General features: G+C 60.9%; 53 protein-coding genes (2 of these 53 running past the window's edge). 16 read left to right on the forward strand and 37 right to left on the reverse strand.

What is annotated here, in order from left to right; all coding sequences use genetic code 11:
- Positions 1–331, reverse strand: partial view of a YoaK family protein gene (locus tag ACSQ36_RS33325; protein WP_436185347.1) — the 5' end (the start) only. It extends 431 nt beyond the left edge of the window; the window shows 331 of its 762 coding nt (coding positions 1–331); it begins with the start codon at positions 329–331; the stop codon falls past the left edge of the window.
- Between the two features lie 408 nt (positions 332–739).
- Here ACSQ36_RS33325 and ACSQ36_RS33330 point away from each other — a divergent pair, with 408 nt between their 5' ends.
- From ACSQ36_RS33330 to ACSQ36_RS33365, 8 genes are all read left to right on the forward strand, one after another.
- Positions 740–1135 carry a hypothetical protein gene (locus ACSQ36_RS33330; RefSeq protein WP_436185348.1) on the forward strand — a complete coding sequence of 132 codons (396 nt, stop codon included), beginning with the start codon at positions 740–742 and terminating at the stop codon, positions 1133–1135.
- Positions 1136–1342: 207 nt separating this feature from the next.
- On the forward strand, positions 1343–2038 hold the full coding sequence (locus tag ACSQ36_RS33335; RefSeq protein ID WP_436186440.1) for a fused MFS/spermidine synthase: 696 nt from the start codon (positions 1343–1345) through the stop codon (positions 2036–2038).
- A gap of 20 nt (positions 2039–2058) precedes the next feature.
- Positions 2059–4068 (forward strand): hydrogenase 4 subunit B, encoded by a 2010-nt coding sequence (hyfB, locus tag ACSQ36_RS33340; RefSeq protein ID WP_436185349.1) that lies wholly within the window; start codon positions 2059–2061, stop codon positions 4066–4068.
- Positions 4065–5015 carry a respiratory chain complex I subunit 1 family protein gene (locus ACSQ36_RS33345; RefSeq protein WP_213764929.1) on the forward strand — a complete coding sequence of 317 codons (951 nt, stop codon included), beginning with the start codon at positions 4065–4067 and terminating at the stop codon, positions 5013–5015. The genes hyfB and ACSQ36_RS33345 overlap by 4 nt, the downstream gene beginning before the upstream one ends.
- The gene (locus ACSQ36_RS33350) at positions 5016–5675 is read left to right on the forward strand and encodes a formate hydrogenlyase (protein ID WP_213764928.1); all 660 of its coding nucleotides are present in this window, start codon (positions 5016–5018) and stop codon (positions 5673–5675) included.
- Positions 5668–7128: a hydrogenase 4 subunit F gene (locus ACSQ36_RS33355; RefSeq protein ID WP_436185350.1), complete on the forward strand. Its 1461-nt coding sequence runs from the start codon at positions 5668–5670 to the stop codon at positions 7126–7128. Before ACSQ36_RS33350 ends, ACSQ36_RS33355 begins: the two co-directional genes overlap by 8 nt.
- A 3-nt stretch (positions 7129–7131) precedes the next feature.
- Positions 7132–8682, forward strand: a complete 1551-nt coding sequence (locus ACSQ36_RS33360) for an NADH-quinone oxidoreductase subunit C (RefSeq protein ID WP_436185351.1) — start codon at positions 7132–7134, stop codon at positions 8680–8682.
- Complete coding sequence (locus ACSQ36_RS33365; RefSeq protein ID WP_436185352.1) at positions 8682–9203, forward strand: NADH-quinone oxidoreductase subunit B family protein; 522 nt, start codon at positions 8682–8684, stop codon at positions 9201–9203. Before ACSQ36_RS33360 ends, ACSQ36_RS33365 begins: the two co-directional genes overlap by 1 nt.
- A gap of 81 nt (positions 9204–9284) precedes the next feature.
- Here the strand turns inward: ACSQ36_RS33365 and ACSQ36_RS33370 are convergent, their stop codons facing one another.
- From ACSQ36_RS33370 to ACSQ36_RS33435, 14 genes are read right to left on the reverse strand one after another with little or no spacing between them, the layout of a single operon-like run.
- Positions 9285–10700, reverse strand: a complete 1416-nt coding sequence (locus tag ACSQ36_RS33370; RefSeq protein WP_436185353.1) for an MFS transporter — start codon at positions 10698–10700, stop codon at positions 9285–9287.
- Positions 10701–10734: 34 nt separating this feature from the next.
- Positions 10735–11964: an NAD(P)/FAD-dependent oxidoreductase gene (locus ACSQ36_RS33375; protein WP_436185354.1), complete on the reverse strand. Its 1230-nt coding sequence runs from the start codon at positions 11962–11964 to the stop codon at positions 10735–10737.
- Entirely contained in the window at positions 11957–12922 is a 966-nt protein-coding gene (locus tag ACSQ36_RS33380) for a VOC family protein (RefSeq protein ID WP_436185355.1), read from the reverse strand. Before ACSQ36_RS33380 ends, ACSQ36_RS33375 begins: the two co-directional genes overlap by 8 nt.
- Positions 12923–12932: 10 nt before the next feature.
- Complete coding sequence (locus ACSQ36_RS33385) at positions 12933–14423, reverse strand: aldehyde dehydrogenase (protein ID WP_436185356.1); 1491 nt, start codon at positions 14421–14423, stop codon at positions 12933–12935.
- A 20-nt stretch (positions 14424–14443) separates the two neighbouring features.
- Entirely contained in the window at positions 14444–15268 is an 825-nt protein-coding gene (locus tag ACSQ36_RS33390; protein WP_436185357.1) for an aspartate dehydrogenase, read from the reverse strand.
- Positions 15261–16928 carry a thiamine pyrophosphate-binding protein gene (locus tag ACSQ36_RS33395; RefSeq protein WP_436185358.1) on the reverse strand — a complete coding sequence of 556 codons (1668 nt, stop codon included), beginning with the start codon at positions 16926–16928 and terminating at the stop codon, positions 15261–15263. Before ACSQ36_RS33395 ends, ACSQ36_RS33390 begins: the two co-directional genes overlap by 8 nt.
- Entirely contained in the window at positions 16921–17718 is a 798-nt protein-coding gene (locus tag ACSQ36_RS33400) for an SDR family oxidoreductase (protein WP_436185359.1), read from the reverse strand. Before ACSQ36_RS33400 ends, ACSQ36_RS33395 begins: the two co-directional genes overlap by 8 nt.
- Positions 17715–18578 carry an IclR family transcriptional regulator gene (locus ACSQ36_RS33405; protein ID WP_436185360.1) on the reverse strand — a complete coding sequence of 288 codons (864 nt, stop codon included), beginning with the start codon at positions 18576–18578 and terminating at the stop codon, positions 17715–17717. Before ACSQ36_RS33405 ends, ACSQ36_RS33400 begins: the two co-directional genes overlap by 4 nt.
- Positions 18575–19453 (reverse strand): alpha/beta fold hydrolase, encoded by an 879-nt coding sequence (locus ACSQ36_RS33410; RefSeq protein ID WP_436185361.1) that lies wholly within the window; start codon positions 19451–19453, stop codon positions 18575–18577. Before ACSQ36_RS33410 ends, ACSQ36_RS33405 begins: the two co-directional genes overlap by 4 nt.
- A 4-nt stretch (positions 19454–19457) precedes the next feature.
- Positions 19458–19985, reverse strand: coding sequence for a cupin domain-containing protein (locus ACSQ36_RS33415; RefSeq protein ID WP_436185362.1), 528 nt, complete (start codon positions 19983–19985; stop codon positions 19458–19460).
- A gap of 52 nt (positions 19986–20037) precedes the next feature.
- Positions 20038–20793 carry an SDR family oxidoreductase gene (locus tag ACSQ36_RS33420; RefSeq protein WP_436185363.1) on the reverse strand — a complete coding sequence of 252 codons (756 nt, stop codon included), beginning with the start codon at positions 20791–20793 and terminating at the stop codon, positions 20038–20040.
- On the reverse strand, positions 20786–21856 hold the full coding sequence (locus tag ACSQ36_RS33425; RefSeq protein ID WP_436185364.1) for an aromatic ring-hydroxylating dioxygenase subunit alpha: 1071 nt from the start codon (positions 21854–21856) through the stop codon (positions 20786–20788). The genes ACSQ36_RS33420 and ACSQ36_RS33425 overlap by 8 nt, the downstream gene beginning before the upstream one ends.
- A 31-nt stretch (positions 21857–21887) precedes the next feature.
- Entirely contained in the window at positions 21888–22214 is a 327-nt protein-coding gene (locus tag ACSQ36_RS33430; protein WP_213764902.1) for a recombinase-like helix-turn-helix domain-containing protein, read from the reverse strand.
- Position 22215: 1 nt separating this feature from the next.
- Positions 22216–22533: a non-heme iron oxygenase ferredoxin subunit gene (locus tag ACSQ36_RS33435; protein ID WP_122179916.1), complete on the reverse strand. Its 318-nt coding sequence runs from the start codon at positions 22531–22533 to the stop codon at positions 22216–22218.
- A 359-nt stretch (positions 22534–22892) separates the two neighbouring features.
- Here ACSQ36_RS33435 and ACSQ36_RS33440 point away from each other — a divergent pair, with 359 nt between their 5' ends.
- The gene (locus ACSQ36_RS33440; RefSeq protein WP_218627289.1) at positions 22893–24026 is read left to right on the forward strand and encodes a porin; all 1134 of its coding nucleotides are present in this window, start codon (positions 22893–22895) and stop codon (positions 24024–24026) included.
- 57 nt (positions 24027–24083) lie between these two features.
- Here ACSQ36_RS33440 and ACSQ36_RS33445 read toward each other — a convergent pair whose 3' ends face one another.
- The 5 genes from ACSQ36_RS33445 to ACSQ36_RS33465 form a co-directional block, all read right to left on the reverse strand.
- A complete protein-coding gene (locus ACSQ36_RS33445) occupies positions 24084–24995 on the reverse strand; it encodes an IclR family transcriptional regulator (RefSeq protein WP_436185365.1) in 912 nt (303 codons plus the stop codon).
- An 86-nt stretch (positions 24996–25081) separates the two neighbouring features.
- Positions 25082–25843, reverse strand: coding sequence for an enoyl-ACP reductase FabI (gene fabI / locus ACSQ36_RS33450; protein WP_213764987.1), 762 nt, complete (start codon positions 25841–25843; stop codon positions 25082–25084).
- 8 nt (positions 25844–25851) lie between these two features.
- Positions 25852–27045: an acetate/propionate family kinase gene (locus ACSQ36_RS33455; protein WP_436185366.1), complete on the reverse strand. Its 1194-nt coding sequence runs from the start codon at positions 27043–27045 to the stop codon at positions 25852–25854.
- A complete protein-coding gene (locus tag ACSQ36_RS33460; RefSeq protein WP_436185367.1) occupies positions 27042–28448 on the reverse strand; it encodes a bifunctional enoyl-CoA hydratase/phosphate acetyltransferase in 1407 nt (468 codons plus the stop codon). Before ACSQ36_RS33460 ends, ACSQ36_RS33455 begins: the two co-directional genes overlap by 4 nt.
- A gap of 9 nt (positions 28449–28457) precedes the next feature.
- Positions 28458–30251 carry a PHA/PHB synthase family protein gene (locus ACSQ36_RS33465; RefSeq protein ID WP_436185368.1) on the reverse strand — a complete coding sequence of 598 codons (1794 nt, stop codon included), beginning with the start codon at positions 30249–30251 and terminating at the stop codon, positions 28458–28460.
- A 465-nt stretch (positions 30252–30716) separates the two neighbouring features.
- Between ACSQ36_RS33465 and ACSQ36_RS33470 the strand changes: the two genes are divergently transcribed.
- The 3 genes from ACSQ36_RS33470 to nifJ are packed head-to-tail and all read left to right on the forward strand — an operon-like array spanning position 30717 to position 37310.
- Positions 30717–32036: an MFS transporter gene (locus ACSQ36_RS33470; RefSeq protein ID WP_213764896.1), complete on the forward strand. Its 1320-nt coding sequence runs from the start codon at positions 30717–30719 to the stop codon at positions 32034–32036.
- Position 32037: 1 nt separating this feature from the next.
- Positions 32038–33708 (forward strand): NAD(P)-binding protein, encoded by a 1671-nt coding sequence (locus tag ACSQ36_RS33475; RefSeq protein WP_436185369.1) that lies wholly within the window; start codon positions 32038–32040, stop codon positions 33706–33708.
- An 11-nt stretch (positions 33709–33719) separates the two neighbouring features.
- The gene (nifJ, locus tag ACSQ36_RS33480; RefSeq protein WP_436185370.1) at positions 33720–37310 is read left to right on the forward strand and encodes a pyruvate:ferredoxin (flavodoxin) oxidoreductase; all 3591 of its coding nucleotides are present in this window, start codon (positions 33720–33722) and stop codon (positions 37308–37310) included.
- A gap of 73 nt (positions 37311–37383) precedes the next feature.
- On the opposite strand, the gene atpC is transcribed toward nifJ, so the two are convergent.
- Together atpC and atpG are read right to left on the reverse strand one after the other, a co-directional pair.
- Positions 37384–37818, reverse strand: a complete 435-nt coding sequence (atpC, locus tag ACSQ36_RS33485) for an ATP synthase F1 subunit epsilon (RefSeq protein WP_436185371.1) — start codon at positions 37816–37818, stop codon at positions 37384–37386.
- A 12-nt stretch (positions 37819–37830) separates the two neighbouring features.
- Positions 37831–38700, reverse strand: coding sequence for an ATP synthase F1 subunit gamma (gene atpG, locus ACSQ36_RS33490; RefSeq protein WP_436186441.1), 870 nt, complete (start codon positions 38698–38700; stop codon positions 37831–37833).
- A 443-nt stretch (positions 38701–39143) separates the two neighbouring features.
- Between atpG and ACSQ36_RS33495 the strand changes: the two genes are divergently transcribed.
- The 4 genes from ACSQ36_RS33495 (at position 39144) to ACSQ36_RS33510 (ending at position 42677) form a co-directional block, all read left to right on the forward strand.
- Positions 39144–39437, forward strand: a complete 294-nt coding sequence (locus ACSQ36_RS33495; protein ID WP_436185372.1) for a hypothetical protein — start codon at positions 39144–39146, stop codon at positions 39435–39437.
- A 316-nt stretch (positions 39438–39753) separates the two neighbouring features.
- Entirely contained in the window at positions 39754–39951 is a 198-nt protein-coding gene (locus ACSQ36_RS33500) for a DUF3562 domain-containing protein (protein WP_213764891.1), read from the forward strand.
- Between the two features lie 1057 nt (positions 39952–41008).
- Positions 41009–41224 carry a hypothetical protein gene (locus tag ACSQ36_RS33505; RefSeq protein WP_436185373.1) on the forward strand — a complete coding sequence of 72 codons (216 nt, stop codon included), beginning with the start codon at positions 41009–41011 and terminating at the stop codon, positions 41222–41224.
- 70 nt (positions 41225–41294) lie between these two features.
- Positions 41295–42677, forward strand: coding sequence for an NAD-dependent succinate-semialdehyde dehydrogenase (locus ACSQ36_RS33510; RefSeq protein WP_436185374.1), 1383 nt, complete (start codon positions 41295–41297; stop codon positions 42675–42677).
- A gap of 16 nt (positions 42678–42693) precedes the next feature.
- Here ACSQ36_RS33510 and ACSQ36_RS33515 read toward each other — a convergent pair whose 3' ends face one another.
- From ACSQ36_RS33515 to ACSQ36_RS33585, 15 genes are all read right to left on the reverse strand, one after another.
- Positions 42694–44916, reverse strand: coding sequence for a copper-transporting P-type ATPase (locus ACSQ36_RS33515; protein ID WP_436185375.1), 2223 nt, complete (start codon positions 44914–44916; stop codon positions 42694–42696).
- 88 nt (positions 44917–45004) lie between these two features.
- Positions 45005–46405, reverse strand: a complete 1401-nt coding sequence (gene zwf / locus ACSQ36_RS33520; RefSeq protein ID WP_436185376.1) for a glucose-6-phosphate dehydrogenase — start codon at positions 46403–46405, stop codon at positions 45005–45007.
- 1 nt (position 46406) lies between these two features.
- Complete coding sequence (locus ACSQ36_RS33525) at positions 46407–46556, reverse strand: hypothetical protein (protein ID WP_436185377.1); 150 nt, start codon at positions 46554–46556, stop codon at positions 46407–46409.
- A 190-nt stretch (positions 46557–46746) separates the two neighbouring features.
- Complete coding sequence (gene hypE, locus ACSQ36_RS33530) at positions 46747–47805, reverse strand: hydrogenase expression/formation protein HypE (protein ID WP_436185378.1); 1059 nt, start codon at positions 47803–47805, stop codon at positions 46747–46749.
- Between the two features lie 47 nt (positions 47806–47852).
- Positions 47853–48992, reverse strand: coding sequence for a hydrogenase formation protein HypD (gene hypD / locus ACSQ36_RS33535; protein ID WP_436185379.1), 1140 nt, complete (start codon positions 48990–48992; stop codon positions 47853–47855).
- Entirely contained in the window at positions 48989–49204 is a 216-nt protein-coding gene (locus tag ACSQ36_RS33540) for a HypC/HybG/HupF family hydrogenase formation chaperone (protein ID WP_436185380.1), read from the reverse strand. The genes hypD and ACSQ36_RS33540 overlap by 4 nt, the downstream gene beginning before the upstream one ends.
- Complete coding sequence (locus ACSQ36_RS33545) at positions 49195–50355, reverse strand: Kae1-like domain-containing protein (protein ID WP_436185381.1); 1161 nt, start codon at positions 50353–50355, stop codon at positions 49195–49197. The genes ACSQ36_RS33540 and ACSQ36_RS33545 overlap by 10 nt, the downstream gene beginning before the upstream one ends.
- Complete coding sequence (hypB, locus tag ACSQ36_RS33550) at positions 50352–51308, reverse strand: hydrogenase nickel incorporation protein HypB (RefSeq protein ID WP_436185382.1); 957 nt, start codon at positions 51306–51308, stop codon at positions 50352–50354. Before hypB ends, ACSQ36_RS33545 begins: the two co-directional genes overlap by 4 nt.
- A gap of 18 nt (positions 51309–51326) precedes the next feature.
- Entirely contained in the window at positions 51327–51674 is a 348-nt protein-coding gene (locus ACSQ36_RS33555; protein ID WP_436185383.1) for a hydrogenase maturation nickel metallochaperone HypA, read from the reverse strand.
- On the reverse strand, positions 51667–52161 hold the full coding sequence (locus tag ACSQ36_RS33560) for a hydrogenase maturation protease (RefSeq protein ID WP_213764880.1): 495 nt from the start codon (positions 52159–52161) through the stop codon (positions 51667–51669). The genes ACSQ36_RS33555 and ACSQ36_RS33560 overlap by 8 nt, the downstream gene beginning before the upstream one ends.
- Positions 52158–53672: a Ni/Fe hydrogenase subunit alpha gene (locus ACSQ36_RS33565; RefSeq protein ID WP_213764879.1), complete on the reverse strand. Its 1515-nt coding sequence runs from the start codon at positions 53670–53672 to the stop codon at positions 52158–52160. Before ACSQ36_RS33565 ends, ACSQ36_RS33560 begins: the two co-directional genes overlap by 4 nt.
- A 19-nt stretch (positions 53673–53691) precedes the next feature.
- Positions 53692–54279 (reverse strand): NADP oxidoreductase, encoded by a 588-nt coding sequence (locus tag ACSQ36_RS33570; RefSeq protein WP_255631400.1) that lies wholly within the window; start codon positions 54277–54279, stop codon positions 53692–53694.
- A complete protein-coding gene (locus tag ACSQ36_RS33575; protein WP_436185384.1) occupies positions 54276–55007 on the reverse strand; it encodes a 2Fe-2S iron-sulfur cluster-binding protein in 732 nt (243 codons plus the stop codon). Before ACSQ36_RS33575 ends, ACSQ36_RS33570 begins: the two co-directional genes overlap by 4 nt.
- Positions 55004–56827 carry an NAD(P)H-dependent oxidoreductase subunit E gene (locus ACSQ36_RS33580; protein ID WP_436185385.1) on the reverse strand — a complete coding sequence of 608 codons (1824 nt, stop codon included), beginning with the start codon at positions 56825–56827 and terminating at the stop codon, positions 55004–55006. Before ACSQ36_RS33580 ends, ACSQ36_RS33575 begins: the two co-directional genes overlap by 4 nt.
- 169 nt (positions 56828–56996) lie before the next feature.
- On the reverse strand, positions 56997–57195 hold the final stretch of the coding sequence (locus ACSQ36_RS33585) for a zinc-dependent alcohol dehydrogenase (protein WP_213764876.1). 836 nt of this gene lie beyond the right edge of the window; 199 of the gene's 1035 nt are visible here — the last part of the coding sequence; its start codon lies off the right edge, out of view; its stop codon occupies positions 56997–56999.

Here is a 57195-nt window from a genome sequence, read left to right on the forward strand (position 1 = left end):
GCAGGCCAGCTTCGATCAACAAGGGTGATGCGTACTGGCTGTTCAACCGCCTGCGCCCTCCCCAATTGACAAGTACCGCGGAACAGGCGGCACCGAGCAGGAACGAGATCAGCGATCCGGCGCCCGCAAGCACGAGTGAAAGGTCCCCCAGTGCAGTCTGGTCAGCAATTGCAGATACCACCCCGCTCATATGGGACGTGTATTGCTTGACCGCGAGATAGCCGCCAGCGTTGGTCGCACCTGCCACGAACGCGAGCGAAAAGCCAAGCTGCCTGTTGGCGTCAGTGCTGCGATGCTTTCCCGTCAAGGTCCGGAAATAGTGTGCTGGCATCAGGTATCGACTCGTGTGTTCGCGGGTCCGAAGCGCGCTTCGGCGCAAACAAGGACCGGTGCAACAAGCTGGTTTTCCAAAATTCCACATGCAGGGCGCAACCCTGCGTTCCCGACGCCTCGAACGAAGCCGGCGAGTTCTTCGCGAATGCCGACAACGCATCACGCGTGCATCACGTGTGGAATCGGGTCAATAAAGCTGCTAGGATGATAACGCAATTATCATCAACTGGTAACTTGATCCCCCGGGCGAACACCCCCTCCAGACGGTGAGCGGCGCGCGTGCCGCCACGGTTGCATACGCGGCGGCAACAGCGCAGCGTCAACGCGGTTCGTGGTGGCAGGAGGACGAAACCCGGCAGGCGACAGAATTCCGGTCACCCCGCGCGCCATTTTGAGGAGAAGTGCCATGTCGCTTGGCGACACGCTTGAAGAACACTGGATAGCGGGCGTCTCGTTGCGTAACGGAATGGAAATGCACAAGCGCGTGAGGCTTGTCGCGTCCGCATTTGGCAACGAACGATGCTGCACGCTCGGACGCTGGATTCACGAAGACGCCCAACGGTGGGACGACGCTCCCGAGCTTCTGCAACTGAAACTGGCGCACGCGAGCTTCCATACCGTGGCGCTGGTGATTGCCATTGCCATCACGCAAAAGCGCATCGCTGAAGCAGCGGTGATGCTGGAACCGGACGCACTCTTCGAAAACGCAGCGCGTATGCTCGCTCATGCGGTGTCGTGTTTTGAAAATCGCCGGGTAACGGGGACGCTCCCCACGCCGGTCCGGCATGGGGAAATCCACTAAGACTGTCGCGGCTCACCGGTCGCGGCACCACGCCGGTTCGGGCAACCGGTCGCGCAGTTTCAGGAGAACATTGGATTGTCAGCCGATCACAACCAACTCAGGCATGCCCTCGCCGAGCAGTGGGGAGAAACGTTTGGAAAGCCCGTGGTACGCGATGAACCATGCACGCGGTCGCTGTGTTTCGACGCTTTCAGCATACAAAGCTCAATGCGCAGAGGTAATCCGCTGGAACTCGACCTCGCTTATACGCGGGCCATGATGTCATTCCAGCTTTTTCAGTCCGACCCCAAGGACATCCTGATCGTGGGTCTCGGCGGGGGATCACTGTCCAAATACTGCTTCCATAAGTTTCCGTCGGCACGCGTGACCACCGTTGAAATCGACGAGAGAGTGATTGCGTTACGCGAATCCTTTTTCATTCCGCCTGATTCAGAAAGATTCCAGATCGTGCACGCCGACGCGGTCGAGTACCTCTCGGACAAAGTTGGCGTCGCCGATGTGATCCTGCTCGACGGCTTCGACGCGTTTGGCCTGCCCGCCGGCCTGTCGAGCCAGTACTTTTACGATTCCTGCTACAGCGCCCTGCGTAACGAAGGTGTGCTCGTAGCCAACCTGCTGAACAGCGACCCGCAGCTCACCACCTACCTCGGCCGGATACGTGGTGCCTGCAACGGAAAGCTGTTTCGCACCATGGCGCGACGCGAAGGCAACACCATCGCCATAGGCGTGAAGCAGGCAAACGTGCCAGGATGGCTTGACCTCTACGCTCGCGCGGAAGCCATCACGATATCGATGGGACTTGACCTGTACCGGTATGTCAAAAAAATGGAACGCCACCATCGCGGCGAACCGGCCTCACGACACCCTTCGTCCGGCAAGGCAGCTGTTAGACAAGACATTTGACGGCACCGGAGAGAACGCCAATGGAACACTTGCTGATCATCCATTATGTGCTGCTGGTAGTCGCGGGCTGGCTGGTCGTTGGGGTGTTGGGGCTGGCCAATCTGCGCCGCACACGTGTGGTGGCGCACGGCCTGTTTCCTGTCGGTGCGGTGTTCGGCCTGCTGCTGTGCGTACTGGGCGTGGCTGGCGTTTTCGCGGGTCCCCAGGAAGCCATCCTGCCGCTCGGGTTGCCGAACCTGCCGTTTCATTTAAGGCTTGACGGCTTGTCGTCGTATTTCGTGGCCGTACTAGGCGTGGTGAGCACAGGCGTGAGCGCGTTCTCCGCCGGCTATTTCCGCAAGGGCGAGGGCACTCCGCCCGGGTTGCTGTGTTTTGAGTATCACGTGTGCCTCGCGAGTCTGGCGGTCGTGCTGCTGGCCGACGATGCGTATTGCTTCATGGTTGCGTGGGAGACATTGACGCTGTCGGCCACCTTCCTGGTGATGACCAATCACCGCATAGCCGAGATTCGCCGGGCAGCCTACTTGTATTTCCTGATTTCGCATGTCGGCGCACTGGCATTGCTGTTGTGCTTCGGGCTGCTGCAGGCCAACACGGGCGACTACACGTTCGCCAACATGCGGCTCCAGCATCTGGATGTGTTCTGGGCTTCCGTCGCGTTCCTGCTGGCACTGTTTGGTTTCGGCGCGAAGGCGGGGATTTTTCCGCTCCATGTCTGGTTGCCCGAGGCGCATCCCGCAGCGCCCTCGCCGGTGTCTGCCCTCATGAGCGGCTTCGTGCTGAAGGCCGGCCTCTACGGCCTGCTTCGCACGGTGTTCGATCTGCTGCATGTCCAACTGTGGTGGTGGGGTGCGTTCATGCTGGCGCTCGGCCTCTTCACCGCCTTGTTCGGAGTGGTGTTCAGCACCGTCCAGACAGACATGAAGCGGCTGCTCGCCTACTCATCCATCGACAACATCGGTCTGATGTTCGTCAGCATGGGACTCGCGATCCTGTTTCGCGCGTATGGCATGAACGCGCTGGCGGCGCTGTCGTTGACGGCGCTGCTGTATCAGATCGCCAGCCACGCGACGTTCAAGAGTCTGTTGTTCCTCGGAACCGGTTCAGTGCTCCACGCAACGGGCGAACGCAATCTCGGACACCTGGGCGGCCTGATCCGCTTCATGCCGTGGACCGCGTGGGTGGTCCTCGTGGGTGTGTTTGCCAGTGCCGGCCTGCCGCCATTGAGCGGCTTCGTCTCCGAATGGTTGCTGCTGCAAAGCTTTCTGTTTACCCCAGGCTTGCCGAACTCGTTCCTGAACATGGTAGTGCCGCTCGTTGCCGCGCTAATCGCGCTGGTGGCCGCGCTTGCGGGTTATACGATGGTCAAGTTCTTCGGCATCATCTTTCTCGGTCAGCCCCGCGAGGCGAAGCTGAGCGACGCACGGGATGCGAGCCCGTGGGAGCGGGTGGGCTTCGTGTGGCTCGCGGCAATATGCATGCTGCTAGGTCTGCTGCCGGTACAGTTCGTGATCGTTCTCGATCGCGTCACGCAGATGCTGGTCGGCGCCGGCATCGGACAAACTGTCGCGAAAAATGGCTGGCTGCTGCTGGCGCCCACTAGCGTAGACCGGGCCAGTTACATGCCGGTGGTGTTTTTGCTGTTCTTCTTCGCCTGTTGCGGGCTCGCTTGGCTGCTGGTCCGCCGTCTCTACCACGGGCGCCTGCGTCGGGCCATACCCTGGGCATGCGGCTACCCGTTCGTGAACGCACGCATGCAGGACACGGCCGAAGGGTTCGGGCAGCCGATCCGCGAGATCTTCACGCCGTTGTTCAAGATCGAACGGCAACTCCCCTCGCCGTTCGACACGCACCCCGTATATAGCGTCACCGTGACAGATCGCACGTGGACCCTGATCTATGAGCCTGTGGCGCGGTTGGTCAAGCGCGTTGCTGCACTCGCCGGGTTGCTGCAGGCGGGCCGCATCGCGGTCTATCTGATGCATAGCTTCCTCGTGCTGATTGTCCTGCTGATCCTGGTGAGACGATGATCACGCCCTCCGGACTGCTCTCGCAGGGACTCGAGATCGTGCTTGCACTCGCGGCCGCACCCTTGCTGACGGGTTGGGTCAACATGTGTCGCGCACGGTTGCAGAACCGGCGGGCGCCGAGCATCTGGCAGCCCTACCGAATGCTGCACAAGCTGTTCAACAAGGAGTCCGTCGTGGCGGAGCACGCAAGTCCCGTGTTCCGCGGCGCGCCCTATATCGTGTGGGCGTGCATGACACTCGCATGCGCGATCGTGCCGACGCTTTCAACGGACCTGCCGCTGTCGCCGGCCGCCGACGCCATCGCCCTGGTGGGCCTCTTCGCACTGGCCCGGGTCTGGATCTCGCTGGCTGCGATGGACGTCGGCACCGCGTTCGGCACGCTCGGCGCGCGCCGCGAGATGCTCGTCGGGTTCCTCGCGGAGCCGGCGTTGTTGATGGTGTTGTTTTCGGCGTCCTTGCTCACGCAGTCCACCTTGCTGACCAGCATCGTGGCAACGCTCAGTCACCGCGAGTTGGCGATCTATCCGAGCCTCGCATTCGCGGGGATTGCATTCACGATGGTGTCGCTTGCCGAGAACGCCCGGCTTCCAGTCGATAACCCGACCACGCATCTTGAACTGACGATGATCCACGAGGCGCTGATTCTTGAGTACTCAGGCAGGCACCTCGCGCTGCTGGAATGGGCCGCGAGCCTCAAGTTATTCGCGTATTCCTGCATTGGTCTTGCCTTGTTCATCCCGTGGGGGATTGCCGAAGCGGGCAATCCGCTCGCCCTGCTTCTTGCAATACCGGTGCTTTTCATCAAGCTGTTTGTTGGCGGCATCGTGCTCGCGGTGATCGAGGCGAGCAATGCGAAGATGCGCATTTTCCGCGTGCCGGAATTTCTCACGACGGCTTTCCTCCTGGCGGTGATCGGGATGCTCGTTCACTTTCTACTGGGGGCATGAATGCACGGCTTCGCCACGCAGATCATCAACTTCCTGGCCGCCATCCTGTTGCTGCTGTCGTTTGCGATGCTCAGCCAGCGCCGGATGCAGTCGTTGATTCACCTCTATACGCTGCAGGGCCTGACGCTTGTTTCAGCCAACCTGATATTGGGGTTCATCACGGCCGATACGCACCTCTATATCTCCGCTGCGCTGACCCTGTTGCTCAAGGTGGGCGTGATTCCCTCGATACTTTACAGGCTGGTGCGGCGCCTGAACGTGAAGACGGACGTCGAGCCGCTCCTCAATATTCCCGCCACCCTGCTGATAGGCATTGTGCTCGTCATCATCGCATTCAACGTGGCGTCGCCCATCAGTCAGCTTGCCTCGTCGGTCGCGCGCGGCACACTCGGCATTGCACTCGCCTGCGTATTGTTGTCGTTCATGATGATGATTACGCGCGCAAGGGCGATCCCTCAGGTGATCGGTTTCCTGTCGATGGAAAACGGCCTGTTCTTTGCCGCCGCGGCTGCCACCAACGGCATGCCGATGATCGTCGAACTCGGCATCGGGTTAGACGTGCTGGTGGGCATCCTGATCCTTGGCGTATTCATGTTCCAGATTCGCGAGCAGTTCGACAGCCTCGACATTCATCACCTCGAAAAACTCAAAGATGACTGATGCCTACGTCCTGCTGCTGGTTCTCGGCATCCCGCTGGTCGCGGGCGGATGTCTCGCGCTTGGCGGACAGCACCATGTCGCGCCGAACCTCAACGTCGGGTTCAGTTTCCTGACGTTCATGGCCGCCACGCTGCTCGCCGTGCAAACCGTGGCGCACGGGCCGGCTTTCGCGCTCGGCAAGCTCTTCTTCGTCGATCCGCTCAATGTGTTCCTGGTCACGCTGACGGCCTTCGTCGGCTGGACCACCTCGATTTTTTCAAGGCCATACATGCGGATCGAGCGTGACCGCGGCAAGATGACCGGCGGGCGCATGCGCCTCTACCACAGCATGTACCAACTGTTTATCTTCGCGATGCTGCTCGCGCTGCTCACCAACAACATGGGGATACTCTGGGTCGCCATGGAAGCCGCCACGCTCGCGACCGTGCTGCTGGTCAGCGTGTACCGGACTGCAGCAAGCCTGGAAGCCGCGTGGAAATACTTCATCCTGTGCGGCGTCGGCATTGCGCAGGCGTTGTTCGGCACGATCCTTCTCTACCTCGCCGCGAGCCGGCAACTCGGCGGCAACGATGCGCTGCTCTGGACCAGTCTGAACGCGGTCAAGGGAAGCCTCGATCCGACCATCATGTCACTCGCGTTCGTGTTCCTGCTGATCGGCTACGGCACGAAGGTCGGCCTGGTGCCCATGCACAACTGGCTGCCCGATGCGCATGCCGAAGGTCCGACGCCCATTTCGGCCGTGCTGTCTGGTTTGCTGCTCAACGTCGCGCTCTATGCGGTGTTGCGCTGCAAAGTGCTCGCGGATGGCGCACTTCAGAACGGCTTGCCCGGGCGCCTGCTGATCGGCTTCGGGCTGGTTTCGGTGCTCGTCGCGACCTTTTCCATGTTCCGGCAAAAGGACGTCAAGCGGCTCTTTTCGTATTCATCGATCGAACACATGGGCCTGATGACGTTCGCTTTCGGGCTGGGTGGCCCCATCGCGACCTTCGCGGGTCTGCTGCACATGACGGTTCATTCGCTTGTCAAATCGGCCATTTTCTTCACCGTCGGGCACGCGGTTCAAAAGGCTGGTACGCAGACGATGGACGACATCCGGGGATTGTTGCGCGTGAGCCCAACCGTCGGGTGGGGCATGATGCTGGGCGCGCTCGCCATTTTGGGCATGCCGCCATTCGGCGTGTTCGCGAGCGAGTTCCTGATCCTGACCACCGCGATGAGCACGCTGCCATGGGCCACGCCCTTCCTGCTGCTCGCGCTTGCCGTGGCGTTCGCGGCCATCTTCGTGCGCGTGCAGGGCATGGTGTTCGGGGAAACGACGGCCAAGACGCTTGAACACTCGCCGGCATTGCTGCCGGTGTTCGTCCATCTCGGCATCGCCCTGATGCTGGGGCTCTACATTCCGCCGTATCTTGCGACGTGGTATAGGCAAGCGGCGGCCATGATCGCGGGGTAACACATGCGCATCGAGGCATTCGAGTTTCCCAATCAGGTCCGCCTGTCTGCATTCGCGGGCAAGTCTTCGGCTTTTCTGGCGCGAATCGATGCCGATACGTGGACCCGCACCGCCGGGACGGTGCGCGAGGCGGGCGGGCGGCTGATCTCCGTGTGGGGTGCCGAACAGGCCGCGGGCGCATTCGTGATCTCTGCCGCTTACGCGCTGGAAGACGGCGTCCTGTGGCTTCAACTGCCCGTAGGCGACGGGGACGGATACCCGGATCTGTCGACCGTCTTTCCGTGCGCGGCGCGCATGCAACGGGCTGCCTACGATCTGCTGGGGCTGCGGGCGATCGGCGCCGACGATATCCGGCCGTGGCTGAACCATGGCAACTGGCCCGCCGACTACTATCCGCTGCAAAAATCATCCTCCGGGACCGAACGATTTGAATCGCGGGAAGCCGACTATCCGTTCGTGCCGGTCGCCGGAGACGGCGTCCACGAGATTGCGGTGGGGCCGATCCACGCAGGCGTGATCGAGCCGGGGCACTTCCGCTTCTCAGTTGTCGGCGAAAAAGTGCTGCGACTTGAGGAACGGTTGGGCTATGCGCACCGGGGCATCGAGCGGCTGTTCGAGCGCACGCCGCTGCTGCTCGGGCATCGTCTGGCGGGACGGATCGCTGGAGACACCACAGTCGCCTTCTCATGGGCGTTTTGCATGGCCGTGGAGCAAGCGCTCAACGTCCGCGTTCCTTCGCGCGCGCTGTGGCTGCGGGCGATGTTGCTCGAGCGTGAGCGCATCGCCAACCATCTGGGCGATCTCGGAGCGCTTGGCAACGACGCCGGGTTTGCGTACGGCCTCGCCCAGTTTTCGCGCCTGAAGGAAGACTGGCTGCGCATGAACGACCGGGCTTTTGGACATCGTTACCTGATGGATCGAATCGTGCCGGGAGGTATTGCAACGGACCTCGATCCGCGCTTCATCACCGCGATGTCGACGCAGTGCGACCAGGTTGAAGCGCAGGTTCGTGTCATGCAAACCATTTACGACGACCAGTCGGGACTGCAGGATCGTTTCGCGGGTGCGGGCATTCTCTCTGCGAAGGTAGCGCAGCACTTCGATGTGTGTGGGCTGGTCGGACGTGCAAGCGGCCGGAAGATCGATGTGCGCGTTGATCACCCGTACGCGCCATACCATGAGGTTCAGGTGCAAATGGTCAGCGACGATCGGGGTGATGTGACGGCGCGAGTCGCTGTCCGCTTCAACGAGATCTACGAGTCCATCCGGCTGATCCGGACCCTCCTGAGCGATCTGCCAGACGGCGACATCGTGACACGGATCGAGCACGACGGCTCACCATCCTGCGGGGTGGGCTGGATCGAAGGCTGGCGTGGCGATGTTTTCGTCGCACTCGAAACCGGCGCGGGCGGCACCATTACGCGCTGCCATTGCCATGACCCGTCGTGGCAGAACTGGCCGGCCCTTGAACATGCGATCATCGGAAATATCGTTCCTGATTTCCCGCTGATCAATAAGTCGTTCAATCTGAACTACGCTGGACACGACCTGTAATGTGGCAACTTCTCAAACAGATCGCCAGGACCGACGCGCCTACTCAACGTGTGCCCGAGGGCGATGACGCATGGCGTACCGAGGGCCATCGGATCCAGCAGGAAATCCTCGACGTGCTAGGCCGCGCGCTGTGCATTCGCGAGATCGACGCGGGCTCCTGCAACGGCTGCGAACTGGAGATCAATGCGCTTAGCAATCCGTACTACAACATCGAAGGCCTGGGAATCAAGTTCGTTGCCAGTCCCCGTCATGCCGACATGCTGCTGGTCACCGGACCGCTCACGCTGAACATGAAGGAAGCGGTATGGCGAGCGTACGAAGCAACGCCGCATCCCAAGCTGGTCGTCGCGGTCGGCGAGTGCGCGTGCACGGGCGGCATCTTCAGGGAAAGCTACGCGGTGTGCGGACCGCTCTCGACTCTGCTTCCCATCGACGTCACGATACCGGGCTGCCCCCCGCCTCCCATCGATATCCTGAGGGGCATTCTCACTGCGCTTCGCGTGAAACACCTACCTCCATGATCTCCACCGGCGACGTGTGCTGACTGTGGTCGTGGGCATGGTTTTCACGCGCTGGACGGGCAAACTGCGTCATCGACGGGCTCATACCTCAAGCTGTTCAAGGACTCGCCCTTTCGTCTCGACGCCCAGAAAATGAACCGCTACCGCGGCCAGCATCGGCACGATCGCGAGCAGGTACAAAGCCGTGTCGAGATGACCGCCGACGAGCGTCTTGCCAACCATCGCGGGGGCGAAGATGGCCGCCAGCTTCAACCACGCACCGGCTACGCCGCAACCGAACGCACGGATGCTGGTCGGATACAGTTCGGGCGTATAGACGTATGCCGTGATGAATCCGCACGACATGAACCCGATGGCAAACGCGCAGCACGCCGCGACCACATACACCGACTCGTTGTGGAACACACCGGCGAGCGCCAGTGAAACCGCGCACAACACGAACGACACGTTGATGACCGGTTTGCGGCCCACCTTATCCACTATCAGCGCACAGATCACGGACCCCACCACGCCAAGGAGCGACGCCGCCACGGCCAGATTCAGCGCCAGTTGCAGGGGCGAGTGATAGACAGTCTTGTAGATCGTCGGCAGCCAGGTCGACAGGCCATACTGAATGACGCCGCAGGTCATCCACAGCAACGCGACCGCGATCGTACGCTTGATATAAGCAGCCCCGAAGACATCACGTGCACGACGCTTGGGATGACGATGCGCCATTGCGTCGAACTCGGTGGTGGTAGACAGCGGCGGCAACGGTCCCTTGACCGTTGCTTCGAACGCCTTGAGCGCGTGGTCGGCGTCGTGCATACGATCTTTCGATGCCAGCCAGCGCGGCGATTCAGGCACGATCTTGCGCAGCGCGAAGAACAGGAGCAGAGGCACGCCGCCAATGATATACATTACCTCCCAGCCAAAGCGCGGCACAATCCAGGCACCCAGTGCATTCGATGCCAGCAACCCTATCGGGAACACTATTTCATACAGCAGAACGAAACGTCCCCGGCCGTGTGCCCGCGTGATCTCGTTGATATAAGTTGCCGCGACCGGCAATTCGCCGCCCAGCCCCAGTCCTTGCGCAATCCGCAGCGCGACGAAAACGGCAAACGTCGGTGCGAATCCGCAGGCAATGCTCGTGACGCCGATGATCCCGGAACTCCACGCAATCGAGCGCACGCGGCCGAAACGTTCGGCCAGCGCCGGAAAGAGGAATGCCCCGATCAACTGGCCGATCGAACCCGAAGCAATCAGGAATCCGATCTGTCCAGGCGTGAGACCCCACTTCTGGATCAGCAGCGGCAGCGTGGTCGCGATGGTGATGACGTCGAAGCCATCGAAGAAAGTCGCCGCGCCGATCAGGAAGCGCGCACGCACCTGCATCGGGTTGGTCGGCAGACGCTCGATCCGCGCGATGATCGAACCGGCGGTAAGCGCCCCCGAGGCACTGGCCCCGCCCTGCGCTGCAATCGTATTGCCTAACGTATTGCCAAACGTTCTCATGTCTGTACCTCGTCCTCGTATGCCGTCCATGGGGTTAAGCGAGCGCCTTGCTCGTATCGGCGAGGGTCGCGACGTCGATCTCGCGGCCCTGGCTCATCCACTTGCGCGCGAGCTTCAGGTCGCGCGGCATGTTGATTGAAATCACGCCGCGGATAACGCCCGCTTCCAGAAAGAAAAGACTCGCGCGGCGCGCGTCCAGGTCGCCGCGTATGACCGGTTCGATACCAGCGGGAATGTCGCCGAGTATCTGCAGGTTCACGTCGTATTGGTCGGACCAGAACCACGGAATTTCCGCATAGGGCTCGCGCGTGCCCATCAGCGCGCGTGCGGTTGCAATGGCCTGGTTTTGCGCGTTGGCCCATGATTCAAGCCTCACGCGACGCTTGAGCCACGCGTTCGGATGGTTCGAGACATCGCCGCAAGCGAAGATGAGCGGGTCGGATGTTGCCCCGAATTCATCGACCACGATGCCGTCGTTCACATCGAGCCCCACCTCTTGTGCAAGCACCGTATGAGGCGCCAGGCCAATCCCCGCGACCGCGAAATCCGCATCGAGCGTGCTGCCGTCCGCGAACGAGGCGCGCACCCCTTGCTCGTGATCGTCCAGCGCGACGAGCAACGCATCGAGCCTTACATCGACACCATTCGAGCGATGCAACGCCAACAGGAAATCCGACACCGTTTGCGGCAACGAACGGCCGCACAGACGCGCCGCACCTTCAATGACGGTCACCTCCACGCCCAGCTTGCGCGCCGTCGCCGCCACCTCGAGGCCGATCCAGCCGCCGCCGATCACGAGCACGCGCGCACTCTTTCGCAGTCTCGCACCAAGCGACACGGCGTCGTCGAGCGTACGCAGATAGGCGATGTGCGATGTCCTCACAAGCGATTCCGGCAAGCGCCGTGCAGCACCGCCGGTCGCAATCACCAACCGGTCATACCGCACCTCGCGGCCCCGCGATGTACGCACGATCCGTCGTTCGCGATCGATCGCCACGGCGCGATCCGGCTGCCATGCTTCTACGTTCAGCGCTGCGAAGTCATCGGATGAAACCAGGTGAACCGTGTCGATATCGGCGTCACCGGAGAGCACCGCTTTCGAGAGCGGCGGCCGCTCGTACGGCAAGTGAATCTCGTCGGCGATCATCACGAGGCGCCCCGTGAAACCGTCCTTGCGCAGCGTCTTGACGATCCATCCCGCCGCCTGCCCGCCGCCGATCACCACAACCGTATGCAGCTCGCTCAATGCCAGATCGTCAGCCATTTTTACGCTCCGTCATGAACTTCCCTTCCGGCGCCTTCGCGTTCTTTTGCCGGCGCGTGTTGCCGTCGAGACCGCCGTCGACGGCCCATTCCGCGAACACTGTCGGACCGGGTTCGAAATCGCGCGGTTGCCAGTCGGGCGTGAGCACGTCTTCATCGGCGTAGTACTCGATCAATCCGCCAGCGGGATTCTGGAAGTACCAGAAGTACGCGGACGACACCGGATGCCTGCCGGGCCCGAGTTGCGTCGTCCAGCCGCATCGGCTGATATGCAGGCCCCCGCCGAAGACTTCATGGATATCGCGCACGGTGAACGCGACGTGATTCAGCCCACGCTTGCCGTCGGGGAGTTGCAACAGGAACAGGTCGTGATGGCCGCCGTGCGGCGCGCAACGCATGAACGCGCCGCGCCCCGGATAGCGATCCGACGTCTCGAAGCCAAGCAGGTCGTGATAGAAATTTTCCTGTTCGGCTACGCAATTCGTGAAGAACACGACGTGACCGACTTCGATAGGTTCAGCGCGTTCATACACGGGACTCGGCGTATTGATGCGCAGATCCTGTCCCCACACATTCGAGGGCGAACCCTTGATATCAAGCGTGCGCTTGCGCGTGACTTCAACGCGGATAGCCATGCCGTTCGGGTCGATGCAACCCACCGCATCGCTGGTTTCGAAGTGACCCGGTTGACCCGCGAACTTCCCGCGCAAAGCGTCGAGTTCCGCAGCGCTCGCGACACCCCATGTCACTTCGCGCAGCGTCGGACCTGGTTCGAAAGCGGGTGGGAGCGCTGGATCGTCTGCATCGACGACCATGATCGTGCAGCCGTTCTGCGCTTCGAAACGCGCGTGGGTTTCGTCGTGCGCGACTTCTTTCAGGCCCCAGTCGCTGAAAAATGTCCTGCACGTTGCGAGGTCGGTCACGCCGTAGGTGACCTGTTCAATGCCAAGAATAGTCATGACTCGTTTCCTAGTTGGCCCACGGCAGCGGAGCGTCGTTCATGCCCCAGTAAAGGCTCTTCTGCTGCATGTATTCGCGAATGCCGAGGTGGCCCTTTTCGCGTCCCATGCCGCTGTCCTTCCAGCCGCCGAATGGCGTCGAAATCGAAAATTGCTTGTACGTGTTGATCCAGACGGTGCCGGTTTCCAGCGCGCGGCCCACTCGCCATGCGCGTTTGTAGTCGTTCGTCCAGATACCGGCTGCGAGCCCGAAGACGCTGTCGTTGGCTTCGCGCATGAGCGACGCTTCGTCGTCGAAAGGCAGCACGACGAGGACCGGCCCGAAGATTTCTTCCTGGCAGATGCGCGCCTCGTTGGTCAGGCCGTCGAGGATCGTGGGCGAGTAGAAGAAGCCTTGTTCGCGGTTCTCGCCTGCGGGACGTTCTCCGCCGCACAGCAGCTTGCCGCCCTCTTCCAGTCCGAGCGCCACGTAGCGCTCGACCGACTCGCGATGCTGGCCCGTGATGAGCGGCCCCATCTGCGTGTCCTCGCGCGATGGGTCGCCCACGCGCAGGCGTTTCGCGCCTTGCACCAGGCGCGCGACGAACGTGTCGTAGATCGAGCGCTGCACGAACAGGCGCGAACCCGCGATGCACGACTCGCCCGACGAACTGAAGATGCCGTACAGCACGCCATTCACGGCATGGTCGATATCGGCATCGGCGAAAACGATGGTCGGCGATTTGCCGCCCAGTTCCAGAGAGACTGGCATCAGCTTGTCCGCCGCCAGCCGCGCGATCCCGCGCCCCACTTCCGTACCGCCGGTGAACGCGATCTTCCTGACCAGCGGATGGCGCACCAGCGCGTCGCCGACAATCGATCCCTTGCCCGGCAGAACGCTCAGCACGCCCTTGGGCACGCCGGCCTCTTCGCAGATGCGGGCAAGCGCCAGCGAAGCCAGTGGCGTCACCTCAGCGGGCTTTAAAATGACTGCATTGCCGGCGGCCAGCGCCGGTGCGAGCTTTTGCGCATCGGAAGCGATGGGGGAATTCCACGGCGTGATTGCCGCCACGACGCCGAGCGGTTCATGCACGCTCATCGTCATGAAGTCACCGCGCGAAGGCGTGAGCGATTCTTCAAGCGTCTCGACGCACGCAGCGAAGTAGCGGAACGTGTTGGCCGCGCTCGTGACCAGTCCGCGCGTCTCGGTGATCGGCTTGCCGTTGTCGCGGCGTTGCAGTTGCGCGAGCGCTTCATGGCGCGCGGTGATCAGGTCAGCAATGCGATGCAGCACGGCCGCGCGCTGATGCGGTTTCAAACCCGCCCAGTTCGACTTGCGCCAGGCCGCATCGGCCGCTTCGACGGCCTCGCGGGCGTCGTCCGCGTTGGCGGCGCTGATCTCGGCGTTGATCGACTGGTCGGCCGGGTACAGGCTCGTGTAAGCCGTGCCGCGACCGGCGCGCCATTCGCCGCCGATCAGGATGTCGCTCGATACAAGAAGACTGGATTCGGGAGAGTTCATTAAAGTGTCCTTCGGGTCAATCAAATTACGCAGCGCGCTGCACGGTTGCGCAGGGCACGGATCGCGCTGAACGCCGTCAGCGCGGACGTCTTGGGATTGTCAGGAAGCGGCTTGCCGCACATTTCCAGCGACATCTCGCCAAACGCGCCCCGCGCCACGATTCGATGCACGTTGCGTTCCACGCGCGGGTCCGCGATAAGCCGCACGATGGTCTGATCGAGACCGAGACCGGCCAGCGCGATGGTCGCCGCAACGTTCGCGTTCTTCGGATAGAGACGCGCCGCATCACGCGCACTGCCTTCGAAAATCACGCGTTCTTCAGTTATGCTCAACAGGTCGAACAAGTCTTCCGCCGGCGTGCCGAGCCAGCCCGAGGGGGGCTTGCGGCCCGTATACAGCACTTCATCAAGGCCGCCTTCCCGGGCGGCAGCCAGCGCGTCGACGCCGCCGATAGCCCCGGACAACAGCGTCAGCGTGGCCTCGCCTTCATCGGCCGCGCTCGACAATGCATCAAGCAGCAGCCCGTCCGATAACGCCCCAATCGATGCCACCGCGCAGTCCGTCCCCGCTTTCAGCAGCGGCACCACGTGATCGAGCAGCGCGCCATGTCCCGCGCATTCCAGCGCGAAGTGCGGACGGCGGCAGAGCGCATCGACGGACGACACGACATCGACATCCCGGCCGACTTGCGCGCGCACTTCGGCCGCGTGGCGCGACGGCACGATCACATGCGACACGCGCACCATCGGATCGGACGCCATCGCGCGATACACCGCCGAGCCGATCGCGCCGAAACCGATCATCGCGACATCGACGGGTACGGTGTGGCCCTGGGCGTCACGCATATTCAGGCTCCTTCGGCTCTTCCTTCTTGACCGGCGGACCGGCGAACGCCGTCGCAAACGAACCCACGGACACCATGTCCACCTCGATCATCACGGGGCCGGTTTTCTCATAGCCTTGACGGATGATTTCTTCCGCCCGATCCAGCGAGGTAATACGGTGGTGGGTCATGCCGAAGCTTGCACAGAACTGTGCGAAATCGGGTTGATGCAGATCTACGAACATGCGCCGGCCGCCGTATTGCGCGTCCTGGATGTTGCGGATCACGCCATAGCACTGGTCGTTCATCAGCACGATCATCACGTTCGCGTCTTCCTGCACGGCCGTCACGAGTTCACCGACGTTCACCATCAAGCCGCCGTCACCGACGAGACATATAGTTTTCTTAGCCGGGTGAGCCAGCGCCGCGCCGATCGCCATCTGCATCCCCTGACCGATGCCGCCGCCCAGCGCATGCACGCCCGAGCGCGGCTCGAAGACTTTCAGGAGGCGATTGCCCCACGTGCTGTTGGAAATCGTGACGTCGCGCACCCAGTTGTAATCGCGGCCGATCACGCGTTGCAGTGATTCCACGAGACGCTTGTACGGGCCCAGGCCCTTGGCCACATCGGCTGTCGCGGTTTCGCGCGCGGCCGCCAGATCGCCGGCGAATGACGGATCAATTTTCAAATGGCCTTCAAGGCGCGTCGCGAGTTCATCGAGGATGGACAGCGAATCGCCATGCACGAACAGTTCGTTCTTATAGCCGCGGTTGTCAGAGCACGCATCGGCATCGATCCGATACAACGGTGTCGGCAACGCGAGCTTGTACTTGAGCGTCTCATTGCCACGCAGACGCGAGCCAACCACAAGCATGGCGTCGCAGGTTTTGTAGAAGCTCTCCACGGCCGGATGCACATTGAACGCGCCGAGCGTGGCCGGGTGATCTTCCGGGACCACGCCGCGTCCCTGCACGCTCGTCACCACGCCAAACCCCAGCGCAACAAGCCGGTCCACAGCATGGCGTGCGTGCCGCGTGCCGCCGCCAAGCCACAGCAACGGACGCTTCGCGCGCATCAGCGCCTGGGCCAGTTGTTCGACACGCGCGCTGTCATGCGTGAGCGTGCTCACGTGAGGGGCGGCGAGATCGGCCGGCCATTCGATTTCAGCCGCCTGGATATCGATGGGAATCTCGACGCTCACCGGTCCGCTCGGCGCGGTGAACGCGACGCGCACGGCCTCACGCACGGTGGCGAGCGCGGTGTCGACCGAGCGCACGCGAAACGCCGCTTTGGAAATCGATGCCAGCATGGAAAGCTGGTCCGGCGCTTCGTGAATGTAAGCCAGGTCCTGATCGAGAAATTGCGTCTCGATCTGGCCGGTGATATGCAGGAGCGCGGTGCCCGCCGTCAGTGCTTCGACCATCGCACCGGCTGCGTTGCCGGCGGCCGTTCCCGTCGATGTAAACGCAACGCCGAGGCCGCCTGAGACACGCGCGAGGCCATCGGCCATGTTCAGCGCGCCTGCTTCGCCGCGCGCGCCGACGTAGCGAATCTTGCCGCGCGTACCAATGGCATCGAGGATCGGCATGTTGTGGATCGAGATCACGCCAAAGGCCGTGCGAACGTCGCATTGTTCGAGAAAAGCGGCGATCACTTCGCCAACGGTAGTGGTGTTAGACATGACGTGCAAACCCTCCGGAAACATCGATATGGCTCCCCGTCGTATAGGACGACAGGTTCGTGGCCAGATAAAAGAGTGCCTGCGCCGCTTCTTCGGGACGTCCGAAGCGGCCAAGCGGAATGTTTTTCTTGCGTGCCAGTTCAGCCGTCCATGCTTCCCAGCTCTGACCGTCCTGCGCCTGAGCCGCGTGCCGACGCCGCCATTGACCCGACTCCACGATGCCGATCAGGATCGAATTGACGCGAATGCGCTGAGGCGCGAGTTCGGTGGCGAGCGACTTGACGAGACTCAGCACCCCGGCGCGTGCCGACGATGTCGCGACCATATGCGGCTCGGGTTGCAGCGCCAGCAGCGAATTCACGCAGACGATTGACGGCGCCGGTGCGTCGCGCAGCATCGGCAGGAACGCGCGGGTCGGACGAATGATGCTGAAATACTTGAGGTCGAGTTCATCGCGCCAGGCTTCGTCGGTGGTATCGGCGAAAGTGGATACGCGGCCCTGCCCCGCGTTATTCAGCAGCATGTCGGCGCGGCCGAAGCGTTCAGATACCTTCTCGGCAAATGCTTCGACATCCTGTGCATTGAGTACATCGCATTTCACAGCGAGCAATTGGGCATTGGCGAACTGACTGCTCAACTGTGCTTTCGCGGCTTCGAGCCGCGTGGCGTCACGTCCGCAAATTGCTACCGATGCCCCGGCGCGCAGGAACAGTTCCGCTGTCGCGAGGCCGATGCCCGACGAGCCGCCGGTGATCACGGCCACCTGGCCGGTGAGGTCGATCTGGATCATGATTTCAGTCCTAGCGATTTCAGATATTGGCTTTGCGTACCCGGCCGGTAGTTCAGGCGCGAAGACAACTCGGCCGCTGCATGACGCACCTTGTCCACCAGGCCGGTATCGAGCAGCGTTGCATCGATTTCCGGCCGTGGAATCGTGGTCGTGATTACCGCGACAATGCGGCCCGTGTCGTTGCGCACCGGCGCCGTGACAACAGATATGCCGCGCTCAAACGATGACTGGCTGATCGCATAACCGCGCTCGGCATCGGCGCGAACCATGTCGTAAAGCGCCTCGACCGTTTCCGGCGTGAGCCGCGTAAAGCGATCGAGCACGGGCTCGGGATACAACGCACGCAGTTCATCGAGGGAAAGATCTCCCATCAACACGTGACCGTGCGTGGTCGCGTGGGCAGGCAACCGCGTACCGACATTGACCTTGACCGAACTGAAAATCGGCTCCTGGCTTTGGGCCTTCGCTACGAACACGACGTCGCGGCCGTCGCGAATCAGGATGTGGCTCGTGAGCCCGGTCGAGGTGCGCAACGCTTCGATGATCGGCAAGCCAAGATCGGTCAATTCCAGCGAGCTGAGATACTCGAAACCCAACCGCAATACTGCAACGCCCAGTCTGTAGTTGCGATCCTTGTCCGCCCGTTCGAGGAAGCCCAGCGATTCAAGCGTCTGCAATAGCCGGAACACGGTTGTGCGCGGAATCTTCAGGCGTTTCGACAGTTCCGGCGCACCGAGCACCGGCTCGCGCGGTGAGAATTCGGCCAGGATCTTCAAGCCGCGTTCGAGTCCCGGCACGATGTAATTGCCATCGTCCTTCTCAGCGTCGTCAGCCGTTCTGGCGAGGGTTCCGAGTGTCATTGCGTAGCTCCCATACATTGCGCGCTGAACGCCTCGATCAAGGCGCTGTAGCGCACCGGCGCTTCGATGTAGCCCGCATGACCCGCACCCGGAATCACTTGCAGGCTGACGTTGGCGGCTTTCGCGATCTGTTCGCAGGCAGCGGGCGGTGTGATCGTGTCTTCGGCGCCAACCGCGACCGCTATGCGGCCGTTGTAGTGCGTCAGGTCAGACGCCAGATCCGCGTTGGCGAGAAGATGCGTCGCCTGCGCGTAGCCGGCCGGGTTGATACGCGCCATGTTCCATCGCACCCACTCTCGCGCTTCATCGTCCGCACCGGCCGACACCATGTTCGCGCTGCGCTTTTCAGCCAAGCCCTGCGGCCCGAGTTCAGCGAGCATCGCAAGGCGCGCATCACGCTTCTCTTCACGCACATGCGCCGGTGCCGCGCCGTATCCCGCTGCCGGCGACAACAGCAATAGTCCTGCTACGCGCGCCGCCTCGCGGGCCGCGAACGAACCCGCGATGAGTGAGCCGAGCGAATGGCCCACGAGGACGCAGCGCTCGATCCCGAGTGCATCGAGCCAGTCGCTCAACGCGTCTGCATAGTCCGATGCCACAGGTGATGCAGGCTCAACGTGGCTCGACTTTCCATACCCCGGCGCGTCCCACGCAAACACCTGATGTGCGTTTCCCAGCGTCTCCAACTGGCGCACCCAGGATGCCGCGCCCGAGCCAATACCGTGCAGCATCACGATCGGCATGGCGCTCAGGTGCTTGTCACCTTTGTCACCCGCCTCGCGATAACCGATCGTGCGTTGCGCGGTATCAACGCGTTGCTCGGGGAAACGAACCAGCGCGTCAGCGTGAGTAAGTGTGAAAGCAGACGATGTCATCGGCTTAACGCTTCAGCTTGGCCAGCGGAGAATCGGGCGGATACGTCGGCGTGATCGGCTTGGCCGCGCCGAGCATCACGCACATGAGCGCGTCTTCATCGCCAATATTGATTTCCGTGCGATACACGCCCGGCGGCACCGAGATCAGGTCACGCTCGCCGACAACCGTTTCCCACGACTCGCCGTCCTTCTCGCACACCACTTTCATCTTTCCGCGAATCACGAAGAAAATTTCTTCGACGTCCATGTGAATATGGCTCGGGCCGATGTTGCCGGCCGGAATGACCATGGTGGAGAACGTGAAGCCGCCGGCTGGAACCGTGTTGACATCCTTCGCCACCCCGGTGCCGCCCGTCCCGACATAACGCATCTGCGCCCGGCGATACTTCGGGTCGTAATCCGCCTGGAACTTCAGTGCGTCCCAGTCGTACTTGCGCGTTTCAAGACGCGCGACGCGTGAATCCATCCATTGGGCAAAGCTCGCTTCTTCCGGCTGTTCCCACGACTTGCGTTCGATATCCGTATCGGCCATTGATTGCTCCTTCAAGGTGTTGAGTTCGTTACTGCCTGAGTGAGTGACTGAATCAGTTCATGACGAAGCCGCCGTTCACCGGCAATAGCTGGCCGGTGACGAAGCGCGCTGCATCGGACAAGAGAAACAGGACGGGGCCGTTGACGTCATCGGGAACCTGCGCACGATTGAGCGCGCGGCCCTTGAGGTAATACTCGTGACGCTCGGCCGGCACGTAAGCGGTCGCCTCGACTTCGGTCAGCCCGGGCGCAATGGCGTTCACCGTGATGCCATGCGCGCCGAACTCGCGGGCAAGCGTCCGGGTCATCGCGATGACGGCGCCCTTGCTCGCCACATAGGCGAGCAATTTAGGCGCGCCCCACAAGGCCGTATCGGACGCAATATTCACGATGCTGCCCCGCCCTGAGGCACGAAGATGCGACATGACTGCAACACTCATGAGCCAGGTTCCGCGAACGTTGACGTTCATGACGGCGTCCCACGTCGCGGTGCTCAGTTCGTCGGCGCTCTTGCCGCCCGAATTCGTGATCGCCGCATTATTGATAAGCCCATCGATGCCGCCCATCAATTCGGCGCTCGTCGCGACGCACGCCTGAATGCTCGCCGGATCGTTCAGATCGAGCGGCACGAAGTCCACGCGATGACCTGCTTCGCTCAGCGTCTTCGCAAGCGTCCGGCCTTCGTCTTCCAGCACGTCGCCAAACGCTACTCGCGCACCCGCTTGAGCCAGCGACGTGACGAACGCGGCGCCCAATCCACGCGCGCCGCCGGTGACAAGAATGCGGCGTCCGGCGAGCGCGTCACGCATGACCGTGCTCCGGCTGTTGCTCTTTCAGCGCATCGAGCGCTGCAAGATGTTGTTGCGCGCGTTGCTTGAACAGGCGGCGCACGCGCGTCATGCCGACATCGTGCTGATACAGAAACTCGTGGTCACGCGCGTTCGGCGCCATGCTTTCGAGCACGTATCTGTCCTGTTCCAGCACCGCCCAGTGCAGTCCTTCGAGGCGATTGCGATACATGAATTTCCACGCATCACGCTGCCAGCCTGAGACCTTGCGGGTACGCCAGAAATAGACCTGGCAATGGTTTTCATCGACAGGAACCGCGAAGCCGACGATTCCAAAGTTGCCACCCGGACCGAACTTCTTCTTGTACGGAATCGCAAGACGCATCCACAGACAACCCGTTTCACCGATCTCGACCCAGTCGAAATTCACGTCGCGCTGGCCGACCTTTTCGAACATCAAACCGGTCTCCGTCTTGCGCACGCGCATGTCGGCCTGCTTGTCGCCATCGGCCATCGAGTGGGACGTGGCGTGCAGATACGCGCCATGCATCGGGTCCATGACGTTGTCGATTGCGTACTGGTAATTGCACTTCCAGTGCGACATGCACAGGAAGCTTGCGTATTCCTCGCCGACCAGTTCTTCCGGCAATTGCAGCGGCGCAGGTTCCTTGTTGGCGTCGTCGCCGAACCAGAGGAAGATCGCGCCCGCATGTTCTTGCGCCGGATACGACTTCACGCATGTCTGCCCTTCAAGCGGACACGCGGACACGGCTGGCACCTTCTGCACGGTGCCGCTGCCATCCACCTCGATGCCGTGATACCAGCATGCCACGCTGCCGCCGAGATTCCATCCAAGCGACAGACGCGCGCCGCGATGCGGGCAACGATCTTCAAGCGCATGAACGTGGCCTTCGTTGTCACGCCACAGCACGATCTGATCGCCCAGGCGCGTCAGGCCGATCGGCGCGTTCGCCACTTGCCAGCTCGGCGCGACGGGGTACCAGTAATTACGCAAGCCTCGATCGAGATACGCCTGAACCGGTTCGATCTCAACATTCGCGTTATTTGTATTGGGGGACGTCATTCAATACTCCTGATATTGATAGAGGCGGCGTTCAATCGGCCAGCGTGCGGAACTCGGCGGCGAGCCGCTCTTCGGTCCACGCAGCACCTTCGGGCGTGCGAAAGCCGATACCGTTCAAGCCGTCGGCAACCTGATCGAGCTCGACCGCGCCTGCATCGAACACACGTTCGAGTGCGTCGCCGAAGTCGTTTTCGTATTGCGTGGGCTCGGCCTTGCGCGTTTGCCAGATAAAGTTTTCAGTCTCGCCCGGCTTTTCGATCACGCCCTTGCCGGCCACGTTGTTCGGCTGCGGCGCAAGCCACGGCTTGAGCGAGGGATTGAAGTTGATGGTTACTTCGCGCGCATCATTCGTTGCCATGTCATTCCACCTTGATCTGGATTTCTTCACCGGCGAGCCGGACCGCGTAGGTCTTCAAGTCGCGGCCACCGGGCTCTTTCAGGCACTTGCCCGTCGGAATATGAAAAACGGCTTCGTGCAGCGGACATTCGACCGTGTCGCCATCGACAAAACCTTGCGTCAGCAGCGCGTAAGCGTGCGGACACACGTTCTCAAGCGCATACAACTCGTCGCCCACGCGATAGATACCGACCTCCGCGCCGCCCTCGATCTTGTATTCGATCGGAGAGTCCTCCGACAGATCACCGGCATGTCCGGCGCAACGCCATTGCTCAGCCATTGCTCACTTCCTCCGGGGTTTGTTTTGTTCCACCTAAGGAACATTGATTTGCATGTGGTTATTATAGGAGTGGTTTCTCGCTGGTCAAAAATAAAAATGCGGCTCTTAGTGAAAACACTGAGACGAGCTTGAATCAGACAATTCCCCTCTCTTGTGCGATATGCGCGTCTATCCCGCTTTTTCTTTCAAAACAGTCAGTTACGGCCCATTTTTGGTGCCTGCCAAGTTCCCCGGGTCACAATTTCCGATCGCACGAATTTATTTTTTCCCAGCTTGAAAACTCAATATACTTTCCATAGGCAAGACGTTGATCCATAGGTGGAACACACCAATCGATCATTCGACTTGAGGGAAAGGGAATGCGTTGCGGGCTGGTTATCAGCGCCCGCGAATCAATCGGACGATTAGGAGAACGTAAGGTGAAACACATCATCGCGGCGGGGTTGATCGGAGCGGGCGCTGCATCGGGCGCGTGGGCGCAAAGCACCGTTACGCTGTACGGCAGCCTGGATGCCGGCGTTGCATACGTCAGTAACAGCGGCGGCCATGCCAAGTGGATGGAAGAGCAAGGCAACATGCAGCCGGACCGCTGGGGCATTCGCGCGGTCGAGGATCTGGGCGGCGGGCTGAAGTCAATCGTGCAGTTGGAGAATGGCTTCTACACGACCACTGGTGCGTTTGCGAAGAGCGGTGTCGAGTGGAACCGGCAGGCTTTCGTGGGTCTCAGTTCAGACCAGTTCGGCAAGGTCACCTTGGGGCATCAAACACCGTTTTCGTTTGACTACCTCGGGCCGCTTTCCACGGGGTATCAAGCGGCAAGCTGGTATGCGTTCCATCCGGGAAATATCGACGAGCTCGCGGATACCGGCGTGGTTCCCTACGACAACTCGGTGAAGTTCACCTCGGCGAGTTATCACGGGCTCACCATCGGCACGATGATGGGGTTGGGCAACACGACCAACTTCTCCACGGGCAAGTCAGAGGGATTCGGCGTGAATTACGTGAACGGTCCCTTTACCGCGGCCGCGACTTACTCGAATGAACATAACCGCTCGGTCTCGGTCTCGACACTCGGCTATGTGACTTTTCAGAACCAGCCGGCCGCGACTTATACCGCCGATAAAGTCGAGAACATGGGCGCAGGCGTTTCCTATACGCTCGGCAACGTGCTCATGCATGCGTTGTACACACGCGTGAAACTGGAATCGGGTAGCGTGTCCGACGTGTTCCAGAGCTACGATGCGGGCGCGACCTGGAAGGTGGTTCCGGATAACTGGATCGCGGGCGGCGCAGCCACAACGACATTCGCCGGCGAGCGTTATACGCAGTTCGAGATTGGCGACATCTATCTGCTGTCGAAGATGACGCAGGTGTATGTGAATGCGCTGTTCGAGCGCGCCAGCTCAGGGGCGAATGCGGCGCTTTACACGGCGGGCGTATCGAGTAATCGCAATCAGGTGGCATTGCTCGCCGGCATCCATCACTCGTTCTAGGCAAGCTCCAGGCAGAGCCGCCAAACAGCGTCGCGCATCTACGCGACGCTTGCCCTTTCAATCCAATTTTTCGGTGCGGCGCGTGGCCAGCTTCGCGGTGGGGTCCCCGTCAGCGGGCCGGTATCCCATTCGCATCGACAATTCGATCGCCGCGCCGCACACCGCGGTAACGAGGTCGTCCTTCTCACGCGCGGTCCCGAATTCCGAACGCGGCACCGTGACCGTGACCGCGGCGACTATGCCTCCCGAGCGTTCACGCACCGGCGCCGTCACCACCGAGATTCCCCGCTCAAACGCACCTTCGCTCGACCCATATCCCTGCGATGCACACACCCGCACCCGCGCTTCCAGTTCGCTTACCGTGCCCGGCGTCCGGTCCGTGAACTGCTCAAGACGTTTTTCCGGATAAAGCGCGCGCAGCTGCGCCAAACCCAGATCGCTCATCAGCACGTGACCGTGCGTGGTTGCATGCGCGGGAAAACGCGTGCCGACATGCACCCTCACCGAACTGAACATGGCGTCGTGACTCTGGGCCTTGGCGACGAACACCACATCGCGCTGATCGCGGATAAGCAAATGGGCATTCAGGCCGGTCGCGTCCCGAAGACGTTCGAGGATCGGCGCCGCGAAGTCAGTCAACTCGAGCGAACTCAGGTATTCGAATCCAAGCCGCAATACCGCGACGCCCAGCCTGAAATTGCGATCGTCATTGACACGCTCCAGGAAACCCAGCGATTCGAGCGTCTGCAGCAATCGGAATGTCGTCGTGCGCGGGATGCCGATACGCTTCGATAATTCCGGCGCACCCAGGATCGGTTCGCGAGCGGAAAACTCCGCGAGGATCCGCAAGCCGCGTTCGAGGCCCGGGACCAGATAGGACGCGCCGGCGGCGGTGTCTTCGGCGCTCTCGGCAGCGTCGTTCTGTCCGTCAAGCGCGGACGTTTTTTCAGTGGTGGGTTGTTTGGGCATACCGTCTTACTCGGAATCTCGTCGGCAACTATCATAACCGACGCGATCGGCAGTTTAGACGGATCGTTGAAGCGCTTCCATGCCCGTCAGGCCACCACGTGAAAACCGGCGTCGGCGTAGATGGTTGAACCAGTCAGCGTCATGCCAGCGTCGCTGGCGAGCACGGCCGCGATACGCCCGATTTCCTCGATCGTGACAAGATGCTGCGCCGGCGTGCGTGCGCGGACCTCGTCGAGAAGCGCATCGAAGTGATCAATGCCGGACGCCGCACGTGTCATCACCGCGCCAGCGGAGATGGCGTGAACATGAACCCGGTGAGTCGCGAGATCGGCCGCCAGATAACGCACGCTTGATTCGAGCGCAGCCTTGACCGGACCCATCAGGTTGTAATGGTCGACCGCCCGTTCGGCGCCGTAGAAACTCACTGTCATCAGGCTGCCGCCGTCAGTCATCAGCGGCAACGCCAGCTTCGCCGTGCGGATGAATGAATGGCAGGACACGTCCATCGCAAGCGCGAAGCCCTCGGCGGAGCAATCGACGAGGCTCGCGTGAAGATCGGCAGCGGGCGCGAAGGCGATCGAGTGGAGCACGAAGTCGAGCTTTCCCCATTCCCGCTTGATCCGCGCGAAGACGGCTTCGAGCTGGCCCGGCACGCTGACGTCGCAAGCCATGATGAGGGCTGCCGGCAGCGTCTCGGCGACAGCGCGCACATACGGCTCGGCTTTTTCGTTAAGGTAGGTAATCGCGAGTTCGGCACCGGCCGCGCGGAACATGTGAGCACATCCTGCAGCGATGCTGTGTTCATTAGCAATGCCAATGACCAGACCACGTTTTCCGGATAGATCGATGAGCGCATTCATGCAGTGACTCCTTGGCCATGAAGAATGGAAACAGCTTCGTCCGCGATGATCTGCTCTTCATCGGTCGCGAGCACTAACACGGTGACGCGACTGCTGGCGGCGCTGATAATGGTCGCATTGGCGGCGTTCGCCTGGTCGTCCAGTTCAACGCCGATCCACGCGAGACGCGCGCATACCGCTGCACGGACCTGAGGCTGGTGTTCGCCGATCCCGGCGGTGAACAGGAGGCAGTCCAGGCCACCGAGCGTGGTCGCGAGCCGAGCTGCTTCTCCCGCGATTCGAAATGCGAAGAGATCGAGCGCCTCGCGCGCTTCCGGCCGTGTGCTGGCCGCGAGTTCGCGACTGTCCGCGCTGATCCCCGAAACGCCGAGCAAGCCGGATTGTTCGTACAGGATCTTTTCAATCGCTGCAGCGCTCAAGCCTTCCTGCTGCATGAAATGAAGGACGACGCCCGCATCGAGCGCGCCGCAGCGCGTAGCCATCGGAATGCCATCAAGAGTCGAGAAGCCCATGCTGGTGTCGCGGCTCGCGCCTGCGTTCATCGCGCACAGGCTTGCGCCGCTGCCAAGGTGTGCCGCGATCAACTTACTATTGGCGAGCTGAGGAAACTGATGCGCAAGAGCGCGGGCAATAAAGCTATACGAGAGACCGTGAAAGCCGTAGCGTTTGACGCCATTATCGAAGAAACGGCGTGGCAGCGCGAAGCGGCGCACAAGGTCCGTTTGCGTGCGATGAAAGGCGGTGTCGAATGATGCCGACTGCACAAGGTGAGGCCGCAGGTGTCGAATAGCACGAATCAGCCGGACACTTTGCGGCTGATGCAACGGGGCGAGGGGCGTGAGCTGGACAATCGCGGCAAGCGCTTCATCGGTGATGGCGACCGGTCCGGAAAAGGTGTCGCCGCCATGCACGACCCGATGTCCAACCGAGACCAGATCCGTCAGCGAAAAATGCGTCGCAAACCAATTGAGCGTTTCGTCCAGCACCTCGTGCAGGTTCTCTGTGACAACGGCCTTCAGAAGGATATCGTGAACGGCGCCCTCATTCATCAGATGCAGCGAGAGCGGCACGCGCCGGAAATCGATCATGCCCTGGCCAATCCTCGTCGCGCCACTGGACGAGACGCTGAACAGGCCGATCTTGATCGTCGATGAGCCGGGATTGAAGGTAAGCAATAGCGGCGCGCTCATGATGGCAACGCCGTGCTGAGCAGCGTGCGTTGCGCGACTATCCTGGCCAGCGCTACCGACGCCAGACGCACCCGCAGACTGTCGGCGCGGCTGGTCAGGATGATCGGCAGGCGTGCGCCGAGTACCAGCCCGGCGGCATCGGCGCCGCTGAAGTACATCAATTGCTTGGCCAGCATGTTGCCCGCTTCCAGGTCGGGCACGAGCAGGATGTCCGCCTGCCCCGCGACCGGCGAGACGATCCCCTTCGTCTTGGCCGCCGCCATGCTGATGGCATTGTCGAAGGCGAGCGGGCCGTCGACAATCGCGCCACGAATCTGGCCGCGCGCGGCCATCACAGTGAGCGCGGCTGCGTCGAGCGTGGTCTGCATGTGCGGATTGACGAGCTCCACCGCGGCGAGCACGGCTACACGAGGTTGCGCGATGCCGAGCAGATGCAGCAGGTCGATCGTGTTCTGGCAGATATCGCGTTTCTGTTCGAGCGAGGGCGCGATGTTGACGGCGGCATCAGTGATGAACAAGGGCTTGGGATAGGCGGGCACGTCCATCGCGTAGACATGGCTGATGCGCCGTTCGGTCCGCAGGCCGGACGCCGAGCCGACAATCGCCGCAAGCAACTCGTCCGTTTCCAGGCTGCCCTTCATGAGGGCTGCGACCTTGCCTGCCGCACCCATTTCGACGGCGCGCGCGGCGGCCGCATGGCTGTGTTCGACCGCTTCGATCGTCACCCCGGCGAGGCTGACCTCCGCCAATTCGGCGGCGGCACGAATCTTCGCTTCCGGGCCGATCAGCACGGGATCGATCATCCCTTCGTTGCGGGCCTCGATCGCCGCCTTGATCGCCTCCGGGGAGCACGGGTGCACGATCGCCGTGCGCAAGGACGGCATGCTCTGGGCTTCGCGGATAAAAGCGTCATAACGACCGTGGCTTCGCACCGAAACATCCGGACGGGCAAGCCGCGGCCATACGATAGTCTCGGCCGGCGCAATCACCGTCGCCAGGCCGATCAGGACGACCTCGCCTCGCTGGTTGGTGCAACGCGTATCGAGCAGCACGATCCGTTTGTCCGCGCGTTTTTCCTTGACGATCACGGTCGCTGTCACCACGTCGCCCGGTACGACCGGATGACGGAACTGCAGGTCCTGGTCGAGATAGATCGTGCCCGGTCCGGGTAGTCTCGTACCCAGCAACGCAGAGATGAGCCCCGCCGTCCACATGCCCTGCACGACGACATGACCGAACATGTCGTGCGCGGCGAAAGCCGCATCGACGTGGGCGGGATTGACGTCGCCCGACATGGCGGCAAACAGCTGGATATCGTCGAGCCCGGCGGTGCGTACGAGCGACGCCGACTCACCGATCGCGAGTTCATCGAAGGTACGGTTGTGAAGGAGGTTGTCGTCCATGGGTCGCTCTCAGTCCTGAAGTACGTAGGTGCCGGGTGCATCGACAAGGGTCACGCGTTCTTCAGCAGCGAGCCCCATGTGCGGTGGTGCGACTAGATCCTTTGCTGAACGGCTGGCGAGCCAGGCGGTCCATTCGGTCCACCATGAACCGTCGCGCGGTTCGGCGGCGGCGATCCATTCGTCCGGGCCGACGCGAAGATCCCCTCCCGCTGCGTATTCGATCCTGAACTGCCGGTTCGCGTGCCCCGGTTCGCTGACGATGCCGGCATTGTGGCCGCCGCTCGTCAGCACGAACGTGATCTCCGTGCTGGACAGGTAGTGGATCTTGTAGACCGAGCGCCACGGCGCAATATGGTCGCGGTCAGTGCCGACCACGAACATCGGCGCATGGATGTTGCGCAGCGAGATGGGCCGTCCATCGACTTGATACCGGCTCGACGCGAGGTCGTTGTCGAGAAACAACTTGCGCAGATACTCCGAGTGCATCCGATAGGGCATGCGGGTCGAATCGGCGTCCCAGGCCATCAGGTCGAACATGGGCGTGCGATCGCCCAGCATGTAGTCGTGAATGACATGGGACCAGATCAGGTCGTTCGACTCCAGCATCTGAAACGCGCCCGACATCTGGCTGGCGTCAAGATAACCCTTCGACCACATCATGCTTTCGATGAAGTAGACCTCGCTGTCGTCGATGAACAATTGCAGCTCGCCGGGTTCCGTGAAATCCGTTTGTGCGGCAAGGAGCGATACGGAGGCGAGCCGCTCGTCGCCGACGCCCGCCATTGCCGCTGCGGCTATCGACAACAATGTGCCGCCGAGGCAATAGCCCGTCGCATGGATCCGCTGATCCGGCACGATTTCGCCGATGGTATCGAGCGCGGCCATGACGCCGAGCGTCCGGTAATCATCGAGACTCAGGTCCCGGTCTTCTGCGCCGACGTTGCGCCACGAAATGCAGAACACCGTGTAGCCCTGGCCGACCAGGAAGCGGATCAGCGAGTTGTGTGGCGAGAGATCTAGTATGTAGTACTTCATGATCCAGGCGGGCACGATCAGGATTGGCTCGGCGACGACCTTTTCGGTCGTGGGACTGTACTGAATAAGCTCGATCAGATGATTGCGAAAGACCACCTTGCCGGGCGTCACCGCGAGAGCAACGCCGACCTTGAACTGATCGACGCCGGCGAGGGGCTGGCCGTTCGCCTGGCGTCGCGCGTCTTCGAGCAAGTTGCACGCGCCCTGCAGAAGATTGGCGCCCAGCGTGGCCTGGGTTCGCTGTATGACCTCGGGGTTGGTGAACGGCGAATTCGTCGGCGAGGACATGTCGAGCAACTGGCGCACGCCAAAACTCACGACGTTTTCGTGATGTTTCGTCGCGCCCGGTACGTCACGGGTCGCGGCTTGCCACCATTGTTCGGTCAGCAGGAACATCTGCTGCAAAAGTCGATAAGGCTCGGTCTGCCAGACCTCCGCGCGAAAGCGGTGATCTCCGGGTGCTGGCTGCGCAAGTGGCGCGGCCGCGTTACCCGTCAGGCTGCGCAGCACGTAGTCACCGATCTGGCCTGCATTCGCGGCGGCTAGCGACGCCAGCTCCGCCCGTTTTCCCGGCGCCGACGCGAGATGGATCAACCAGTCAGCAAAAGCCAGCGATTGCGCTGCAGGGGACAGGCCGCCCGTGAAACGAGCGATCGTTGCCTCCTTCGTGTGATCGAGCGCGCGAAAGGCGTTGGTGGCAGCGGGGGAAACCGGTTGCTGCGGGAGTGCGGGGTTACCGGTGGAAACAATCCTGGAGCGAGTGTCCATGAAGATCCTTCAGGTCAGTCTTGCTTACCTTGCAGCGACGTGTACGAACCCATGCGAGAGTCTTCCTCAAAACGTGAATGACTACGCGCAGAGGGTGATGTTGTTCGTGAGACCCGATGAAGCCCGGTGAGACCTTTAAGGGCAAGGCCCACCCATCGCGGCCGTTGTGACTTGCCTCGGGAACAGCGATTCAAAACGACTGTAGCGGTATCTTTTTCGGCGCAGTTGATCTGCGTCAAGTCGAAGGTGTCGAGGTTTTCCTCAGGCCGACGCTGCGTTCAGATGTCAGCGAGATGTCAGTGGGATCAAGATGCTTTCGCTCGACTAACGTTGTAGAACGACTGGAAATAGAAGATCTGGGAATTGCACCATGACCGCCCGCGGCGGTGGCGATATCTTTGATCTACATCACTCCTGGAAACCGCTAAAGGCACAGTATCTGGACACACCGTCTTGGAGTGCGTCGTGCCATCCAACTCTCCCGCATCATCGCGTACCGACTGTTTTCACCCCGCGTTCATTGTCGCCTGGGTGTTCTGCCTGATCTTCTATTTCGGGCAGTACGCATTGCGCTCGGCTCCGGGCGTCATGGTTCCAGAGTTGACCCATGCCTTCGCGCTTTCCGCGCTCGGCGTAAGTTCGCTCGTCGGGCTCTACTACTACACGTACTCGCTATTCTCTCTCGTTGCCGGCGCCTCGCTGGATCGGTACGGCGCGAAATACGTCATCCCGCTAGGCGTCGCCATGCTCGCGGGCGGGGCCGCGCTATTCGGAGCCGGATGGGTCGCTTCCGCGGAGTTCGGCCGCTTGCTCCAGGGCGCCGGTGGTGCATTCGCCTTCACCGGTGCCGTATACCTCGCCACCCACGGCTTTCCGCCACGCTATCTGGCTACAGCCGTCGGCTTCACCCAATGCTTCGGCATGTTGGGCGGATCGGCAGGTCAGTTCGTCGTCGCGCCGTTGATTCATGGTGGAATTGTCTGGCAGCAGTTCTGGCTGTATGCGGGCTTAGCAGGCGTGATTGTCGCGGCCCTCATCCTGATCCTGACCCCTGCGGATCACGATGCCCGGACAGCGGAACAGTCGTCAATCTGGTCGATGTTCACACCGTACAAGACCGTACTGACAAATCCGCAATCGTATCTGTGCGGGTTCGCCGCAGGCTTGCTGTTCCTGCCCACGACTATCGGCGACATGATCTGGGGTGTCGCCTTTTTGCGCGACGGCTGGCATATCGACTATGCGCAAGCTGTCAATCGCGCGTCAATGGTGCCGCTTGGCTGGGTAATCGGCTGTCCCGTGCTCGGGTACATTGCCGACCGGATCGGCCGCCGCAAGCCCATGTTGATCGCTGGCGCTCTCGTGATGCTGGCAGCCGCACTCTCCATACTCTACCTGCCGCAGAACACCCTGCCGCCCTACCTGGCTGGCTTCATTCTTGGATTTGGGTCTGGCGCCGCGATGATTCCCTACACCATCATCAAAGAAGTCAATCCGGATCATGTGAAAGGCAGCGCGACGGGCGCCATCAACTTTCTCGTGTTCACGTTCAGCGCGGTGATGGCGCCGCTATACGGCTGGCTTTTGACAAGAATTTCAGGTGGCGCGGAACTGTCGCTGCCGGTCTTTCAAAAGGCGGGAACCGTGGGCATCGCCGCCATCGTGCTTGCAATCGTCTTGTCGTTGTTCTTGAAAGAGACAGGCAGCGCAGTGAAGGCCCGGTCTGGCACGACCGGCGAATCTACGCCGCCGGTGCCAAATCCGTCTGCGATCACGGAGCATTGAAATGACCTATCCTAAGCACACCGACATGACGCCAAGGGTCGAGTTGACAAGCGTCACGGGCGCGGGGCCCAGGCGCTCCAAACGCCCCGTCTACGTGGACTTGTTGCCGCCGTGCAATGCCGCGTGTCCTGCAGGCGAAGACATTCAGGCATGGATGGCTCATGCGCAGGCGGGTAACTTCCGGGCGGCCTGGGAAACCTTGGTGCGCGACAATCCGATGCCCGCCATACACGGGCGCGTCTGCTACCACCCCTGCGAGTCGCATTGCAACCGCGCGGAGTTGGACAGTACGGTCGGCATTCATGCTGTCGAGCGCTTTCTGGGCGACAAGGCGATTGAAGGCGGCTGGACCTTGCCGGTCGACATGCCGCCTTCCGGCAAGCGCGTATTGATCGTCGGCGCCGGCCCGAGCGGCCTGTCGGCCGCTTATCACCTGGTACGACGCGGCCATGCCGTCGAGATCCACGACGCCGGTCCGCTTCCCGGCGGGATGCTCCACTTCGGGATCCCTGCATATCGCCTGCCGCGCGACATCCTGATGCGTGAAATTGCGCGTATCGAAGCGCTTGGCGTAAAGCTCGTGCTGAACCACAAGGTCGAGGATCTGCTCGCGGAGAAACGGGCGGGCAACTTCGACGCCGTCTTCGTGGCGATCGGCGCCCACCTTTCCCGGCACGTTGACATTCCCGCGCGCGATGCAGCCAGGGTATTCGACGCTGTGTCATTGCTAAGTGACGTCGAGCAGGGAACCACGCCGTTGCTCGGCCGACGCGTGATCATCTATGGCGGCGGCAATACGGCGATGGACGCGGCGCGCACCGCCAAGCGACTAGGCGCGAACGACGCATTGATCGTCTACCGGCGCGATCGCGAGCATATGAGCGCCCATGGATTCGAAGCGGACGAAGCGCTCGCCGAAGGCATCAAGATCAAATGGCTGACTACGATCACGGCGATCGACGCAAGCGCCCTGACGGTCGAAAGGATGCGCATTGACGAACACGGGCATCCACAGCCGACAGGACAATTCGAAACGCTTCATGCCGACGCCGTCGTCCTGGCGCTCGGGCAAGACGCGGACAGCCAATTTCTCAGGCAGATACCCGGCATCGAGTTTCAAGCCGACGGCACGATGATCGTCGGTCCCAACATGATGACGGGCGAAGCGGGCATCTTCGGGGGCGGCGACCTCGTACCGGGCGAGCGCAGCGTGACCGTTGCGACGGGCCATGGCAAAAAGGCGGCCGCGCATATCGACGCCTGGCTCAACGGCCTCGTGCGCGAATCCGTACCGAAGCATCCCATAGCCGATTTCGCCCTGCTCAACCTGTTGATCTACAGCGACGCCGAACCATCCCGGCAAAACGAGCGCAGCGCCGCGGATCGGATCCAGTCGTTCGATGAGGTGGTCAGCGGTCTCAGCGAACGAGAAGCGGTACACGAGGCCAAGCGCTGTCTTTCATGCGGCAACTGCTTCGAATGCGACAACTGTCTCGCCGCGTGTCCTGAAGACGCGATCGTCAAGCTCGGGCCGAACCAAGGGTACCGCGTCGACTTCGAGCGCTGCACCGGCTGTGCGGTCTGCTTCGATCAGTGCCCTAGTCACGCGATCGACATGTTTGCAGAACCATCGGGCGCGGTCTTGCCTGACATGGCTGAAGTTCCACGTTAGAGGAAACGATAATGGGCAACAGAACCACGATGGATGGCAACACGGCAGCCGCCCACGTCGCCTACCGCGTCAACGAGATCTGCGCGATATTTCCAATCACGCCCTCTTCGACCATGGCGGAACTCGCCGACGAATGGGCCGCCAAAGGTGTCAAGAACATCTGGGGCAACGTCCCGGTCGTGCAGGAAATGCAAAGCGAAGGTGGTGCAGCCGGCGCGGTCCATGGCGCGCTGCAATCCGGCGCGTTGACGACCACGTTTACCGCGTCGCAGGGTCTCATGCTGATGCTGCCGAACATGCTGAAAATCGCGGGTGAATTGACGGCGACCGTGTTCCACGTCGCCGCGCGTTCGCTGGCAACCTCCGCACTATCGATCTTCGGTGACCACTCTGATGTGATGACCGTGCGTACCACCGGCTTCGCCTTGCTATCGTCCGCGTCGGTGCAGGAAGCGCATGACTTTGCCTTGATAGCCCAGGCGGCAACGCTTGAGTCGCGCGTGCCCTTCCTGCATTTCTTCGACGGCTTTCGCACCTCGCACGAACTGAACACACTCGAGCTTCTGCCTGACGAACACATCCGCGCGATGATCGACGACCGCCTGGTCCGTGAGCATCGTGAACGCGCGCTCAGTCCCGAGCACCCCTTCATTCGCGGCACGGCCCACAATCCGGACACCTACTTTCAGGCGCGCGAGGCATCCAATCCTTTCTACGAGAAAGTACCCGCCGTTGTCGACGCTGTCATGGCTCGCTTTGCCGCATTGACCGGACGCCAGTACCGCCTGTTCGAATACGAAGGCGCGCAAGACGCCACACGCGTGGTCATCGCCATGGGGTCCGGTGCGGAAACGGTTCGTGAGACAGTCAAGGCGCTTTGCGCGAAGGGCGAGAAAGTCGGCGCGCTCCAGGTACGTCTGTACCGGCCGTTTTCCGCCGCGCACTTTCTCGCACAACTGCCCGCGACGGTGCGCTCCATTGGCGTAATCGAACAGACAAAGGAGTCGGGCGCTCCGGGCGAACCGCTCTATCTCGATGTCGTCAGTACGCTTGCTCAAGCATTCACGAGCGGCGAGCGCAACGCGATGCCGCGCGTGATCGGTGGACGCTATGGCATTTCATCGAAAAATTTCTCGCCGGCAATGGCACGCGCAGTCTTCGATGAACTGAGCAAGCCGAATCCGAAAAACAGCTTTACGGTTGGTATCGATGACGACCTGTCTCACACCAGCCTTACTTACGATCCCGCCTTCTCCATCGAACCGCCGAGCGTCAAGACCGCGGTCTTCTATGGACTAGGCGCCGACGGCACGGTCGGCGCCAACAAGAACACCGTGAAGATCATCGCCGAGGACGCGGGGCTCTATGCACAGGGCTATTTCGTCTACGATTCGCACAAGTCAGGCGCTCAAACGGCATCACATCTTCGCTTTGGGAACGAGCCGATCCGGGCACCATATCTCATTGCATCGGCGTCGTTTGTCGCCTGCCACCAGTTCGGCTTTCTGGAGCGGCAGGACATGTTGCGACTGGCCGCGCCAGGCGCCGTGTTTCTGCTCAACAGCCCGTTCGGGCCCGAGCAAGTGTGGGACCAGTTGCCCCACTCGGTGCAGCAAACGCTCATCGACAAACGGCTGCGTTTTTTTGTCATCGATGCGACCAGCGTGGCGCGCGACGCGGGCCTTGGCAATCTCACCAACACGATCCTGCAGACCTGTTTCTTTGCGATTTCAGGCGTGCTTCCGCGAGACGAGGCCCTGCGTCACATCAAGGAATCGATCACCAAGACTTACAGCCGCAAGGGCGAGGAGACGGTCGAAAAAAATAATGCGGCAGTCGACGCCGCCCTAAGCCATCTTCATGAGGTGCCCCTGCCCGCCCGCGCCACCAATGCGCACGACCTTGCGGCGCAGGTGCCGGCAACCGCCCCGGAATTCGTTCGGCGTGTGACCGCAAAGATGTTCGCGGGCATGGGCGACATGATCCCCGTCAGCGCGATGCCTGCCGATGGCACGTTTCCATCGGGGACGGCCGCATTCGAAAAACGCAACGTCTCCGATATCGTCGCAAGCTGGGATGCGCAATCGTGCATTCAGTGCGGGCAATGCGCATTCGTGTGCCCTCACAGCGTGATCCGCTCACGCTACTACAACGAGGACCAGCTCAACGGCGCGCCGTCGTCATTCAAGTCGGCGCCCGTCAATGCGCGAGGTTACCCCGAAGAACGTTTCACCCTTGAGGTGTATGCGGAAGACTGTACCGGTTGCGGCCTATGCGTCGAAGCGTGCCCGGTTCAAAGTTCCACGCAAGCCGATGTCAAGGCGATCAACCTCACCGCGAAAGCACCATTGCTCGCCGAGTCTCTCGCGAACATTGCGTTCTTCGAGACCCTTGCGGTCAACGATCGCTCACGCGTCGACTTCAAGAACGTGCGCGGCGTCCAGTTTTTGCAGCCGCTATTCGAATTCCCCGGTGCGTGCGCCGGATGCGGTGAAACGCCGTATCTCAAGCTGCTGTCGCAGTTGTTCGGCGACCGGGCGCAGATTGCCAATGCGACCGGATGCTCATCGATCTATGGCGGCAATCTGCCCGTGACACCCTGGACGCTGAACCACGAAGGCCGGGGCCCGGCGTGGTCGAACTCGCTGTTCGAAGACAACGCCGAGTTCGGCCTTGGCTTTCGCCTCGCCGCCGACAAACACCTCGACATGGCACTCACGCTGCTGCGCTCTCTCGCGCCGCAAGTGGGTCAGGAGCTCGCGCAAGCGATTATCGATGCGCCGCAGACGGAGGAATCAGACATCCGCGCCCAGCGCCAGCGCGTCGCTGAATTGAAGTCGAAGTTGCTCGCGCTGAAAACCGACTCGTCGCGCGATCTGCTGTCGCTGATCGATCATCTGGTTCGCCGCAGTATCTGGATTGTCGGGGGTGATGGCTGGGCCTACGATATCGACTATGGCGGTCTCGATCACGTGCTCGCGACGGGACGCAATGTGAATGTGCTCGTGCTCGACACCGAGGTCTATTCGAATACAGGTGGTCAGGCATCCAAAGCAACTCCGCTTGGCGCGGTTGCCAAGTTCGCTGCCGCGGGCAAGCGCGTGGCGCGCAAGGATCTGGCGCTGCAAGCAATCGCCTACGGCAATATCTACGTCGCGCAGGTGGCCATGGGTGCGAACCCTCAGCAAACGCTGCTCGCCTTTCGCGAGGCGGAAGCCTACGATGGGCCGTCCATGATTCTCGCTTACAGCCATTGCATCGCGCATGGCATTGACATGCGCCATGGTATGAAACAGCAGGAGCTTGCTGTAGCGAGCGGCTTCTGGCCTCTGTTGCGCTTTAACCCCGCGCTACGTGCCGTTGGGCAAAATCCTTTCTGCCTTGATTCACCCCGTCCGGCTATTCCCCTGCGGGATTATGCTTACAACGAAATCCGCTATAGCGGACTGTCGAAGTCGGACCCGGACGAAGCGCGCGTGCTGCTCGATGCTGCCCAGCGTGACGTGACGGCGAAATATCGTGAGTACGAGTTGCTGTCCGAACTCGACGGTGCGCGGTTCTATCCAAAGGCTCAGGGCGCTCAGAGCAAACGTATTCCGTGAGGGGATGTACACCGTTTCGTGTTGGCGAATAGGGTGCTGCACCTATTCGCCAACAGTGCAGCCGTCACCACACTCAACGAGTATTCTCGTGCAGGGCCAACAGAAAGAACCTTCTTAGTTCGTCCATCAGTTCCGATTTAGCCGCGGCGAAATCGAATTCTCCTCGGCTCTCGTTGGCGAACTGGTCGCGAAGTTCGCTTGCTTTAGCTCTCGCTTCATCTGCCTGTGCAGAATCAAGTTCCGGCGTGCGAATTGCATGGTCAGCCAGCACGATGACCGAGTCCCGCAACACTTCCAGCACGCCTCCTGCGACAAAAACATGCTGATCTTCAGCCGCCCCAGGCTGACGGATCTTTATAACCCCTGGCCGAATGCGCGTCATCAGGGAGGCGTGGCCGGGATAAATGCCCAATTCACCTACCTCACCCGGCAGTACAACGAAAGTAGAGTCGCCTGTAAAAAGCAATTCTTCGACACTAAGAATGTCGACCCGCAAGAGATGGTCCATATTTACCTTGGCTTAAACGGCCGATGCGCCATTGACGATGTCACATAGCTCGGTGGTGATCGCCGCCTGGCGGGTCCTGTTATAAACGCGAACCAGGTTCTTGAGCATGCGGTCGGCATTGTCGGTCGCCGCTTGCATCGCCAGCATTCGGGCGCACTGCTCGCAGGCATTATTCTCGGCAACCGCCTGGTAGATGAATGACTCGACGTAGCGCAGCAGCAAGGTGTCGACCACAGGCTTGGGGTCCGGCTCGTAGATATACTCGGGCAAGGGCTCCGGCGGCCCGTCACGATTCGCCAGGAGCTCGTCTAGCGGCAGAACCTTCTCGAGCTCAGGCTCATAAGACAGGGCACTGGAAAGGTGGTTATACGCAATGTAGACTTCGTCCAGCTGTGCGTTGAGAAATCCGCTGAGCGGCACGGTAATCGTGCCGAAGAACGCATCAAAGTGCAGCTCCGCGGTCAATACGCCGGTACGCGCTACAACGTTGGCGCCATGACGATGCAATGGGCCGATACCCCGGGAACCGATCACGCTCACTTCGACCTTCACTCCCGCTTTTTGCCACTCGTCCAACGCCTCCGAGCACTTGAGCAGCAAGCGATTATTTAGCGGCCCGCATAAACCCCGGTCGGTACTGACAACAATCAGGCCGACCCGGGCAACCGGCATGCGTCGGGTGAGGAAAGCCGACATGTAGTCCGGTTTGTCTTCGTGAAGACGTATTGCTATGGCGCGAATACGCTCCGCGTACGGCCGGAACACGCGCGCGCGTCGCTGTGCTTTAGCCATTTTCGTACGCGCCATCATTTCCATCGCGCGGGTAATCTTGCGCGTATTGGTAACGCTCTTGATCTTTGATCGAATTTCTCGAATTTGCATAAGCCCGTCCTTTTGCGATGTCGTGATTTGCATTCGACTCGCGAGCGCAAGGCTTAACCAAGCACCGGTCACGAATTCGAGCTGCTGGTTCGCCGGTAGGTAACATGCTCCTCGCTGTCTTGCCGCCCGGTAATATCCAGAACAGCGGTAAGGCAATCGTCGGGTAAGCAAGGAGTCAAGCTGAGTGGCCGTGTTCCGCCCGTGTTTCGCGTTACTCCCACCGAAAGAGTGCTGACAGCATAGGCCGGCCAGTCTTGCGCACTATTTGATCCATATCAAACAGACATGGATGGCAACTACTGGGCTAATGTTTTCCCCATTACGATGCATTCATACATCGTGCTAAGCGGTGCGTTAAGTGCGCTCTAAACCAAGCGCCTTAAAGAGGTTTGGTCAGCAGGGTCCCCCAACCGAATAACCCAACGGCGCCGCCACGATAGAACATGCAAATACAATCCTCTCCGGAACTAAAGACGGCTGCTCACCATCAAGCACCGCATCGGCGGCATGACCGTCCCGTCGATGCCTTCTACATCTGGATCTATTTCGCAGTGGTCTACTGTGCAGTCCAATATTTAACCCACCATTCCGTGGGCTTTGACGATCTGCGTGGACTGGCCCTGGGTGCTGCGGTGGTGTACTTTTCCGCCTATCTCATGGACCTCATTGCGAAAAAGCTGGGGCCGCCTTTCGCGCCGGCTTCGGCCATAACCAAAACTAAAGGCGAGCCAGGGTAAGTCGCGGGGCCAATGCCTTCGGTTTGCAACCCGCCTGCCCTTCCCCCCGCTCCGAACGACGCTATCTCTCAGGTGGCGAAGCGCAATTCCGGGCGGACGCCATCGTTCATTGGCATTCATCCCGCGGTATTTCTCGAACCGATCTGCCTTGATCTGAGTCAACGGCGGCTCGTACAAAAATGCTAGTTTGAATTGTGCGCGCGACACTTCGCGAAGCGCCGATCCAGACGAAGAACTCTTTGCTTTTGCGATCACCTCGTCATTCGTTTTGGAAAATTCAGCTTTTTCCCTACTGCTTCCGAACGAGGAAATCAAAGTGAATAGACCCAGCGATGAGAGAGTTGTTGAGCAGATAGCCGAAGAAACGCATACATCGGTGCTAGCCGTCTCGAAGATGTATGAGGACACGATGGCCTCCTATCGAGATGGAGCACGCGTCCTTGACTATATGTCGCTTTTGGCAGCAAAAAGGGTTCGCGCAAACCTGAAGTCGCTACCCGCGAAGCGCCTTTGATAGAACGGATTGTCGGTCGATAAACCCAAGCGCAGATGCTTAAGCCGTGGCTGAAGTTCCAGCGCGGTAACCGACGAGGAAATCCTCGCCAAGCTGCCGTGCAACAACCCCGGCGTGCGCCGTTCGCGAACCGCGTTGCGTAGCAAGCCACTGGCTAATTCCCACGCGGCTTTATCGCCCAATCACGTTGATCTGAGTAGATTCCGAGTCTTTCGCTTTACCACGTCGAAAGCTATCCTGTAGTGAATTTTCAGGCGTTACCTTTTAGGCGCAATCGCATCTTCGATCAGAACGTTACTGGTCGCGTGGCAGCATCATCCACGAACGTGCCCTGCAAATGCTTAAGCTGCTAACGACTTAGGTGCCAGGCTCGGTGAAGCCCTTATTAAAGGCAAAACTCATGTACAGCCGATCCATATGAACCCGGACAGCAGCGGGCACGTACTGCCGAAACCCGGGCTGCTCCCGGTGGAATCGGGCGGTCAAACCGCTCGATACCTAGCCGCGGGCATGGATAGGTGGGCCACAATTTCAACCTGCTTTGTCGTGCTGTGGTCTTTAGTCGAACTTCCATGGGAAATAGATAGTGGAACGAGCGTTGAACAGTCTTCCGCGCTATTGACCTCGAAGCTCCTGTTTGTTGCGCTCGCCGTTCTTTCCTTTAAGGGAATTACCCTGGCGAGATATGCTCTTGCATTTTTATGTCTGGTTAGCGTAGCCGTGATCTCGGTTGCAGTGTCATCCGAATACGCTCACTCACGTTCCCTTGCTTTTCTTTCGGCTATAGAACTCGCTGGCAAATTAGGCGTTTTTATAGCGGTTGCTTCTCAGCTCTGCGCTAAAACCCGTCGAGCGACTACCGACTCAAGCCTGTGACGGCCCGAAGTCAGCATCGAAGCCCGTCTCTCGTTTCATGGCGCCGATTGACTGTGCACGATGTTCGCGCCGGCTATTCCATTCTCCGTCGCAGTAAGAGCCATCAACTATCGCCCAGTGATAAAAATTGTATTTTCTTAACGTCGTTCCCAATTGGCCGTAGCCAGCAACGGAGTTTTCCATGACAACGCAAACATTTCTCGAGTCATTGCTTTCGCTTCCGCCCGGAGCGGAGGTGAGCGAAGGCGATCTCGCCAGCATGGTGGATAAGGAATTTGCACGTCTTTCTTCGAGCGTGCCGGCTCAAGACACGATGAGAGCGGGCGAAATGGCGCGTCGCCGCAGGAACAGACGGCTAGAGGCACGTTCATCCGCTCCGCCCGATACGGCGGACTGAAATTCAATTTTCCAAGTCGAGCGAAACGTGGTTTCGCTTCGATAGCTATCCTTACCAATGAGAGCCGGTCATGTCCTATCAAAGCGTGAACCCGTATGACGGTACGATTCTGAAAACATTCGAAGAGTTTGACGATAAGCGGCTTGAAATAGCAATCGAGCACGCACAAGCTTGCTTTGAAACCTGGCGGCATACCAGTTTCTACGAACGAGCGGCAATTGTCGCAAGAGCCGCAGCGCTGATGCGCGCGCGGGTCTATGAGTTTGCCCGGCCGGTAACCCTCGAGATGGGTAAGCTGGTCGCACAGGCTCGAGGTGAGGTGGAGCTGAGTGCGGATATCCTCGACTACTACGCGAGGAACGCGGAGTCGTTCCTTGCACCCCGGGTCCTGCAACCGCTCACAGGGGAAGCGCAAGTCGAAAGCAGTCCATTAGGCGTGCTCTTCGGCGTACAACCGTGGAATTTTCCGTACTACCAGCTCGCACGCTTTGCCGCACCGAATCTGATGGCCGGCAATGTGGTGATGGTAAAGCACGCCGGCTGCGTGCCGCAGTGTGCCATCGCTTTCGAGCAACTATGGCTTGATGCAGGTGCACCGGCAGGCGCCTATACCAATCTTCTGATTTCCTATGACCAGGTCAATCAGGTGATCGATGATCCGCGGATCAAGGGCGTAGTGTTGACCGGCAGTGTGGACGCCGGAAGAGTGGTGGCCGCCCGGGCCGGGATGAACCTTAAGAAGTCGACAATGGAACTGGGCGGCAGCGACGCCTTCATCGTGCTCGAAGACGCGGACCTGGAAAAGACGGTCAAATGGGCTGTGTGGGGCAAGATGAACAACATGGGCCAGTGCTGCGTAGCTGCCAAGCGCTTTATCGTTGTCGAGGAAGTAGCGGGCCACTTTCTGCACAGGTTTCAAACGGCGCTTGAGGCGCTCAGGCCGGGCGATCCAATGGATCCCGTGACGACCCTGGGTCCGCTGTCGACCGAATCGGCTCTCGTCAAGCTCCTCGATCAGGTAGAACAAGCGGTTGCTCACGGTGCGAAGCTCGTCATGGGCGGCAAGCGTCTTGATCGTCCAGGCGCATTCATGCAGCCCACGATTCTCACCCATATCCGGCCAGACAATCCCGCATTCCGCGATGAGTTTTTCGGACCGGTCGCCCTGCTTTTCACCGTAAAAAACGAAGACGAAGCGGTGGCGCTCGCCAACGATTCAGACTTCGGTCTTGGCGGTTCGGTCTTCACAAGGGATATCGCACGGGGCAAGCGCGTGGCGAGCCGCATCGACACCGGCATGGTGTTTGTCAACCAGCCGACCTGGACGACACCGGAGTTGCCGTTCGGTGGCGTCAAGCACTCAGGTTACGGCCGAGAACTGTCCGAGATGGGCATTCAGGAGTTCGTGAACAAGAAACTGGTCAGGGTCGCCGACATCAATGCACCGGTGTAGGCGTCAATATGTGAAGTCAGGTTGGCGCGCCGTGGAACCTGACCGCCTTGAGGCGTAGGGCATTTCCGATTACCGACACGGAACTGAATGCCATGGCGGCGCTTGCAATGACAGGGCTTAGCAGGATGCCTGACCACGGATAAAGAACGCCCGCCGCGATCGGTATCCCGATCAAGTTGTAGGCGAAGGCAAAGAACAGGTTTTGCCGGATGTTCTTCATCGTGGCGACGCTCAACTGCCTTGCGGTTGCGATACCCCTCAGGTCGCCTTTGACAAGGACGATGCGCGCACTATTCATCGCCACATCCGTTCCTGTCCCCATTGCTATGCCAACATTGGCTTGCGCCAGGGCCGGCGCATCGTTCACACCGTCTCCGGCCATCGCGACAACATGTCCTTGCTCCTGCAACTCTTGCACATACTTATGTTTGTCTTGCGGAAGCACCTCGGCTTTCACGCCGTCCAGAGCCAGAACCTTCGCAACGGCGTTAGCGGTTACCGCATTGTCGCCCGTTAGCATGATGATCTTGATTCCGGACGCTCTAAGCAGCTTGACTGCCTCGGGCGTCGTGGCTTTGACGGGATCCGACACACCAAGGTAGCCAGCCAGCTTGCCGTCGACCGAAAGATACATAACCGTTTGTGCGTCTGTCAGCAGTCGTTCCACGCCTGCTCTCGCGGCTAAGCAATCGACTTTCGCGTCATCCATCAGCCGTGCGTTACCGAGCAGGACGGTATGGCCATCGATCGTCCCGCTTATACCTTTACCGGTCACGGAATTGAAGGCAGAGACGGATGGAAGCGTGACATTCCGGTCGCGCGCCTCGCTAACAATAGCTTGCGCCAGCGGATGTTCACTCTGCCCCTCGAGGCCGCCTGAATAAGCGAGCAGGAAAGTTTCGGTGAATCCGTCAAGCGCGATGACTGCACGCACCCGTGGCCTACCCTCCGTCAACGTCCCGGTTTTATCGACCAGCAAGGTATCCACTTTTTCCATCAGCTCCAGCGCTTGCGCATCTTTGATAAGGACACCTTGTTTCGCCCCTCGTCCGACACCCACGATGATCGAAACTGGCGTAGCCAGGCCGAGCGCGCACGGACACGCGATAATGAGTACGCTGATAGCCACGACAAGAGCGTTTCCGAGCACCGGCTGCGGTCCGAAGAGCATCCAGACCACGAACGAAACGGCCGCGACCACCAGCACCGCCGTGACGAACCATCCCGAAACCTCGTCGGCAATCTTCTGAATGGGCGCGCGAGAGCGCCCGGCCTCGGAGACCAATTGAACGATTCTCGCGAGCAGGGTCTCGCTCCCGACCTTCTCGGCCTTCATCAGAAAGGATCCGGTCTGATTCACGGTCGCCCCTGTGACGTTGCTGCCGGTTACCTTCTCTACCGGGATCGGTTCCCCGGAAATCATGGATTCATCGACGCTCGATCGCCCTTCCAAGACCACGCCATCGACAGGAATTTTTGAGCCGGGTTTGACGCGCAGAGTGTCACCCACGACAACCATCTCGAGCGCAACGGTTTCTTCCGTACCGTCGACGCGCACTCTATCCGCCGTTTGTGGCGCCAGCTTCAACAAGTCCTGTATCGCGCCGGTGGTCCGCGAGCGCGCACGCAGTTCAAGCACCTGCCCTAGCAAAATAAGCGCCACGATTACGGAAGAAGCTTCGAAATACGAAGGCAGTTCACCCCCGCGTCGAAACGCATCGGGAACACTGGCAGGAAAGAACAAGACGAAAAGACTGAAGAAATACGCTGCCCCAACCCCTATGGCAATAAGGCTGAACATGTTCAACTGCCACGTGGCGAAGGATCTCCATCCCCGTGCGAGAAACGGCCATCCAGCCCATAGAACGACCGGTGTCGCCAGCAAGCCCTGCAAGCATTGCGACCACGAGACGGACAGGAGATGCGGAAGCTTGAACGCTTGCGCCATGCGATTGATCGCGTCGTTCGGATCCGGGAGCCCGACGTCATGTCCCATGGTCAGCCACAGCAGGGGCACCGAGAAGACCACCGCCATCCAGAAGCGGCGAGTCATATCCCTAAGCTCAATAGAAGACTGCTCCGTCAAGACAGGGGCAACCAACTCCAGCGTCATGCCGCAGATCGGGCACGCGCCCGGGTTCGGCAACCTTATCTGGGGATGCATGGCGCAGGTGTAGACCGCTGCAGGCTTTGGCGCATAGGCGGGCGCGGCGGATACTGCTGGGGTGACAGACTTCATGGCTCACTCCGATAGCTAAACCTGCGATTCGTGTACACGCTGCCTAGCGTATCACCGTGGAATCGCCGTTGCCGGTGTGAAAGCCACATCATCCGGCATCGCCCTCGTTCGTGGCGTTTGCAACCGGGCTATGCCAGCCGCCATCACGCGAGATAAGCTGTTCGCTTTCTGCCGGTCCCCAGTTCGATGATTCGTAGTACCTGATTGGAACGGTGTTCCCAAGAATGGGGGCAACGGTGCGCCAGGCTGCCTCAATGCTGTCATAGCGCGCGAATAGCGACGCGTCCCCCAGAATCGCGTCGCCAAACAAGCGTTCGTATGGCGCCATTTCATCGCCAGGATGACGATGTGCGAGGAGTTCCACCGTTTCGCCTGCCATGACCTCGCCAGGGACCTTGACGCGCGCGCCCACCGAGATCAGCACGTCGGGGCTGATCCGGAAGCGGAAGTAGTTTGATTGGCCCGATGCTGCGGTATCGAAGACTGCGTGCGACGGCGATTTAAGTTTCACCATGATCTCGGTACCGGTCACGGGCATCTGTTTGCCGGCCCGGATATAGAACGGCACCCCGGCCCACCGCTCGCTCTCGATATGCAGACGCAACGCAACGAAGGTCTCAACCTGGGAATCAGGGGCGACGCCGGGCTCATCCCGGTATCCACGGAACTGTCCTCGCACTGTCTCGTCCGTAGAGATTGGCCGCATCGCCTCGAATACGCTCAGTTTCGCATCGCGCATTGCATCGGGATGATCGGCGACCGGGGGCTCGGCCGCCAGCAATGAAACCACTTGCAGCAAATGATTCTGCACGACATCCCGGATAGCCCCGACGCCTTCGTACATACTCCCACGGCCTTGTACCCCGAATGACTCGGCCATGGTGACCTGAACGCTCGCTACATAGCGGCGATTCCATACCGGTTCAACGAGCGCATTGGCAAAGCGGAAGTACAGCAAGTTCTGGATCGGTTCCTTGCCCAGGTAATGATCGACGCGGAACACGGCCGATGGCGCGAAGGATTTCATGAGCAACGCGTTCAGGGCCTGTGCCGAAGCGAGATCGCTCCCAAACGGTTTTTCAACCATCACGCGGGCATTTTTGGCGCAGCCCGACCAGGACAGGCCATCTACCACGACCCCGAATATTTCCGGGGGAAGGGCAAGATAGTACAAGGGCTGCCCGGCGTTGCCGAGGGCCTCGCGCAAGTGCCGATAGGTCCGCTCGTCGCGGCAGTCGCCTACGACGTATTGCAGTCGGGAAGCGAGTTTTTCGAAAGCCGCAGCGTCCAGCGTGGCGTGTTTTTCGATGCTGTCTCGCGCCCGCGCGATAAAACGATCGTTGTCCCATGGCGATCTGCCTACGCCAATTATCGGCATGTCGAGGCGACCATGTCGAATCATGGCTTGTAACGCCGGGAAGATCTGCTTGTATGCCAGATCGCCGGTAGCGCCGAAAAAAACAAATGCGTCCGACCGGGGTGCGACCATCTCAAGCCCCTGCTTTCGGGGTCGATCTTTCCGGATGGCCTTCGAATTCGTTTCGTATAACTGATAATATTTTTTCAGAAAACAATGCTTCATCGCGCGAGCTAAACCGCTCGAAGAACGCAGCGTTCAATCCAGTCATTCCTGCTTGCATCGTGAATCTCCGTAGAGGTCAGTTGAAACAAACGAGAGCGTTTTTTGCATCTCTGCATCTCGCGTTGCTTGTTTCGATGGACGCCGACTTGGAACGCTATCGCACCATCATCGGCTTTGATGATAGTCGTCGCCTGGTCGACTGTGCAGGCTCGGAAACTACTCATTTTCCGGCGGCGATACGTACGAGATCAGCAGATGCGCGGCAGCGGCTCGCCGCTCAGCCAGTCGACAACGCGCCGCCCACCAACGCGTGTGTTCATCTGGATAAAACAATTCTCGTCTTCTGTGACGCTGCCTATACACGCGGCTGCGTGGCCCAAAGCGTGCGCATGCATTGCGGCCAGCACCGCGGCTGCAGCCTCCGGTGCGACGATCGCCACCAGCTTGCCTTCGTTGGCGATATACAGTGGGTCCAGGCCCAGCAATTCGCAGGCGGCATCGACCTGAGGCAGTATGGGAATAGCAGATTCCTCCAGCATCATGCCCACGTTGGACTGCCCCGCGATCTCATTGAGCGTGGTCGCGAGCCCGCCGCGAGTGGGGTCACGCAGCACATGTATCGCACCAATGGGGGCAGCCGCCAACATCGCCGCGACCAGCGTGTGCAATGCAGCCGTGTCGGATTTGATCGTGGTCTCAAACTCCAGCGAAGCGCGTTGAGACAACACCGCGACGCCGTGCTCGCCGATCGTTCCCGACAGCAACACCGCGTCGCCGGGCCGCGCACAAGCCCCGCCGATGACGCATCCCTCAGACACTGTGCCGATCCCCGTTGTGCTGATGAAAACGCCCTCACCCTTACCGCGCTCGACTACCTTCGTGTCCCCGGTGACAATAGGCACGCCTGCATCAAGCGCGGCACTGGCCATCGACTGCACGATGCGTTTGAGCTCCGCCAACGGCAAGCCTTCTTCCAGGATGAAGCACGCGCTCAGGTAGAGCGGCGTCGCTCCCAGCATCGCTACATCATTGAGCGTGCCGTGCACCGCAAGGCAGCCGATGTCGCCGCCGGGAAAGAACAGAGGTGAAATGACATGCGCGTCGGTAGCCATGACCAACCGTTGGCCGGCCGGCACCGGCAAGAGCGCCCCGTCATTGCCCTGCCGCAGAAATTCATTGTCGAAAGCGCGAGCGAATATCTCCTCGATCAACTGTGCCGACAGACGGCCGCCCGCGCCGTGGTTCATGTCGATGCGGCCATGCTTCATATCCAGAGGACGTGTGTAATGTCTTTTCGGTGTATCCATGGATCGGGGATCTCGATCAAAAGTGCGTCACGCTGAGTACTGCAACTTCATGCGGCCACCACCGGGATGTCCCGGAACCTTCCGTATGAGTAGTGCGCCGCACACGAGCCTTCACTCGACACCATGCAGGATCCCATCGGATTGTCCGGCGTGCAGACCGTGCCAAAGAGCTTGCAGTCGATGGGCTTCTTGACCCCGCGCAGGATTGCACCGCATTCGCATTGCTTATGGTCGGGCACCGCACGGTAGTTCAGATCGAAGCGGCGCTCGGCGTCGAAGAGCGCATATTCCGGGCGAATCCTGAGCGCACTCATCGGCACCTCACCCAGTCCGCGCCACTCAAACGTAGCGCGCACTTCGAGCACCTGCGCCGTCACAGCCTGGGCGCGAGCATTGCCTTCGCGATTCACCGCACGCGTAAATTCATTCTCGATCTCGGCGCGGCCATCATTGACCTGGCGCACCAGCATCAGGATGGCCTGCATCACGTCCAGGGGCTCGAACCCGGCGATTACCACCGGCTTGCGATGGGTCTTGGCAAACCCCTCGTAGGGACCCGATCCAATCACGATACTCACGTGGGCCGGCCCGACAAAACCGTCGATCTCGACCGTGCCGTATTGGCGCACTTCCGGGGATTCAAGGATGTGGGTAATGGCGGCCGGCGTCAGCACGTGGCAGCACAGCACGCTGAAGTTTTTCAGCCCTTCACGCGCTGCTTGCTGGATAGCCAGCGCGGTCGGCGGCGTGGTGGTCTCGAAACCGATGGCAAGGAACACCACTTCGCGTCGCGGGTTGTCGACAGCGAGCTTCAACGCATCGAGCGGGGAATACACCATGCGGATGTCGGCGCCGCGTGCCTTGGCGCGCATCAGGGACAAGCCGGCCGACGCCGGTACCCGCATCACATCGCCGTAGGTACACAGCATCACGCCGGCATCGAGTGCGAGACGTAAGGCCATGTCCACACGCCCAATGGGAAGCACGCACACAGGGCAACCGGGGCCGTGGATCATGCGTACATTTGGAGGCAGCAGATCCACGACGCCATAGCGGGCTAGAGCATGTGTGTGGCCGCCGCAAAACTCCATGAAACTGTATCGCCGGGACGCTTCAGCTTCTCCCGCGATGTTGGCGGCAATGTTGCGGGCGAGCGCGCCATCACGGAATTCATCGACGTATTTCACGTGGCCAGCTCCGCGAACAGTTTAATCGTTGCTTCCGCTTCCTCTATGTCGAGCATGCCGATGGCATAACCCACATGAACGATCACATAGTCGCCAACCTGAACCTCGGGCACCAGCGCAATCGAAATTCGTTTCCGCACGCCACCAAGGTCGACGACGGCCATGTCCGTGCCGTCGAGCGCTATAACACGAGCAGGCAACGCTAGGCACATGATAAGGTTTCCTCAGCAGATAGCATTCCTTGACCGGCATTGATGGTGCAGCCCGCCACCCACGCCTGACCTAGCGCGAGGCCCGCATCGCCACAACTCACGCTTTGTGGTCGCAACACCACCAGGCTCGCGCCTTGCAGCGCTGCGCTCAGACGTTCGCTAAGGACCTGGTTGAGGAAACAGCCGCCCCCCAGAATGACGGTTCGGGTGCCATGTGCGCGCGCAGCCTCGGTGGCCGTGTGTGCCAGACCAGCGGCCAGACCCAGGTGAAAAATCGCCGCACCGTACGCGCTCGACGCGACGCCCTGGCCGGCCATCGCGAACAATTCGGCTACGAGCGGCGCCAGATCGAGCGAGGTCCATTGCACGCTGAATTCGGGGTGGGCCTCCAGCCACATTCTGGCCTGCTGCTCCAGTGCAATGGCCGCTTCTGCTTCGACTGTTTGGTGAACGCACAGTCCCAACGCGCCAGCGGCAGCGTCGAACCAGCGGCCGGCACTTGTCGTGGAGGGACTGTTGACCTGACGCTCCAGCAGGCTGCGCACGACGCGCGCCGCAACCACGCCAACCACCGGAGCGAACCTTGCTTCGATTTCGTCGGTACGGCCCAGGCGGTGCAGTACGGCAGCGGCCATGCGCCAGGGTTCGCGCGCAGCCACGTCGCCGCCGGGCAATAACAAGGGCACCAAATGATCCAGTCGACGCCACCGATGGGCGGCCGAATCCACCCAAAGTACTTCGCCACCCCATGCGCTGCCGTCGTCGCCCAAGCCCACACCATCCAGCGCGAGGCCGATGACAGGACCGGCTACTCCTTGCTCGGCCTGGACCACCGCAATGTGCGCATGATGGTGCTGGACAGCGATCGCCCGAACGCCCAGACGGCCCGCCAGCGCCTGTGCAACGTGAGTACTGTAAATATCCGGATGCAGGTCATGTGCCACAGCCTGCACCGGCCCCGATGCGGCACGCAGCAGTTCCTCGACCGAGTCGTCCAGCGCCTCGCGGTTGGCTGCGCCGACGAGATCTCCGTGCGGGGCGGACCACAGCACTCGCTGGCCATCGATCAGGCAGGCGGTGTTCTTCAGGTATGCACCGCAAGCCAGCACGCGCGCGGGTGCCGCTTTTGGCAAGCGGGCTGAATGGATCATGGCGTCACGCCGGTTGACGCCGTGATCCGTTGTGCAGCAGTGTCGTGCCCGAACGGTTCGACCACCGGACGATGATCCGGGTCACCGCACTGGGGCAACAGCCAGTCCAGCCAGCGGTCCATGCCATCGCCGGTCGTGGCCGACACGAGCAGCACCTCGATGCCGGGGTTGACTTGTCGGGCGTACCCGATGCATCTGGACACGTCGAAACTGACGTAAGGCATGAGGTCGATCTTGTTGACCACCATCAGCGTTGCAGCGGCGAACATGTCCGGATACTTGAGAGGCTTGTCCTCGCCTTCGGTCACTGACAACACCACGACCTTGGCGGCCTCGCCCAGATCCCACAGCGCCGGGCAAACCAGATTGCCGACGTTTTCGATGAACAGCAGTGCATCGGCACCGTGAGCGCCGTGGCCGTGATGCGCGCTTGCGTGCAGATCGAGACGCGCGAAAGCGTCGCCCACCATTTGCGCATCCAGATGGCAGCCGCGGCCAGTGTTGACCTGGATCGCCGATACACCGGTGGCGCGAATGCGGTCCGCATCGACACTGGTTTGCTGGTCGCCCTCGATCACCGCCACGCTCAAGGCCGGCCTGCGGATCTTGAGCGCGTTGATGCTCGCGCAAAGCAGCGTTGTCTTGCCCGAGCCGGGGCTGGAGACAAGGTTGAACGCGCTCACGCCATGCGCCGCGAAATGCGCTCGATTGCGGTTTGCCAGGCGCTTGTTCTCGCCCAGCACATCGGCTTCCATATGGATGACGCGTGCCTGGCTGATACCGGGCACCGACAATCGGGCGGCGCCAACGCCATAGTGAAGATCGCCATCGCCCGTCTCCATAGGTACATGGAAAGCGCTGGAAGTTGTTTCCCGCGCATCGGTGCGCTGGGCGTTTGAGTCGGAGTTCGACTCGGAGCTTGACTCGGCATTACAGCCGCAGACGACACACATGACCCTCTCCTTCAAAGTTCAATCGTCGAACACCACGAGGTCGACCACGCGTAGCTCGGAGCCTCCCGTGGCCTGCAAGGTGAAGCTGCCGCATCGCGGGCAGGGTTCAAGATAGCTTTCAATCTCCACGCTGGCGGCGCAGTGCAGGCACCGGGCCGTGCCGGGAATCTCGTCGATGGTGATCTTCCCCCCTTCCAGACAGGTGCCAGGCATCATGGCAGTGAGCGCGAAACGCAAGGCCTGCGCTTCGACACCGGCCAACGCGCCGATCTCAAGACGCAGTTGCGAAACCCGCCAGAAGTGCTCGCGCGCGGCAGCCTCTTCGACCATGCGCAGGATGCCGCCAGCCAGGCTGATTTCATGCATGCATGGCCTCAGGCGCGATGGCGGGCGGCGGTACGCTATTTCCTAACCAGGCTTGCCCCCAGGCCAGCGCTAGCGCCAGGTGTTCGAGCGCGAGCGGTCCGGGCGGCTCCCCGAGTTCGAAACGCATGCCTCGAATTGCCAGCAGCGTGCATGGCGGCGGATTGACGCGGTACAGGTCGCGGTACACCTGCATCACTGACGGCGCAGACATGGCGTGCGTGGTGAAGGTCGCGTCACGCGCCGGACTCAGCGATGTAACCTCGAACGGGGCTGTGCAAGTCAGGCTGGCATCGACGAACAGCACGCGCTCACGACACACGAGGTCCAGTGCGTGCTCGATTTGAAGCTGATAGTCTTCGAGAAACTCCACACGGCTGTCGTTCGCTGACCCGGCCCACGTGCACAATTGCTGCACGAACAACGGGCCTAGCGCGTCATCGCCACGGCTCAGATTGCCCCACCCGCACACCAGCATGGGAGCAATCATGGGAGCGGCTCCCCGAACGCCTGGGCGTTGCGCACCATCTCGCCATGCGGCGACTTCACGACGTGATCGACTAGTTCACCGCCAGCCCCGAGCAGTACAACATCTAGCGGCATCTGACCCAGCGCATGCGTGGCGCACGACAGGCAGGGGTCAAACGCACGGATGGCCACTTCAATACGATTGAGGAGCCCTTCGGTCAGCTCGCGGCCATCCAGATACTGACGTGCGACCGACCGCACGGCTTCGTTCATCGCCTGGTTGTTGTGCGTGGTCGAGACGATCAGATTGCACATGCTCACCAGGTCGTCGGAACCTACTTGATAGTCGTGAATGAGGGTTCCGCGTGGCGCTTCGATGATACCCACGCCCCCTCCCCGGCGCTCGCCGCTGGCCATCAATTCCCCTTGCAGGATGTCCGGGTCGTTGAGCAGATCCTTGATGACCTCCACCGTATGCAACACCTCGATCATCCGCGCCCAGTGGTAGGCAAGTGTGGCGTGAACCGGCGCGCCCTTGCCCCAGGCGACGAACTCCTGACGCTGCACTTCCGCAAGCGGGCTAGGAATGAAGTCGCAATTTTGAACTCTCGCCAAAGGTCCGACCCGGTACCACCCGGCATCACGGCCGAGGCTTCGCAGGTGGGGAAACTTCATGTACGTCCAGGGCCGGGCCTCTTCTTCTATCAAGTCCATGTAGCACTGGTCGCTCGCGCCATCGAGAATGATCTTGCCGTCGGCGTCGCGCGCACGCAGCACGCCATCGTAGAGATCCATCGCGCCATCGGCTCGAACGAGTGACAGCATGTTGGAGCGAAAGCTCCCGAAACCGTCGTACAGGATCGGGTTTTGCGCGTGCAACTGTTTAGCGATGTCCACGGCATCGGCCGCCCAGGCGATCATCTGGTCCACATCGCGATAGAGCAGATCGCGTTCAGCCTGGCTCACATGCTTGTTCATTCCGCCGGGTATCGCGCCGGTGCCGTGGATGCGCTTGCCCGACGTGACGCGGATCAGCTCCTGCCCGAATTTGCGCAAGAGGATGCCCTTCTTCGCGATGTCCGGGTGTGCCTGCGCCACGCCAACGATGTTGCGCAGGTCGGCTTCCGAGTCAAAGCCAAACAGCAGGTCGGGCGACGCGAGATAAAAGAAGTGAAGCGCATGCGATTGCATGACCTGGCCGTAGTGCATCAGCCGGCGGATCTTCTCCGCACTGCGCGTGATCGGCTGTGCACCGACCACGAGATCCATCGCCTTGGCCGCCGCGAGTTGATGCGAGACCGGACAGATGCCGCACAAACGCTGCACCATCACCGGGACTTCCCAATAGGGACGCCCTTCGATAAATTTCTCGAAGCCGCGGAACTCGACGATATGCAGGCGCACCTGCTTCACGCGATTCTGCTCGTCGAGCAGGATCGTCACCTTGCCGTGCCCTTCGACGCGCGACACCGGGTCGATAGCCACGCGGCGCAGGCCTTTCGGTTCTGCGGCGGTTTCGAGGTCGAAGCTCATTGCGTTTTGGTCCTCGCTCTCAGTCGTAGTGCATCAACGCGTGACCGAGTTGCGGTGTGCGTCCGGCCATCAGGTCGTTCAGGAAACTCCAGAATGCATCCGCCGACGGCGGGCAACCGGGCAAGAAGTAGTCGACATGCACGACTGCATGGATCGGACGCACCTGCCGAAGCAACAGCGGCAGTTCGGGGTCGTTTGGAATCTCGCTGCCTTCGCTCAGGCCCGGGCGGTCGTGATAAACCTCGCTGAGCAAGACGCCCAGCTCGAAGCGATTGCGCTCGGCCGGCAAGCCGCCATTAATGGCACAAGCACCCATGGCCACCAGCGTCTTGCAGTGGGCACGAAACGCGCGCAGCACGAGCACGTTCTCGGAATTGCACACACCCCCTTCAATCAGTCCGATGTCGCACTGGCCGACTTCCTTGATATCGGTTAGCGGCGAGCGGTCAAACTCAATATGCTGGATCAGCTCCAGCAGACGCTCGTCGATGTCGAGGAAGGAGGTGTGGCAGCCGAAGCAACCCGCAAGCGAAACGGTGGCGACCTTCAACTTGGCGGGCCGGGGGGCTACGTCGACGTTCATGGCCGGATTCATGACAGGGCTCATGACGCCTCCTGCGTGTCCGCATCGGCCGCCGTGTGCGGGTCGTACCGGCGCTCGCCGATCGGGATCACGAAGCCGCGCCGCTTGGGCAGGATCGCACCGACAGGGCAAACGCTCGCAGCCCGGTCGGTGAGCGCCATATCGGTATCGACCAGCTTTCCGCTCATGCTGTTGACCACCAGATGCGTTCTGATCCCGTGACCCGCGATGGCGAAAACGTCTTTGCCATCGACATCATGACTCGCGCGCACGCACAGCTCGCACAGGATGCAGCGGTTGAAGTCAATCATGACGTCTGCGTGGCTTGCGTCGATCGGGCGTCGCGGGTAAAACTCATCGAACAGTACGCCCTCCATGTTCATCTCGTAGGCCGTCGCCTGCAGCAGGCAATTGCCGCTCTTTTCGCAAGAGGGGCAAAAGTGATTGCCTTCAATGAACAACATCTGAATGAGCATCTTGCGATCGGCGTTCAGCTCGTCTGTATTGCTTTCGACGACCTCGCCTGCGGCAGCGTGCAAGGTACATGCCGAGCCGGCGCGGCCCTTGACCTTCACGGTGCAAACGCGGCATGAGCCCTGCGCCGGAAAGTCCGGATGCCAGCATAAGTGCGGGATGTAACGCCCCGCCCGCCGTGCTGCCTGCAGAATGGTGTCGCCCGGCTCAAAGGGCACGTCGTCACCGTCGAGCGAGAACGTGGCGCCTGTATTGCCGGTCTCGGCGAGCGTAGTCATGAGGCGCTCTCCAGGTGCGCCGCCGCGTCATCTCGGCCGGTTACGCGGCGTGCGTCCGCAAGCTCGGCGTCGAGATCGAATGCTGGCTCGAAGTGCAGCGACTTCAGCCGTCGCTCGTAGGCAGGCCGAAACTTGACGATGGTGTCGTGAAGGGCGTTGCAGGCCGAGCCGCCCAGGCCGCAATGCGTGGTGCCGTGCATCAGCTTGTCAATGCTGCAGAGTAAATCGACGTCATGACGCGAGCCTCGGCCGGCGGCGAGTTTGTCCATGCTCTTGACGACCAGCGCCGTGCCCACCCGGCACGGCGTGCAAAAACCGCAACTCTCCTCGGCGAAAAATCCCGCATAGTTGCGTGCCACTTCGAACATGTCTCGCGACCGGTCGAACACCATGAATGCACCCGCCGTAGGTACGTCTTCGAACCCTATGCGACGACCAAACTCTGTCGCCGGGAGGCACTTCCCCGACGGGCCGCCGACCTGCACCGCCTGGGTGTCATGCGCGCCGCAATCTTCGAGGATGCGATCGATGCTCGTGCCCATCGGATACTCATAAATACCCGGCCGATCGCAATCGCCCGATACGGAATGGATGTTGGTGCCAGTTGACTTGGGCGTGCCGATAGCCGCCCACCAGGCGCTGCCTTGCAATGCAATGTGCGTCGCGGCGCACAAGGTTTCAACGTTGTCCACTGCAGTAGGTTGCCCGAGATAACCGTGCTCTGCGGGAAACGGCGGACGGATACGAGGCGTACCACGCTTGCCCTCAAGGGACTCGATCAGCGACGACTCCTCGCCGCATACATACGCGCCGGCGCCGACATGAATCTCAATGTCAAAATCAAATCCAGCGTGTCCCTGAATGGCGGTCCCCAGCAAATGCGCATCGCGGCGGCGCTGCAGCACATCGCGCAATGGCTCCAGCAGGTAGCGATATTCACCACGCAAATACATCAATCCGTGCCGGGCTCCGATCGCGAGCGCACCAATCGTCATGCCTTCAAACACCATGTCGGGGTGACTGGTCAGCAGCACGCGGTCCTTGAAGGTTCCGGGCTCGCCTTCGTCGGCGTTACACACCATGTAGTGGTCGCTGCCCGCCGCATCGCGGCAGAGTTCCCATTTCTTGCCGGTGACAAAACCTGCGCCACCGCGTCCGCGCAGGTTCGAGATCGTCATCTCGTCTACCAAAGCGCGTGCTCCGCGCGCCAACGCGGCAGCAATGGCTGCGCCGGGCGGTAACGGAGTGCCTAGCAGGACATCGGCGCGTCGGATGTGGTCATCCACGCGAGACCAATGCGCCGGCCAGTCAGAGACCGCCACCCTTGCTTCGATCAGGACAGCGATCGCAGCAACGCGCTCGGCGTCGAGCCGGGTGACAACCTGATGGTGGTTGATCAGTAACGACGGTCCCTGATCGCAAAGGCCGGTGCAGGAACAGAAATCCACACTGACCCGGCCGTCGGCGCGCATGTGACCCGGCTCAACCGCCAGGCGCTGGCACAAGTCGGCCAGCAATGCAGCGTTACCTTGCATACGGTCGGTAATGTTGTCGCTGAAGAGTATGCGGTACTCGCCCACCGGTTCGGTGTGAAAGAAACGGTAGAACGTCGCGACGCCCTCAACATGGGCAAGTGTCAGCCCAAGCGTGTCCGCCACATAACGCAGCATGTCGCGCGGCAGCCAGGTATGCAGCGCCTGTGCCTCACGGAGGATCTGCACCAGCGCGTGCGGATCGCACGCGTGGCGCGAGACGAGCGACTCGATGGCCTCGTTTTGGAAGCTGGCGGGCTTCGACAGAAAACCGTGTGCACTAGTCACGACAGATCGCCCCCATGTCTGGACCGATGCGCTGATTGCGTCGGGCGGTGAAGTTCAAGCCAACGATAAAGCACCCTCTTTCATCGCTCGATTTGCATGCACAGAGTAGCCCGCATCCGCCGCTGGGCGATAGCCTCGGAAAATACTCAGGCCTGGTCTATTGCGCCGCTCAATGACTCGTGAACTCCAGCACCACGCGGGAAGGCACGTCGCCGTGCGCCAGCCGATGGAACACGTCGTTGATCGCCGATAGCGGCTGCAACTCGATATCCGCCTTCACCTTCCCGTCCGCGGCAAAGGCAAGCGCTTCGGCCATGTCGCGGCGATTGCCGACGAACGAGCCCTTGATCGTGATGCAGTTGGCTACC

Origin of the sequence: Caballeronia sp. LjRoot34, from assembly GCF_964253815.1 — a bacterium.
Classification (GTDB): Bacteria; Pseudomonadota; Gammaproteobacteria; order Burkholderiales; family Burkholderiaceae; genus Caballeronia.

What these genes read in the sequence shown, in the direction of transcription:
- ACSQ36_RS33410 (WP_436185361.1), bottom strand. Translation starts at nt 19,453, where the DNA reads ATGACATCGTCTGCTTTCACACTTACTCACGCTGACGCGCTGGTTCGT.
- ACSQ36_RS33555 (WP_436185383.1), bottom strand. Translation starts at nt 51,674, where the DNA reads ATGCATGAAATCAGCCTGGCTGGCGGCATCCTGCGCATGGTCGAAGAG.
- ACSQ36_RS33350 (WP_213764928.1), top strand. Translation starts at nt 5,016, where the DNA reads ATGCACGGCTTCGCCACGCAGATCATCAACTTCCTGGCCGCCATCCTG.
- ACSQ36_RS33345 (WP_213764929.1), top strand. Translation starts at nt 4,065, where the DNA reads ATGATCACGCCCTCCGGACTGCTCTCGCAGGGACTCGAGATCGTGCTT.
- ACSQ36_RS33475 (WP_436185369.1), top strand. Translation starts at nt 32,038, where the DNA reads ATGACCTATCCTAAGCACACCGACATGACGCCAAGGGTCGAGTTGACA.
- ACSQ36_RS33565 (WP_213764879.1), bottom strand. Translation starts at nt 53,672, where the DNA reads ATGAGCTTCGACCTCGAAACCGCCGCAGAACCGAAAGGCCTGCGCCGC.
- ACSQ36_RS33540 (WP_436185380.1), bottom strand. Translation starts at nt 49,204, where the DNA reads ATGTGCCTAGCGTTGCCTGCTCGTGTTATAGCGCTCGACGGCACGGAC.
- ACSQ36_RS33390 (WP_436185357.1), bottom strand. Translation starts at nt 15,268, where the DNA reads ATGCGTGACGCCCAGGGCCACACCGTACCCGTCGATGTCGCGATGATC.
- ACSQ36_RS33395 (WP_436185358.1), bottom strand. Translation starts at nt 16,928, where the DNA reads ATGTCTAACACCACTACCGTTGGCGAAGTGATCGCCGCTTTTCTCGAA.
- ACSQ36_RS33495 (WP_436185372.1), top strand. Translation starts at nt 39,144, where the DNA reads ATGCAAATACAATCCTCTCCGGAACTAAAGACGGCTGCTCACCATCAA.
- ACSQ36_RS33515 (WP_436185375.1), bottom strand. Translation starts at nt 44,916, where the DNA reads ATGAAGTCTGTCACCCCAGCAGTATCCGCCGCGCCCGCCTATGCGCCA.
- ACSQ36_RS33510 (WP_436185374.1), top strand. Translation starts at nt 41,295, where the DNA reads ATGTCCTATCAAAGCGTGAACCCGTATGACGGTACGATTCTGAAAACA.
- ACSQ36_RS33505 (WP_436185373.1), top strand. Translation starts at nt 41,009, where the DNA reads ATGACAACGCAAACATTTCTCGAGTCATTGCTTTCGCTTCCGCCCGGA.
- ACSQ36_RS33465 (WP_436185368.1), bottom strand. Translation starts at nt 30,251, where the DNA reads ATGGACACTCGCTCCAGGATTGTTTCCACCGGTAACCCCGCACTCCCG.
- ACSQ36_RS33545 (WP_436185381.1), bottom strand. Translation starts at nt 50,355, where the DNA reads ATGATCCATTCAGCCCGCTTGCCAAAAGCGGCACCCGCGCGCGTGCTG.
- nifJ (WP_436185370.1), top strand. Translation starts at nt 33,720, where the DNA reads ATGGGCAACAGAACCACGATGGATGGCAACACGGCAGCCGCCCACGTC.
- ACSQ36_RS33375 (WP_436185354.1), bottom strand. Translation starts at nt 11,964, where the DNA reads ATGGCTGACGATCTGGCATTGAGCGAGCTGCATACGGTTGTGGTGATC.
- ACSQ36_RS33440 (WP_218627289.1), top strand. Translation starts at nt 22,893, where the DNA reads ATGCGTTGCGGGCTGGTTATCAGCGCCCGCGAATCAATCGGACGATTA.
- ACSQ36_RS33335 (WP_436186440.1), top strand. Translation starts at nt 1,343, where the DNA reads ATGCGCAGAGGTAATCCGCTGGAACTCGACCTCGCTTATACGCGGGCC.
- ACSQ36_RS33455 (WP_436185366.1), bottom strand. Translation starts at nt 27,045, where the DNA reads ATGAGCGCGCCGCTATTGCTTACCTTCAATCCCGGCTCATCGACGATC.
- atpC (WP_436185371.1), bottom strand. Translation starts at nt 37,818, where the DNA reads ATGGACCATCTCTTGCGGGTCGACATTCTTAGTGTCGAAGAATTGCTT.
- ACSQ36_RS33365 (WP_436185352.1), top strand. Translation starts at nt 8,682, where the DNA reads ATGTGGCAACTTCTCAAACAGATCGCCAGGACCGACGCGCCTACTCAA.
- ACSQ36_RS33575 (WP_436185384.1), bottom strand. Translation starts at nt 55,007, where the DNA reads ATGACTACGCTCGCCGAGACCGGCAATACAGGCGCCACGTTCTCGCTC.
- ACSQ36_RS33330 (WP_436185348.1), top strand. Translation starts at nt 740, where the DNA reads ATGTCGCTTGGCGACACGCTTGAAGAACACTGGATAGCGGGCGTCTCG.
- ACSQ36_RS33435 (WP_122179916.1), bottom strand. Translation starts at nt 22,533, where the DNA reads ATGGCTGAGCAATGGCGTTGCGCCGGACATGCCGGTGATCTGTCGGAG.
- ACSQ36_RS33380 (WP_436185355.1), bottom strand. Translation starts at nt 12,922, where the DNA reads ATGACTATTCTTGGCATTGAACAGGTCACCTACGGCGTGACCGACCTC.
- ACSQ36_RS33525 (WP_436185377.1), bottom strand. Translation starts at nt 46,556, where the DNA reads ATGCAAGCAGGAATGACTGGATTGAACGCTGCGTTCTTCGAGCGGTTT.
- hypE (WP_436185378.1), bottom strand. Translation starts at nt 47,805, where the DNA reads ATGGATACACCGAAAAGACATTACACACGTCCTCTGGATATGAAGCAT.
- ACSQ36_RS33430 (WP_213764902.1), bottom strand. Translation starts at nt 22,214, where the DNA reads ATGGCAACGAATGATGCGCGCGAAGTAACCATCAACTTCAATCCCTCG.
- ACSQ36_RS33370 (WP_436185353.1), bottom strand. Translation starts at nt 10,700, where the DNA reads ATGAGAACGTTTGGCAATACGTTAGGCAATACGATTGCAGCGCAGGGC.
- ACSQ36_RS33445 (WP_436185365.1), bottom strand. Translation starts at nt 24,995, where the DNA reads ATGCCCAAACAACCCACCACTGAAAAAACGTCCGCGCTTGACGGACAG.
- ACSQ36_RS33560 (WP_213764880.1), bottom strand. Translation starts at nt 52,161, where the DNA reads ATGATTGCTCCCATGCTGGTGTGCGGGTGGGGCAATCTGAGCCGTGGC.
- atpG (WP_436186441.1), bottom strand. Translation starts at nt 38,700, where the DNA reads ATGCAAATTCGAGAAATTCGATCAAAGATCAAGAGCGTTACCAATACG.
- ACSQ36_RS33360 (WP_436185351.1), top strand. Translation starts at nt 7,132, where the DNA reads ATGCGCATCGAGGCATTCGAGTTTCCCAATCAGGTCCGCCTGTCTGCA.
- ACSQ36_RS33425 (WP_436185364.1), bottom strand. Translation starts at nt 21,856, where the DNA reads ATGACGTCCCCCAATACAAATAACGCGAATGTTGAGATCGAACCGGTT.
- ACSQ36_RS33405 (WP_436185360.1), bottom strand. Translation starts at nt 18,578, where the DNA reads ATGACACTCGGAACCCTCGCCAGAACGGCTGACGACGCTGAGAAGGAC.
- hyfB (WP_436185349.1), top strand. Translation starts at nt 2,059, where the DNA reads ATGGAACACTTGCTGATCATCCATTATGTGCTGCTGGTAGTCGCGGGC.
- ACSQ36_RS33385 (WP_436185356.1), bottom strand. Translation starts at nt 14,423, where the DNA reads ATGAACTCTCCCGAATCCAGTCTTCTTGTATCGAGCGACATCCTGATC.
- ACSQ36_RS33570 (WP_255631400.1), bottom strand. Translation starts at nt 54,279, where the DNA reads ATGAGCCCTGTCATGAATCCGGCCATGAACGTCGACGTAGCCCCCCGG.
- hypB (WP_436185382.1), bottom strand. Translation starts at nt 51,308, where the DNA reads ATGTGTGTCGTCTGCGGCTGTAATGCCGAGTCAAGCTCCGAGTCGAAC.
- ACSQ36_RS33420 (WP_436185363.1), bottom strand. Translation starts at nt 20,793, where the DNA reads ATGCGTGACGCGCTCGCCGGACGCCGCATTCTTGTCACCGGCGGCGCG.
- ACSQ36_RS33355 (WP_436185350.1), top strand. Translation starts at nt 5,668, where the DNA reads ATGACTGATGCCTACGTCCTGCTGCTGGTTCTCGGCATCCCGCTGGTC.
- ACSQ36_RS33400 (WP_436185359.1), bottom strand. Translation starts at nt 17,718, where the DNA reads ATGATCCAGATCGACCTCACCGGCCAGGTGGCCGTGATCACCGGCGGC.
- zwf (WP_436185376.1), bottom strand. Translation starts at nt 46,405, where the DNA reads ATGGTCGCACCCCGGTCGGACGCATTTGTTTTTTTCGGCGCTACCGGC.
- ACSQ36_RS33460 (WP_436185367.1), bottom strand. Translation starts at nt 28,448, where the DNA reads ATGGACGACAACCTCCTTCACAACCGTACCTTCGATGAACTCGCGATC.
- ACSQ36_RS33415 (WP_436185362.1), bottom strand. Translation starts at nt 19,985, where the DNA reads ATGGCCGATACGGATATCGAACGCAAGTCGTGGGAACAGCCGGAAGAA.